Below are 54,341 nucleotides of genomic sequence, written 5' to 3' on the forward strand. Positions count from 1 at the left end.
CAAACCTAGCGTCATGAGTCCCCATCCGGCACATCGCCGGGAGCGGCATTCAATATGCGACGAACATGTTCCGGCGCGTGACCAGCACGGATCATCGCACCGAACGCGCGCCGACGTGCCCGTTCGTCGGCCTGTTCTCGCGCATAGGGACCGAACCGGCGACGCTCGGCGAAACGCAGCGCCGTCGCCCACGCATCCTCCCCGGCCTGCCGCCGTGCATCCTCCCCGTCCGCCTCGGAGATGCCGAGCGCGCCGAGCGCCTGCGCGAGGCGTCGCGCGCCATATCCCCGCGCCGCGAGCGAACGGCCGCGCGCGTCCGCCATGGCGCGATCGTCGACATAGCCAAGCTCCGAAAAACGCACGACGATCGCATCGATCGGCGAAGCGCCCTCCCCGTCCCATCCGCGCTCGGCGACCTTGCGCCTCAGATAGTCGCGCAACCGCTCCCGGCTGGTCGCGTAGCGGCCGACATACGCCAGCGCGAGCCGTTCCAGCGCGGCGGCATCGAGGGGCGGGCGGGCGTCGTTTCGGCGGCGGAAGGTCACGCGCCATGTTTGTGCCACAGTCGGGCCGGATTTAGAACGCCGATGACCATCAGATGACAAAGGATGGATTCATTGCGCCGGTGCCGCTATCAGGCGCGGTTTGTAGTTAGGGAGATGCCGTCGGTGCATCAGGTTGAGAGCACTGCCAGCACTGCGTACGACAAGGCGAGCAAGGGTCAGTCTTTGGTCCCCACACCGACCGACGACGCATTGCCGCGCCGCATGGCCGACTTCGCCACCATGGGCGAGGCGCTGGACTATGTCGCGCAGAGCGCACGAGGCTTCAATTTCCACGACGCGCGCGGGACGCTGGTCCGCCCCTATCCCTATGCGGAGCTGCGCGAGGACGCGCTCGCCAACGCGCATCGGCTGATCGCCGCCGGCGTCCGCCCCGGCGATCGCATCGCGCTGGTCGCCGAAACCGGGCCGGACTTCGCCGCGATGTTCTTCGGCGCAGTCTATGCCGGCGCGTGGCCCGTGCCACTGCCGCTGCCGACCAGCTTCGGTGGACGCGAATCCTATATCGATCAGCTGGCGGTGCAGCTCGCCAGCTCGGACCCGAAGATGCTCTTCTACCCGGCCGAACTCGCTTCGATGGCCGCCGCCGCCGCCGAGGCCGGCAAGGTCGAAGGTCTGGTCTACGAGGAATTCGTGACCCGCGACGCGCCCGCCGGCCCGTTGCCGCAGGCGAACAGCGACGACATCGCCTATCTGCAATATTCGAGCGGATCGACCCGCTTCCCGCACGGCGTCGTCATCACCCATCGCCAGCTGCTCGAGAATCTCGCGGCGCACGGCCACGGGATGCACATCGCCGATGGTGACCGCTGCGTATCCTGGCTGCCCTGGTATCACGACATGGGCCTGGTCGGCTGCATGCTCTCGCCGATCGCCAACCAGGTTTCGACCGATTATCTGAAGACCGAGGATTTCGCGCGCCGCCCGCTCGCCTGGCTGGACCTCATCACGCGCAACCCCGGCAAGACGCTCAGCTACTCGCCCACCTTCGGCTACGACATCTGCGCGCGCCGCATCGGGTCGCAGTCCGATGTCGCGGGGCGTTTCGATCTTTCCCGCTGGCGGCTGGCCGGCAACGGCGCCGACATGATCCGCCCGGACGTGATGCAGGCCTTCGTCGATGCCTTCGCGCCCGCCGGCTTCGACGCGCACGCTTTCACGCCGAGCTACGGCCTGGCCGAAGCGACGCTCGCCGTTTCGCTCATGCCACCCGGTGAAGGGATCGTCGTCGAACTCGTTGAAGAGACGCAGCTTTCGGGCGGCGACGTTCACGCTCACCGGCCGCAGCGTTATCGCGCGATCGTCAATTGCGGCAAGCCGGTGCGCGGCATGAAGATCGAGATTCGTGAGGAAGACGGTACGCCGCTCCCCGAAAAGGCGATCGGCAAGGTCTGGTGCGCGGGCGGCTCCGTCATGGTCGGCTATTTCCGCGACGACGAGGCCACCGAGGCCTGCATGAAGGACGGTTGGCTGGACACCGGCGACATGGGCTACATGTCGGACGGCTACATCTACATCGTCGGCCGCGCCAAGGACATGATCATCGTCAACGGCCGCAACCACTGGCCGCAGGACATCGAATGGGCGGTCGAGCAGCTGCCCGGCTTCAAGGCCGGCGACATCGCCGCCTTCGCGATCACCACACCCGGCGGCGAGGAGACCCCAGCCGTGCTCGTCCAGTGCCGCACGTCGGATCAGGCCGAGCGCGCCCGTCTGCGCGACCTGATCCGTGAGAAGGTGCGTTCGATCACCGGCATGAACTGCGTGGTCGAGCTGGTGCCGCCGCGCACCCTGCCGCGCACCTCGTCCGGCAAGCTGAGCCGCGCCAAGGCGCGCACGCTGTACCTTTCGGGCGAAATCCAGCCCTACGATATCGCGGCCTGACGCGATCCTCCCCGCGCGCGGCGCGGGGAGGATCAAATCGCTCCAGTCCGGACTTACCCACAGCCATTGCGAGGCGGCGCTTACCCCCCGGTAAGGTATCGGCATTAAGCCGTTCGGCGTGTCGAGCCTGTCCCCTTCCTCCACAGACCGGGTGACCCCGTCCTGGTCCTACACGCTCGGCCTCGCACGAGGCCGGGGCGATGCCTATCCCGCGATTGCCGAAATGCGCGCCGAGGCGATGAAAGGTCGCCGGCTGCTGTGGTTGGGCGCCAATCTCGCGATGATGCTCGCCGTCGTCGCGCTCCGCTACCGGATGCTCGCCTGGGACGCGCTCATGCCATGGGGCGCGGCGATCGTCGGAGTGGAGGCGCTCATCCTGCTCGGCGTATGGCGCGCGCCGCCGCCGCAGTCGCCGTGGCGCGATCCGGACGTGCTGGGAGGCCTGTTTCTCGGTTTCTGCTGGGCCGTCGCCATGGCGTTGTTCACCGGCCCGGCGGGCACCCCCTATTCGCTTTCGCTGCTGTCGATCGGCGGCGCTCTGGCCGCGGTCGCGACCGTGTTGATGACCCCGGCTCCGATCGGCGGCCTGTTCTTCATCGTCATCATCGGCACCGCCGCCGCGGCCGATGTCGCGATGGACGGCCGGGTCATGCTCGCCGGAATGACCGGCCTGTTCACCACCGCCGTCGCCGCGACCTTCGTCGCCAATGCGCGTCAGCTCATCCACCGCATCACCGCCGAACAGGCGCTGGCCGGCAAGGAAGAGGTCGTCTCGCTGCTGCTGCGCGAGTTCGAGGACACCAGCGCCGACTGGCTGTGGCGCACCGACGCCGCCAAGTGCCTGGTCGACGTCTCCCCGCGTCTCGCCCGCCTGTTCAACGTCAAGGCCCGGCAGCTGGAAGGCAAGCCGCTGCTCGCCGTTCTCGCCGGCGAGGGCTGGGATCATGGCGACGTCGCGCCGGGCATCCGTATGCTCGCCGACAAGCTGCGCCTGCGCGAGAGCTTCCGCGATCTGGTCGTGCCGGTGATGATCGGCGGCGAACGCCGCTGGTGGTCGCTCTCCGCCGCCCCCCGCCGCGACGAGCGGGGCACGTTGGTCGGCTTCTGGGGCGTCGGCACCGACGCCACCGAGCGTCACCGATCGGCCGAGAAGATCGATCGTATGGCGCGATTCGACGCACTCACCGGCCTCGCCAACCGCGCCCACATCATCGACCGGCTGGGCGAGGCGCTGCGCGAGGGCCATCATGTCGGCCACCGTTCGACGCTGATGCTCATCGACCTCGATCGCTTCAAGCAGGTCAACGACACGCTCGGTCACCCGATCGGCGACAAGCTGCTGATCGAGGTCGCCAACCGCATTTCCGCCCTGCTCGCCCCCGGCGACGTCTGCGGTCGGCTCGGCGGCGACGAGTTCGCCGTGGTCGTGCCCGACGTGACCGACCGCGACCGCGTCGATGTGCTCGCGGAACGCATCGTCCACGTCCTCTCCGCCCCGTTCGAGATCGAGGGCAACGAACTGCACATCGGTGGCTCGGTTGGCTCGGCCACCGCTCCGCTCGATGGTCGCATCGTCGAGACGCTGCTGCGCAACGCCGACCTTGCCCTCTATCGCGCCAAGGATGACGGGCGGGGCGTCCATCGCCGCTACGAGCCATCGCTCCACGCCCAGGCCGAAAACAAGCGCAAGATCGAGATCGCGCTGCGCGATGCGTTGGAGCGCCGCGAACTCAGCCTCGTCTACCAGCCAATCGTCGATGCGGTGAAGGGCCGGCTGACCGGATTCGAGGCGTTCCTGCGCTGGACGCACCCCGAGCTTGGCAACGTATCGCCGGACATCTTCATTCCCGTCGCGGAGGAAGCGCGCCTGATCGGCCGGATCGGCGACTGGGTGATGCATTCCGCCTGTCGCGACGCGGCGACCTGGCCGGATCATGTGCGCGTCTCGATCAACATGGCGGCCGCCCAGCTCAAGGATCCGCAGCTGCCCGCCACGATCATCGCCGCCCTCTCCCATTCGGGCCTCGCCGCCGACCGGCTGGAGCTGGAGGTGGCCGAGGAGGTGTTCGTTCGCGACGGCAGCCTCACCGAGGTGGTCGACAAGATCCTGGCGCTCGGCGTGCGCATCACGCTTGACGATTTCGGCACCGGCAAGTCCAGCCTCGCCTATCTGCGCAAGGCCCGCTTCTCCAGCATCAAGATCGATCGCAGCTTCGTGCGCGGCGCCGCAAGCAACGGAGCGGAGAGCGTCGCGATCGTCAGGGCGATCGTCGCCATGGCGGAATCGCTCGGCATGGCGACGATCGCAGAGGGCGCGGAGACCCGCAACGAGTTCGACAAGATGCGCAGCCTGGGTTGCAAGCAGGTGCAGGGCTGGCTCGTCGGGCAGCCGGTCGGCCCCGCCGAAGCGGCCGAGATCGCGCATCTGCGCGACCGCAGCGAGGATCGCCTCGTCCGCGTCCATTGAGGCGCTTGCGTGCCCTTCCCTCTCCCGCTATGAGCCGCTTCCGCTCCCGACCCGTAGGAGTGTAGCTCAGCTGGTAGAGCGTCGGTCTCCAAAACCGAATGCCGGGGGTTCGAGTCCCTCCACTCCTGCCATCGCCTTGCAGGCGAGCTGGAATTGAAGGGTCGGAAGCGGATTTGAGCGAGGCCAGGGCGCCGCCCCAGCGGAAGGGCGCCTGCGGCCTCTTGTGTTGTTGATGGAAGGTGTCGAGTTGGCGAGGACGGGCGAGACGGGTGGTGGATTCTTCCGCAACATCCCCGAATTCATCCAGCAGGTGCGGACCGAAACCGGCAAGGTTTCGTGGCCGACCCGCCGGGAAACGACCATGACCGCCGTGATGGTGCTCGTCATGACGACGATCCTCGCCCTGTTCTTCCTGGGCGTGGACAACGTCTTCAACTTCCTCGCGCAGGAACTGCTCAAGCTCGTCGGCTAAGGAATTTACATGTCGCGCTGGTACATCATCCACGCCTATTCGGGCTTCGAGAACAAGGTTAAGGATCAGATCCTCGCCGATGCCGCCCGCATGGGCCTCGAGCAGCTCGTCGAATCCGTCGAGGTGCCGACCGAGCAGGTCACCGAGGTCCGTCGCGGCAAGAAGGTCACCAACGATCACAAGCTGATGCCGGGCTATGTCCTGCTGCGCGGCTCGATGAACGACGACCTCTACCATCTCGTGCGCAACACACCGAAGGTCACGGGCTTCCTGGGTGTCGGTGGCCGTCCGCAGCCGATCAGCGACGCCGAGGCGGCGCGTATGCTCTCCAGCAAGGACGAGGCCGTCTCGGCCGCGCCCAAGCAGAAGATCAAGGTGGACTTCGACATCGGCGACAACGTCAAGGTGCTCGAAGGCCCGTTCGCCTCGTTCAACGGCCTGGTCGAAGAACTCGACTACGACCGCAGCCGCGTGAAGGTCGCCGTGTCGATCTTCGGCCGCGCCACCCCGGTGGAGCTGGAATTCGAGCAGGTCGAGCGCGTCAAGTAATTCAAGGTTTCCGGCGCCAAGCCGGGAAAGTCCGCGGGAGGCTCTTCGGGGCCGTCAGCACCGCTAAGCCATAGGAGGTTTCAATGGCGAAGAAGATTACCGGTTACATCAAACTGCAGGTCGCCGCCGGCGCCGCCAACCCGTCGCCGCCGATCGGCCCGGCGCTCGGTCAGCGCGGCGTCAACATCATGGAATTCTGCAAGGCGTTCAACGCCGCGACGGGCGATCTCGAGAAGGGTATGCCCATCCCGACGATCATCACCGTCTATGCGGATCGTTCCTTCTCCTTCATCACGAAGACGCCGCCGGCGACCTTCCTGATCAAGAAGGCGATCAACCTGAAGTCCGGCTCGAAGACGCCGGGCAAGGCGTCGGCCGGCAAGATCAAGCGCTCGCAGCTTGAGGAAATCGCCCAGGTCAAGATGAAGGACCTGAACGCCGCCTCGATCGAGGCCGCGACGAAGACGATCGAAGGCTCCGCCCGCGCGATGGGCCTCGAAGTGGTGGAGGGCTGATCCCATGGCCAAGCTGACCAAGAAGGCGAAGACCCTCGCCACCGCCATCGACCGTGACAAGCTGTACGGCGTCACCGAAGCCATCGCGCTCGCCAAGGCGAACGCCACCTCCAAGTTCGACGAGACCATCGAGGTCGCGGTGAACCTGGGCGTCGATCCGCGCCACGCCGACCAGATGGTCCGCGGCGTCGTGACCCTGCCGAAGGGCACCGGCAAGACCGTGCGCGTCGGCGTGTTCGCCCGTGGCGCCAAGGCCGAGGAAGCCAAGGCCGCCGGCGCCGACGTCGTCGGTGCGGAGGACCTGCTGGAGATCGTCCAGGGCGGCACCATCGAGTTCGAGCGCTGCATCGCGACCCCGGACATGATGGGCCTCGTCGGCCGTCTCGGTAAGGTGCTGGGCCCCAAGGGCCTGATGCCGAACCCGAAGCTCGGCACCGTGACGATGGACGTCGCCAAGGCCGTGGAAGCGGCCAAGGGCGGCCAGATCGAATATCGCGTCGAGAAGGCGGGCATCATCCACGCCGGTCTCGGCAAGGCGAGCTTCTCCGAAGCCGACCTGCGCGAGAATTTCGACGCGCTGCTGGACGCGCTGGTCAAGGCCAAGCCGTCGGGCGCCAAGGGCAAGTATGTGAAGAAGATCGCCGTCTCGTCCACCATGGGCGCCGGCATCAAGGTCGACACCGCCGAGGTCGCGGCCTGATCTTTCCGATCAGCTGAAACAGGAAGGGCCGGGAGCGATCCCGGCCCTTTTTGTTTGCGCCCAATCTCAGATCCGGAAAAATCCGTTCGTGCCGAGCGAAGTCGAGGTACGGGCTTCAAGCGCCGTGCCTGCGTCACGCCCCTCGACTTCGCTCGGGACGAGCGGCGTGGGAACAGCGGAACATTAATTTCCGGACAGGCACCCTGCCCCTGCATTGACCTTTTTCCTGAAACACAGTCGGATCGGTCCACCGCGACTTTTCGTGGGGGAGACACATGATGATCCGCACTCTCGCTGCCCTGTCCGTCACCGCCCTGATGGCGACCAGCCTCGTCGCCGCGCCCTGCAAGGACGCCAAGGGCAAGTTCACCAAATGCCCCCCGGCCGCCGCCGCGCCCGCCTTCAACAAGGACGCCAAGGGTCGCTGCCACGTCGCTTCCGGCCCCAAGAAGGGCCAGCTGATGAAGTGCCCGAAGTAAGCGCCCGACATTGATCGATTGACTTTCGGGGCGCGCCCGCTAAGAGCGCGCCCTTCGGGATGTCGCGAGACCTCCCGATGCCGTCCGAGACTGCAGCTGGGGTTTGCCCTTAATCGTGCTGCATAGGCGGGGAAGAGTTTTACCGGACAAGCCGTGTGATGGCGGGTTTCCGGGTCTGCCGCGCGAAGGGTCTTCGAACCCGCACCAGCGCGACCAGTCGACGATTTCCCACGGACGTTTGCCATGAGGCCGCAAGGCTTCGTGGTCGAACCCCGGTTGCCCGCGTTGGGCCGCCGGATACGTACGAAGTGGAGATTGGCATGGATCGCGATCAGAAGTCCGCGGCTGTTGCCGAGCTGAACCGCACTTTCACCGAGAGCGGCGTGGTGGTTGTCACCCGCAACCTCGGCCTCTCGGTCACGCAGGCGACTGCGCTCCGGGTGAAGATGCGTGATGCTGGCGCCAGCTACAAGGTTGCCAAGAACCGCCTCGCCCGCATCGCCGCCGAAGGCACGTCCTACACCTCGCTCAGCGATCTGCTGAAGGGGCCGACCGCGCTTTCGTCGTCCAAGGATCCGGTGGCGGCCGCCAAGGCCGTCGTCGAATTCGCGAAGACCACCGACAAGATCGAAATTGTCGGCGGCGCGATGGGGAACACCGTCCTCGACGTGAACGGCGTGAAGGCTCTGGCCGAACTGCCGTCGCTCGACGAGCTGCGTGCCAAGCTCGTGGGCCTTATCCAGGCTCCCGCGCAGAAGCTCGCCTCGGTCACGCAGGCCCCCGCCGCGCAGCTCGCGCGCGTGTTCGGCGCCTATGCGGCGAAGGACGCGGCCTGATCCTTCAGGCCCGAGACGTTCTGAACCTTATTTCGAAGACACATTGGGGCCGAAGCGCCCCGCACATGGAGACCTACAATGGCTGACCTGCAGAAGCTCGTTGACGACCTGTCCGCCCTGACCGTTCTCGAGGCCGCCGAGCTCTCGAAGCTGCTCGAAGAGAAGTGGGGCGTTTCGGCCGCCGCTGCGGTGGCGGTTGCCGCCCCGGCCGGCGGTGGCGCCGGTGCCCCGGCCGCCGAAGAGAAGACCGAGTTCGACGTCGTTCTCACCGGCGACGGTGGCAAGAAGATCAACGTCATCAAGGAAGTCCGCGCGATCACCGGCCTGGGCCTGACCGAGGCGAAGGCCCTGGTCGAGGGCGCGCCGAAGGCCGTCAAGGAAGGCGTGAACAAGGACGAGGCCGAGAAGATCAAGAAGCAGCTCGAGGAAGCCGGCGCGACCGTCGAGCTGAAGTAATCCGGCGCGTCCTCACGGACGCACCGGCCTTCAGAGCCAAACAGGAGGGGCGGCCCGGCAACGGGTCGCCCCTTTTGCATGATATGTTGCTGGTCGGCAGCAATGCTGCACGGCCGACGCAATTGCCGATGCCACCGGCAATGCGCGGGAGAAACCCGAGACATGGCAGGGGGCCATGGTCCACCCATGGGTCCGAATCAATCGTCGAGGCTGGAAAGCCTCGCCTGCCTCGCCGCGCGTGTGCGCCTGCTCAGCGATGTCCACGAGCGGGGCTGCGACATGGGCATCCCCCTTCCCCTTGGGGCCAAACGCCTTCGCCGGATCGAGCGGATCGAGCAGGCCGGGCTGGTTTTCGTCCATATCCCCAAGGCGGCCGGCATGTCGGTGAGCGAGGCGCTGTACGGCCTGTGGGTGAAGCACGCCTCGATCCGCTGGCTCCACCGGGTGCAAGGCGGACGGCTGGCCGGGTTGCCGAGTTTCGCGATCCTGCGCCATCCGGCGGATCGTTTCCTGTCCGCCTATCGCTTCGCCCGCGCCGGGGGGAGCGCCCGCGCGGGCAACCATGTGTCGGAACCTTTCAACACGCTCTACCGCGCCTTCCGGTCGATCGACGATGCGCTGGATCACGTCGCGGGTGCCCGCAGCCCCTATGCGGTCGACCACATCTTCCGCCCCCAGCGCTGGTATGTGTCCGATCGCGCCGGGCGCATTGCGGTCGATCGCCTCGTGCGGATCAACGATATCGCGCGATTGACGATGATGGTGCCGGGATTTCCCGATCGCGCCATTCCCGTCATCAACCGGAGCGAGGGCGAGCCGATCGCGCTGACCGGCGCGCAGATGCGGCGGCTGCAGACGCTCTATGCCGGCGACTTCGCGCTTTGGGAGCAGCTTTGCGCCGGCGTCACCCCGGAAGCCGCCGGGCACCCGCCGGGCGTCCTGTCACCGCCATCGCTGGCGGCTGCCTGACCATCGGGGCAGAGAAACCCCTTTTCTTCTGCGCCCCGCGCATTATATAGCGCTTCCATCCGACATCACTGGCCGTTCGCTCGCTTGTACCATGCGCGTGTTCGGCCGTCCGCCAGAGCCTTCGGGACACGGCCCGCCTTGCGCAACGGGCCGCGACGAATGGAAGACTAAGGCGGGATCAAGAGTGCAGCAGTGCGGCCCCGACAGCCCGGGACCGCACTTTTTTGCGTGGCTCTCCCCGAGTCGCGCACCGGCTGCAGGGGGTGCTGCGAGGCGCCCCCGCGACGAGATTAATAGCGAGGACGAGACCAGGCATGGCCACCCAGCCCATCCCCCCGGCGATGATCGGCACCGCGAAGAAGCGGATCCGCAAGGTGTTCGGCGACATCCACGAAGTCATCCAGATGCCGAACCTGATCGAGGTTCAGCGCGAGAGCTACGAGCAGTTCCTGCGCTCCGATCCCTCGATCGGCTACGTCTCGGGCCTGGAGAAGACGCTGCGCAGCGTGTTCCCGATCCGCGATTTCGCCGGCACCGCCGAGCTGGATTTCGTCAACTACGAGCTCGAAGAGCCGAAGTATGACGTGGAAGAGTGCCGCCAGCGCGGCATCACCTACGCCGCGCCGATGCGCGTCACGCTGCGCCTGATCGTGTTCGAGGTGGATCCGGACACGGAGACCCGCTCGGTCCTCGATATCAAGGAGCAGGACGTCTACATGGGCGACATGCCGCTCATGACGTGGAACGGCACCTTCTTCATCAACGGCACCGAGCGCGTCATCGTCTCGCAGATGCACCGTTCGCCGGGCGTGCTGTTCGATCACGATCGCGGCAAGACCCATGCGTCGGGCAAGTATCTCTTCGCCGCCCGCGTGATTCCGTATCGTGGCTCGTGGCTCGATTTCGAGTTCGACGCCAAGGACATCGTCAACGTCCGTATCGACCGCAAGCGCAAGCTGCCGGTGACGACGCTGCTCTATGCGTTGGGCCTGAACGGCGAGGAAATCCTCAACACCTTCTACAAGACCGCGACCTATGTGCGCGGCGAAGGCGGCTGGAAGGTGCCCTTCCTGCCGGAGAACTGGCGCGGCCAGAAGCCGACGTACGACGTGATCGACGCCAAGACCGGCGAGGTCGTGTTCCCGGCCGGCACCAAGATCAGCCCCCGCGCCGCCAACAAGGCCGGCAAGGACGGCCTCGAGACGCTGCTCATCCCGACCGACGAGATCTTCGGCCGCTATTCGGCCTATGACCTCATCAACGAGGCGACCGGCGAGATCTACATCGAGGCCGGCGACGAGGTTACGGAAGAGAATCTGGCGAAGCTCGACGCCACCGGCCTCGAAGAGCTGGTGCTGCTCGACATCGACCATGTCTCGACCGGCGCCTGGATCCGCAACACGCTGAAGGCCGACAAGGTCGAGGAGCGCGATCATGCGCTCAGCGAGATCTATCGCGTCATGCGCCCCGGCGAGCCGCCGACGAAGGAGACCGCCGAGGCGCTGTTCGCCGGCCTGTTCTTCGATCCCGAGCGCTACGATCTCTCGGCCGTGGGCCGCGTGAAGCTCAACATGCGCCTCGACCTCGATGTCGAGGACACCGTGACGACGCTCCGCACCGAGGACATTCTCGAGGTCGTCAAGACGCTCGTGAACCTCAAGGACGGCAAGGGCGAGATCGACGACATCGACAATCTCGGCAATCGTCGTGTCCGCTCGGTCGGCGAGCTGCTGGAGAACCAGTATCGCGTCGGCCTGCTCCGCATGGAGCGCGCCGTGAAGGAGCGCATGTCGTCGGTCGACGTATCGACGGTCATGCCGAACGATCTGATCAACGCCAAGCCGGCGGTCGCCGCCGTGCGCGAATTCTTCGGCTCGTCGCAGCTGTCGCAGTTCATGGACCAGACCAACCCGCTCTCCGAAGTGACGCACAAGCGTCGCGTTTCGGCGCTCGGGCCGGGCGGCCTCACCCGCGAGCGCGCGGGCTTCGAGGTTCGCGACGTCCACCCGACGCATTATGGCCGCATCTGCCCGATCGAGACGCCGGAAGGCCCGAACATCGGCCTGATCAACTCGCTGGCGAGCTTCTCGCGCGTCAACAAGTACGGCTTCATCGAGACGCCGTACCGCAAGGTGATCGACAACAAGGTCACCAACGAGGTCGTGTACCTCTCCGCCATGGAGGAGGCCAAGCACACGATCGCGCAGGCGAACGCGGAAGTGAATGGCGACGGCACCTTCGTCGAGGATCTCATCTCGGCCCGCGAGGCCGGCGAGTTCCTGATGGCGCCGCGCGACCAGATCACGCTGATGGACGTCAGCCCGAAGCAGCTCGTCTCGGTCGCCGCATCGCTCATTCCGTTCCTGGAAAACGACGACGCCAACCGCGCGCTGATGGGCTCGAACATGCAGCGCCAGGCGGTGCCGCTCGTCCGTGCCGAGGCGCCGTTCGTCGGCACCGGCATGGAAGAGACCGTCGCCCGTGACTCGGGCGCCGCGATCGGCGCAAAGCGCACCGGCATCGTCGACCAGGTCGACGCCGGCCGCATCGTGATCCGCGCCACCGACGAGGTGGAGCCGGGCAAGTCGGGCGTCGACATCTACACGCTGATGAAGTTCCAGCGCTCCAACCAGTCGACCTGCATCAACCAGCGCCCGCTGGTGAAGGTGGGCGATCAGGTGCGCAAGGGCGACATCATCGCCGACGGCCCCTCCACCGAGTTCGGCGAGCTCGCGCTCGGCCGCAACGTCCTCGTCGCGTTCATGCCGTGGAACGGCTACAACTATGAGGACTCGATCCTCATCTCCGAGCGGATCGTGAAGGACGACGTCTTCACCTCGATCCACATCGAGGAGTTCGAGGTCATGGCCCGCGACACCAAGCTCGGGCCGGAAGACATCACCCGCGACATCCCGAACGTCGGCGAGGAGGCGCTTCGCAACCTCGACGAGGCGGGCATCGTCTATATCGGTGCCGAGATCGAGCCGGGCGACATCCTCGCCGGCAAGATCACGCCCAAGGGTGAATCGCCGATGACGCCGGAGGAAAAGCTCCTCCGCGCGATCTTCGGCGAGAAGGCCAGCGACGTGCGCGACACCTCGCTCCGCCTGCCGCCGGGCGTCTCGGGCACCGTCGTCGACGTGCGCGTGTTCAACCGCCACGGCGTCGACAAGGACGAGCGCGCGCTGGCGATCGAACGCGAGGAGATCGACCGTCTCGCCAAGGATCGCGAGGACGAGCGCGCCATTCTGAACCGCGCCACGTTCAGCCGCCTCCAGCCGATGCTCACCGGCCAGACCATCGTGTCGGCGCCGAAGGGCATCAAGAAGGGCGGCGAGATCACGACCGAGACGCTGCACGAGGTCGAGAAGCGCGAATGGTGGAAGTTCGCCGTCGCCGACGACAAGGTGCAGGCCGATCTCGAGGCCGTGAAGGCGCAGTATGACGATGCCGTCGGCGTGCTCCAGAAGCGCTACGAGGATCGCGTCGAGAAGCTGCAGCGCGGCGACGAGCTGCCGCCGGGCGTGCTCAAGATGGTCAAGGTCTTCGTCGCGGTGAAGCGCAAGCTGCAGCCGGGCGACAAGATGGCCGGCCGTCACGGCAACAAGGGCGTCATCTCGCGCATCCTGCCGAACGAGGACATGCCGTTCCTGGAGGACGGCACCCACGTCGACATCGTGCTGAACCCGCTGGGCGTGCCGTCGCGCATGAACGTCGGGCAGATCTTCGAGACGCACCTGGGCTGGGCTTCGCGCGGCCTGGGCAAGCAGATCACCGAGGCTCTGGAAGCATGGCGCGAGGCGAACCCCGATGCGCAGGCGGCGACCCCGCCGTCGGCCGTCGTCGATCGCCTGAAGGACGTCTATGGCGAGCAGTATCACGCCGATATCGAGAGCCGTTCGGCCGACGAGATCGTCGAGATGGCGGGCCTGCTGAAGAACGGCGTGCCGATGGCGACGCCGGTGTTCGACGGCGCCCGCGAGGCGGACGTGTCGGCGATGCTCACCAAGGCGGGCTACGACACCTCCGGCCAGTCGACGCTGTATGATGGCCGCACCGGCGACGCCTTCGATCGCAAGGTGACGGTGGGCTACATCTATATGCTGAAGCTGCACCACCTGGTCGACGACAAGATCCACGCGCGCTCGATCGGGCCTTACTCGCTCGTCACCCAGCAGCCGCTGGGCGGCAAGGCGCAGTTCGGCGGCCAGCGCTTCGGCGAGATGGAGGTGTGGGCGCTCCAGGCCTATGGCGCCGCCTACACGCTGCAGGAGATGCTGACGGTGAAGTCCGACGACGTGGTCGGCCGCACCAAGGTCTACGAGGCGATCGTCAAGGGCGACGACACGTTCGAGGCCGGCATCCCCGAGAGCTTCAACGTGCTCGTCAAGGAAATGCGCTCGCTGGGCCTCAACGTCGAACTCCTCAACGACGAGGACAAGGACGACGATCTGGCCGAGGCGGCGGAGTAACGGGACCTGCGAGCAGCGGTTTAGGAAACCGTTGCTCGCCTTCCCTCCCCGCCCTGAGTTTGACCCCTAGAGGGACTGAATTATGAACGAGATGACCAATTTCGCCAATCCGCTCGCGAAGCCGGAGACGTTCGATCAGATCAAGATCGGCATCGCCTCGCCCGAGCGCATCCGCTCCTGGTCGTTCGGCGAGATCAAGAAGCCGGAGACGATCAACTACCGCACGTTCAAGCCCGAGCGTGACGGCCTGTTTTGCGCGCGCATCTTCGGTCCGATCAAGGATTACGAGTGCCTGTGCGGCAAGTACAAGCGGATGAAGTACAAGGGCATCGTCTGCGAGAAGTGCGGCGTCGAGGTCACCGTCTCGAAGGTCCGCCGCGAGCGGATGGGCCATATCGAGCTGGCCGCCCCGGTCGCGCACATCTGGTTCCTGAAGAGCCTGCCCTCGCGCATTGGCCTGCTGCTCGACATGCAGCTCAAGCAGCTGGAGCGTATCCTCTATTTCGAGGCCTATGTGGTGATCGAGCCGGGCCTGACCCCGCTCGAAAAGTATCAGCTCCTCACCGAGGATGAGCTGCTGACCGCGCAGGACGAATATGGCGAGGACGCCTTCTCGGCCGGCATCGGCGCCGAGGCCGTGAAGCAGATGCTGATCGACCTCGACCTCGAGGGCGAGAAGACCGCGCTGATCGAAGAGCTGGCGGTCACCAAGTCCGAGCTGAAGCCCAAGAAGATCATCAAGCGCCTGAAGGTCGTCGAGAGCTTCCTGGAATCCGGCAACCGTCCGGAGTGGATGATCCTCGACGTCGTGCCGGTCATCCCGCCGGAACTGCGCCCGCTCGTGCCGCTCGACGGCGGCCGCTTCGCGACGTCGGATCTCAACGATCTGTATCGCCGCGTGATCAACCGCAACAACCGCCTCAAGCGCCTGATGGAGCTGCGCGCGCCGGACATCATCGTCCGCAACGAAAAGCGCATGCTGCAGGAGGCGGTTGACGCGCTGTTCGACAACGGCCGTCGCGGTCGCACCATCACCGGCGCCAACAAGCGTCCGCTGAAGTCGCTGTCCGACATGCTCAAGGGCAAGCAGGGCCGCTTCCGTCAGAACCTGCTCGGCAAGCGCGTCGATTATTCGGGCCGCTCGGTGATCGTGACCGGTCCGGAGCTGAAGCTGCACCAGTGCGGCCTGCCGAAGAAGATGGCGCTCGAGCTGTTCAAGCCGTTCATCTACGCCCGCCTCGACGCCAAGGGCCTGAGCATGACGCTCAAGCAGGCCAAGAAGTGGGTCGAGAAGGAGCGCAAGGAAGTCTGGGACATCCTGGACGAGGTGATCCGCGAGCATCCGGTGCTGCTGAACCGCGCGCCGACACTCCACCGCCTTGGCATCCAGGCGTTCGAGCCGGTGCTGATCGAGGGCAAGGCGATCCAGCTGCACCCGCTGGTCTGCTCGGCCTTCAACGCCGACTTCGACGGCGACCAGATGGCCGTGCACGTTCCGCTGTCACTGGAAGCGCAGCTGGAAGCGCGCGTGCTGATGATGTCGACCAACAACATCCTGTCGCCCGCGAACGGCAAGCCGATCATCGTGCCGTCTCAGGACATGGTGCTGGGCCTCTATTACCTCTCGCTCCAGAAGGAGAACGAGCCGGGTGAAGGCACGGTGCTGGCCGACATGACCGAGGTCCACCAGGCGCTGTTCAACAAGGCGGTGACGCTGCACACCAAGATCGTCTCGCGCATCCCGCAGACGGACGAGGACGGCAACCAGTACCTCAAGCGCTACGAGACGACGCCGGGCCGCATGCTGATCGGCGAGTGCCTGCCGAAGAGCCACAAGGTGCCCTTCGAGACGGTCAACCGCGTGCTGACCAAGAAGGACATCGGCGACGTCATCGACGAGGTCTATCGCCACACCGGCCAGAAGGACACGGTGCTGTTCGCCGACGCCATCATGGCGCTGGGCTTCCGCCACGCGTTCCAGGCCGGCATCTCCTTCGGCAAGGACGACATGGTCATCCCCGCCGCCAAGGATCCGCTGGTCGACGAGACCAAGCTGCTGGTGAAGGATTACGAGCAGCAGTATCAGGACGGCCTGATCACCCAGCAGGAAAAGTACAACAAGGTGATCGACGCCTGGTCGCGCTGCGGTGATCGCGTGGCGGCCGAGATGATGAAGGAGATCCAGGCGGTCAAGAAGACCGACGAGGGTCGCGAGAAGCCGATGAACGCCATCTACATGATGGCCCACTCCGGTGCCCGTGGTTCGGCGGCGCAGATCAAGCAGCTCGCCGGTATGCGCGGCCTCATGGCCAAGCCGTCGGGCGAGATCATCGAGACGCCGATCATCTCGAACTTCAAGGAAGGCCTGACCGTCCTTGAGTACTTCAACTCGACCCACGGCGCCCGCAAGGGTCTAGCCGACACCGCGCTCAAGACGGCGAACTCGGGCTACCTGACCCGCCGCCTCGTCGACGTGTCGCAGGATTGCGTGATCGTCGAGATCGATTGCGGCACCGAGCGGTCGCTGGAGATGAAGGCGATCGTCCAGGGCGGCGCCACCATCGCCTCGCTCGGCGAGCGTATCCTGGGTCGCACCACGGCCGAGGACATCGTCGATCCGAAGACCAACGAGATCGTCATCCCGGAGGGCACGCTGCTCGACGAGCCGATGATCGCGAAGATCGAGGCGGTCGCTCCGCAGGCCGTGCAGATCCGCTCGCCGCTGGTCTGCGAATCGATCGGCGGCGTCTGCGCCACCTGCTACGGGCGTGATCTCGCCCGCGGTACGCCGGTGAACATCGGCGAGGCGGTGGGCGTCATCGCCGCCCAGTCGATCGGCGAGCCGGGCACCCAGCTGACGATGCGGACCTTCCACATCGGTGGTGCTGCGCAGCTCAACGAAACCTCGAACCTCGAAGCGCCGACCGACGGCAAGATCGAGTATCGCGACATGCCCGTGATCGTCGACCCGCGTGGCCGCCGCATCGCGATGTCGCGCTCGGCCGAGCTGGCGATCGTCGACATGGACGGCCGCGAGCTTTCGACGCACCGCATCCCGTACGGCGCGCACCTGCTCTATGACGGTGGCCACATCGTCTCGAAGGGCGATCGCCTGGCGGAGTGGGATCCGTTCATGATGCCGGTGATCACCGAAAAGGGCGGCACGGTGAAGTATCAGGATCTCGTCGAGAACCAGACGCTCACCGAGCAGACCGACGAAGCGACCGGTATCGCGCAGAAGGTGGTGATCGAATATCGCGCCACCTCGCGGAAGGAGGATCTCCGTCCGCGTCTGACCCTGCTCGACGACAATTCGGGCGAGGCCGCGCGCTACATGCTGGCGCCGGGTGCGATGCTCTCGGTCGAGGACGGCCAGCAGGTGCAGGCGGGTGAGGTTCTCGCCCGTGTGTCGCGCGAAGCCGCCAAGACCCGCGACATCACCGGCGGTCTGCCGCGCGTCGCCGAGCTGTTCGAGGCGCGCAAGCCGAAGGAGAACGCGATCATCGCGAAGATCTCCGGTCGCGTCGAATTCGGCAAGGACTACAAGGCCAAGCGCAAGATCATCATCCGCCCGGATGATGGTTCGGAGCCGGTCGAGTATCTCGTGCCGAAGTCGAAGGTCATCGACGTGCAGGAGGGCGATCACGTTCGTCGTGGTGATAACCTGATCGGCGGCTCGCCCGATCCGCACGACATCCTCGAAGTGCTCGGCATCGAGCCGCTCGCGGCCTATCTCGTGTCGGAAATCCAGGAAGTGTATCGACTGCAGGGCGTGAAGATCAACGACAAGCATATCGAGACGATCGTTCGTCAGATGCTGCTCAAGGTCGAGATCACCAATGCGGGCGACACCACCTTCCTGGCCGGCGAGCAGGTCGAGAAGGAGGACATGGAAGCGGTCAACAAGAAGATGATCGAGGAAGGTCGCCAGCCCGCCGAGGGCAAGCCGATCCTGCTCGGCATCACCAAGGCGTCGCTGCAGACCCGCAGCTTCATCTCGGCCGCTTCGTTTCAGGAGACGACCCGCGTGCTCACCGAGGCTTCGGTGCAGGGCAAGATCGACAACCTGAACGGCCTCAAGGAAAACGTCATCGTCGGCCGCCTCATCCCGGCGGGCACCGGCGCGGGCATGAACCGCATGCGCGTGGCGGCCTCCTCGCGCGACGCGGCGCTGCGTGCCCAGCAGAAGGCGTTCGAGGTGGCGATCGCCGCCCCGTCGTCGGCCGCCGAGGAGCATGATGCGGAGCTGAAGCGCTCGGCGCGCGAAAGCGCCGGCACCGGCGACGATCCGCTGGGTGAAGTGGCCATGTCCGGCCACGGCACCGATGAGGATGCGGGCGATTACCTGAACAGCTGATCGCTCGGCCGTTCGGCGCCCCGCTGAACCGACAAAGCCCCTTCCGAGAGCGATCTCGGGAGGGGTTTTGTTTTGGCGCCCATATCGTCGCAGACGCCGATATCCATTCCAGATGCGCTTCGGCGAGGTCCGGTGGCTATCGCCGAATGGCCGTTCGTCGACCTCGTCTACCCCCGAATATCACGCGCCTTGCCTTAAGCATGATTATGCGACGCCGCGAGCAGCGCTAATCCAGGTTAGAAACGAGCGAGCGGGGGCGCTTGGCATGGATGAGGTGCACGCGCGTCAGCATCATCTAACGCTGGACGCCATGCGCGGCGTCGCCGCGCTGGGGGTGGTGTGGTTCCATCTTCACTTCGTCGTCGGATATGATTCTGCGGGTCCGCTCGCCGTGGATTTTTTCTTCCTGTTGAGCGGTTTCGTCGTCGCCGGCGCCTACGATGATCGGCTCGACAAGAATCTGGACATGATCAGTTTCAGCCGGAAGCGCCTCTTGCGCATGTATCCTCTTTTCCTGGCGGGGCTTTGTCTCTCGCTTGCGGTCCAGGAGGTGCTGATCGCGACGGGCTTCAGCAGGTTGGACCAGAAGGATACCCTGCTGTCCTTCCTGGTCGAGATGGTCTGGCTTCCGTCACCTTTCAATCGCGATGCCTTCACCTTTCCGCTCGATGGCCCGGCATGGTCGCTATCCTTCGAAATCCTGATCAACCTGCTGTTCGCATTGCTCCACCGCCACCTGACGAACCGCCGTCTGGCCCTGCTCAGCGTATCGGCCGGCTGCATGGTGGTAACGGCCGTCATGGTGCTCGGGACCGTGAATTTCGGCTGGTCATGGGCGACACTGCCCCTGGGATTGGCCCGCGTACTATTCTCGTTCCCGGCCGGTGTGCTGATGTGGCGGTACAGGAAGCGAATTCCGATCATCCTCGGTCGGATCCCGCCCTGGATGCTGCTTGCCGCGCTCGGCGCCGTACTCGTACTTCCGGAGACACGGGCCTCGGATATCCTGTTCCTGCTTTTCGGATCGCCGCTGCTCGTCGCGAGCGGTTTCAGAGGGAGCGATTTCCGGACCGGCGGTCTCTTCCGGTTCCTGGGCGATGCCTCCTATCCGCTCTACGCCCTGCACGGCCCCACGATCCTGCTGATCCAGGGGGTCGCCAAGCGCCTGCACCTCGGCGTCTTCGCCGTGCCGGTCGCGCTGGGATATGTCGTGGCGATGCTGTTCCTATCGAGAATTGTCGCATCGTCGGATCTGGCCGTGCGTCAGGCGCTGGGTCGTATGATGGATCGCGACGGACGGCCAGCAGGAAGATCGAGCGCGCTGATCTAGCATCCATCAGGCGATGCCCGCCCGATGGTCCGATCGTGTTTACCGGCTCCCCTTCGCTCCTCGTCTCTATTGCACGACCGTACAACCCCCGCCATCATCCCCCCTCGGGAGTTATCAAGACGGAGTCGGGGCACCATGCGCAACGCCATCATCGCCAGCCTGTTCGCAACCCTTCTGGCGAGCGCGGCCCCCGCCCTCCCCGCCCATCCGCAGGCGGAAAGCCAGGCGCTCGAACTCGCCAAGCAGGCGATCGCGCTGCGGTCCGTGCGCGGGCCGGGCAACAAGACGCCGGAGGTCGCAGCACTCTACAAGGCGGCGCTGGTCGCCGGCGGCTTCAAGGACAGCGACGTCACCATCACCCCGGTGGACGACACCGCCTATCTGATCGCCACCTGGCCGGGCAGCGATCCGTCGCTGAAACCGCTGGTCATCTCCGGCCACATGGATGTGGTGGAGGCCGATCCGAAGGACTGGACGCGCGATCCCTTCACGCCGATCGTCGAGAATGGCTATCTGTTCGGGCGCGGCGCCACCGACATGAAGCTCGACGGCACGCTTGCCATCGCCTCGCTGATCGAACTGAAGCGGGAGGGCTACAAGCCGAAGCGCACCATCGTCATCGAATTTTCCGGCGACGAGGAGACGGTGATGAAGACCAGCGCGATCATCGCGCAGAAGCTCTCCAACGCCGAACTGGTGCTCAACATCGACGGCGGCGGCGGCGCCTATGACGAGACGAGTGGCAAGCCCGAATATTTCACCTGGTCCGGCGCCGAGAAGGCCTATGCCGATTTCCAGCTGACCGTCACCAATCCGGGCGGCCACTCGTCCGAACCGCGGCCCGAAAACGCCATCGACCAGCTCGCCGCCGGCCTCGTCCGCATCGGCCAATATCATTTCAAGCCCGAGCTGAACGACCTGACCCGCCTATCGCTGATGCAGGAATCCAAATATGAGGATGCGCAGACGGGTGCTGCGATGCGTGCCTTTGTCGCCAATCCGGAGGACAAGGCCGCGATCGCGACGCTCACCGCCAATCCGGCGACGGTCGGCCGCATCGGCACCACCTGCGTCGCGACGATGATCGACGGCGGCCACGCGCAGAACGCCCTGCCCCAGCGCGCCACCGCCAACATCAACTGCCGCATCTTCCCCGGCCACCCCTTCCCCGAGATCATGGCCGAGTTGCAGCGCGTCGCCGCCGAGCCGGCGATCCAGTTCAAGGACGTGACCGAGGGTTCGGTCGCCACCCCGCCCTCGCCGCTGCGGCCGGATTTCGTGAAAGCGGTCGAGACCTCGATCCACAAGGTCTATCCGGGCGTGCCCGTGTTCCCCAGCCAGTCCTCGGGCGCCAGCGACAGCATGTGGTTCCGTCATGTCGGCGTGCCGAGCTACGGCGCCAGCCCGGTGTTCATCAAGGAATCGGAGGATTTCAGCCACGGCCTGAACGAGCGCACGCCGATCGCCAACATCCCGCCGGCGATCACCTACTATCTCTCGCTGATCCCGGCCCTGTCGAGCTGACGGCGCACGCAGTGAGGTTTGCCTTGACATATTGAACCATTTAGGTTATAAGTCGCCGCGTTCTTCAAACCCGAAGCGCACGGGAGCGAAGGACGGAACCGAGCCGCGACGCGTCAGCGCCGAGGCCCGGACGGCCGGCGCGGAGTCATCCGGTTAAAAGCCGAAGCTTCGCTGAAAAAACTGTAACCCCGGGACTGTCGTGACACCCTGCCAGGCCAACCGTGGGCAGGGGCTTCTGGTCCCGAACTCAAAGTCTGGACGCGGCTCCGGTTACGATCCGCACTTGCTTACCCCAAGCCGTCCAGCAACCGGGTGCCATTGGCAAAGGACGCGCCGGCCGTGACCTTCCCCCTGTCCTGATTCTACGGGGGACGTGTGCCTTCTCCAGATCCTCCCACTTGCGGGGAGGATTGAGGATGGCGGCTAACGCCCCACTTGCGGACATCCGTGGCAGGTGCCAACCTTCGACCCATGACTGGTGATTGGCTTTCTCGTCTTGAGGGGCACCTCGTTGGACGTCAGTGCGAGATCGGTCGCCGAGAGACTGGCTGGGTGGTCAACTTGGTCGGCGGTGGGGGCATTGCCCTTCCGATCCCATGGCGGATCGTTGCGGACGGCCGGATTGCATTCGCAAACGAGGATGACGGCCACAAGTTTGGCCTTCCAGCGCCCGTAGATGGCGAGGCCAAGGCGAACGACCTCATCGGATCACGCTTTATCACCGGCGCATCTGTAGATAGCCAGACGGCGGACCTAACGGTCCACTTTGGCAACGATTTACGACTCGATGCCTTCAACAACTCTTGCGGATATGAAGGATGGCACATCAGCCTACCGCCGGAGCGCGGAGGCATGTCTGTCGTCGCGATGGGTGGAGGGGACGTCGCGATCTTTTAATGACCGCTATCCACCAGCCCGTGCCGATCGCGCCCATCGTGGGCACCTCGAACTGCCACATAGCCGCCCGGCCGGTCTCGGACGGCAAATCCGCCGGGCCGTTGCCGCCCCAGTTGCGGTTGTCCCGAACGCCTGACATCAGTAGATGATGAGGCGCCAAACAAAGCTGATCTTGGTTTCTGTGATTGCCCTTCTGTGTCCCCTAGCGACGCTCCCGTTCTGGGGGATGGGTCCAGCGGTTTTTCTCGATTCGGAACGAATGGTAATATCGAGAACGCCGTCGCCCGACGGGAAGAAAGTCGCACAAGTTGAGCGGATAGTCGTGGGTAGCGTGCCTTCGATTGTCGTGATGGTTAGACCTCGGTGGATGCCGAACTGGTATCTCGCCGGCTGTGCAGCAGCGTCACATTATCGGGATGCCATGGCCCTCGTTGCTTGGACCGCCAACGATTCGATTGTAGTAACGCACTCGGACGATCAGCTTTTTTGGAACACTGGCTCTGCGCCCTTTCACAACGCTCCCTGCAATGGTTTGACTGTGACCTTCAAGAAGAAGGCATCGTTAGCTGCTCTTCCGCTAACCACCATTTCCCGTCATTGCGAGCGGAGCGAAGCAATCTACCCGTCGCAGTGGATCGCCACAGCGCTCCGCACCGCGCGATGGCGGACCGTCCCCCTTACGCCTCCTCCAGCGCCCCGCCGGTGCGCAGCCTTGCCACGTCGCGCATCGGCGGCAGGCCGAACAACCGGGCATATTCGCGGCTGAACTGGGACGCGCTCTCATAGCCCACCGCATAGGCGACGCGCGCGGCGTCGGCGGGCGTGGTGATCAGCCGGTGGCGGGCTTCCTGCAGGCGGATCTGCTTGTGATAGGCAAGCGGGCTCATCGCCGTCACCGCCTTGAAATGGCGGTGGAAGGACGAGACGCTCATTCGCGACAGCTCCGCGAGGTGATCGACGCGCAGCGGCGCCGTGTAATTCTGACGGATCCAGTCGATTGCGCGCCGCACGCGCGACAGGCGGCTGTCCGATCGCGCGATCTGGCGCAGGATCGGCCCCTGCGGCCCGCACAGCACGCGATAGAGGATCTCGCGCTCCAGCATCGGCGCCATCACCGGGATGTCGGCAGGCGTGTCGAGCAGGCGGGTCAGCCGCAGCAGCGGATCGATCAGCTCGGGCGTCATCGTGCTGAGGCTCACGCCCGCCTCGGTCGCCCCCTCGGTGCCGTGCGGCAGGTCGATCAGCAGACCCGCGATCGCCGCCGGATCGAGCGCCATCGCGATGACGCGATAGGGCTGTTCGGGGCAGGCCTGCATCACCTGCCCGATCACCGGCAGATCGACCGACGCGACGAGGAATTCGCCGGCATGATATTGGATCACGCGCTCGCCGATGATCACCCGCTTGGAACCCTGCAGGACGAAGCAGAGCATCGGCTGATACAGCCCGTGCGTGGGCGGCGTCGGCGCGGTGGACTGATGGACCACCAGCGGCAGACGCGCGGGCGTCGCGCGATCCGCATGGCGCGCGACGAGGCCGCGCATCTCCTCGATCATCGTCTCCATTGTGGGAAGATCGGCGCACGGCCCGTCGATGGCAAGGCCCCCGCCGTCGCGTTTGGCAGGATCGGGCAAGGATCGGGCAGCATCGGACGCTTCACCCCGTCGCCTCGCCCCTACCTTCGCGGCAGGCAAAAGGAGGCCTGTTCATGACCGATACCCTCGCTCCTGTTCGCTTCGGCGCGACGTCGACCACCGACGAGGTGCTCGACAGCATCGATCTCACCGGCAAGCGCGTACTCGTCACCGGCGTTTCGGCCGGTCTCGGTGTCGAGACGGCGCGCGTGCTGGTCGCGCACGGCGCGCATGTCGTCGGCGCCGCGCGCGATCTCGACAAGGCGCGCCGCGCCACCGCCGCGATCGACGGCCCCGGCAAGCTCGACTTCGTGGAATGTGACCTCGGCTCGCTCGCCAGCGTGCGCGCCTGCGCCGACGCACTCAACGCCAAGGGCGAGCAGTTCGATGTGATCATCGCAAACGCCGGCGTGATGGCGGTGCCCGAGAAGCGCGAGACCGCCGACGGTTTCGAGATGCAGTTCGGCACCAACCATCTCGGCCATTTCGTGCTGATCAACCGCATCGCTAAGCTGATCAAGGATGGCGGCCGGCTGGTGAACCTGTCGTCGGCGGGCCATCGCTATTCGGACGTCAATCTCGACGACCCGAATTTCGAGACGACCGAATATACGCCGTTCGGCGCTTATGGCCGCTCCAAGACGGCCAACATCCTGTTCGCCGTCGAGTTCGACCGGCGGCACCGGACACGCGGCGTGCGCGCCACCGCGCTCCACCCTGGCGGCATCCAGACTGAACTGGGCCGCCACATGAGCGAGGCCGAATTGCAGGCGCTGATCGACCAGATCAACGAATCGGGCCAGAGCTTCTCGTGGAAGACCATTCCGCAGGGTGCGGCGACCTCGGTCTGGGCCGGCTTCGTCGCCGACAAGGATGAGGTGGGCGGCCGCTATTGCGAGGATTGCCACGTCGCCGAGCTGAGCGAGGGCGAAGGCATCCGCGAGGGCGTGCAAGCCTATGCGGTCGATCCGGACAACGCCAAGGCGCTCTGGGCGAAGAGCGAGGAACTGGTCGGCGAGCGCTTCTGAGCGATCGCCGGATTACGCCGCCTTGGATGAGGCGGAGATAGCGAGGGCGGAAGGCGCGGCGAGACGATCGCAACGCCTTCCGCCCTTTCTGCGTTCATGGTGCATCGCCAACGCCGATGTGGCCTCTTGCATCTTTTCGTATCTAAGATATATCTAAGAACGACTCAGATAGGAGATAGTCACATCATGCGTTTTGGTTTTCACCATCGCGGTGGCCGCCACGGTCACCATCACAGCCATGAGGAATGGCACGCCATGCGCGGCGGCTTCGGCCGTGGGCGCGGTTTCGAGCATTTCATGGCGCACTTCGCGGAAGGCCGCGAAGGCCGTGGCGGCGGGCGTCGCCGGCTGTTCGATGGGGGCGAGTTGCGACTCGTTCTGCTCCGCCTGATCGGCGACATGCCGCGCCACGGCTACGACCTGATCCGCGCGATCGAGGAGCGAACCGGCGGCGTCTATGCCCCCAGCCCCGGCGTGGTCTATCCCTCGCTCACCATGCTGGGCGACATGGGCCAGATCGAGGAGCAGGCATCGGACGGCAACCGCAAGGTGTTCGCCGCCACCGCCGAGGGCCACCGGATCCTCACCGAGAAGGCCGAGGAGATCGCCGAGCTGATGGCCCGGCTCGACGGCATGGGCGAAGCGCGCGAGCGCACCGACAGCGCCTCCGTCCGCCGCGCAATGCACAATCTCAAGGCGGTCATCCTTCACAAGCTGGCCGATGCCGACGTCGAGACCATTCAGGAGGCCGTCGCCCTGATCGACGAGGCCGCCGGCAAGATCGAGCGGCTCTGATGATGACGCGGCTGGAGCTGCTGCGCCGCCGCCTCGGTCTGGACGGAACCACCCCGTCCGGGCCGGCCAGATCCGAACCCCGCCCGACGCCCGAACGGCGCGAGGGCGGCATGCCCCTTAGCGGACGAGGAATCTGCATCCATGAATGACACGACCATGCTCAGCACCACCGCCATCACCCCCACCGCCCATGCCAGCCGCTATTTGCAGCAGCTCGCCAAGCACTGGTCGCACAAGCTGGAGGTAGAGTTCACGCCGCTCCACGCCACCATCCGCTTCCCGAGCGGTGTCGTTGCGACGCTCGATGCCGGCGAGGAAGCCCTGACCTCCACGATCGAGGCGGCCGACGCCGAGACGCTGGAGCGGATGAAGCAGGTGGTGGCCGATCATCTCGATCGCTTCGCCTTCCGAGAGGCGCCGCTGCCCTTCCCCTGGTCCTGAGCCGGATTGCGACAAACCGACGACGAACGCCATTGCGCCCCCCGCCTGGTCACCGCACTATCGCGCGGTGTCCAGGAAACGGGGAGATAATGACGGCATGAGCGCGCGAAGTGAGGGCAAATTGCCCGATGGCGTCGATCGGCTGCATGGGGAAAAGCGCTCGACCGTGGTTTCGGACGAGCTCAACAAGCTGCTGACATTGCTGCGGGATTCGCTTCCCAAAGAGGCGACGATCAGCTTCCTGTTCGACGGCCGGCTGTCGGTGCGGATCGACGTGCGCCAGCTGGAGCAGGTGCTGGCGATCGAGATGGTGCTGCCCCAGCTGGGCGGCGGCATCTTCCACGACGTCCAGCGCGGGCAGGCGCCCAATCACAGCTTCATGCACCGCGTGACGGCGCGGGTCGATCGCTGACACGTTCACCCTCTCCCGCCAGGGGGAGGATCACAAGCTATTGCGGCCGCCGGCTGCCCGGCCACGGCACGCGCTGGAGGCCGGGCGTGCCGAAGCTGCCCCGTTCGCGCTGGCGCCCAATGCGTAGATACTGGTCGACCAGCGCCTGGTTGACCTTGTCCCACTCATAGGCACGGCTGGCGACGCGGCCGGCCTGGCCCGCCGCTTCGCGCTTGGCGGTGTCCTGCACGTAACTTCCAAGCGCGTCCGCGAAGAAATGGATCGCGCCTGGCCGCACCAGTTCGCCGGTCAACCCCGGTTCGACGAGGCTCTGGCTGCCGGTCGCGTCCGCCGCGATGACGGGCACGCCGGCTGCCATCGCTTCCAGCGTGACGTTGCCGAAGGTCTCCGTGACCGAGGGATTGAACAGCAGGTCCATCGAGGCGGCGGCACGCCCCAGATCGCGACCGCCCTGGAAACCCGCGAACACCGCGTTTTCCGGCAGACGCTTCTCGAACCAGTCGCGCGCCGGGCCATCGCCGACGATCAGCAGGCGGTGCTTTACGCCGCGGCGGACGAGCTGGTCCACCGTGTCGGCGAACACGTCCAGCCCCTTCTCCATCACGAGGCGGCCGATATAGCCGACCGCCACCTCGTCATCGGCGATGCCGAGCGAGCGGCGCCATTCCATGTCGCGCCGCTCGGGCGAGAAGATGTCGCGCTCGACGCCCCGCGACCAGATGCCGACATCGAAATTCATGCGCTGCTCGCGCAGCAGCTGCGCCATCGATTCGGACGGCGCGAAGATCGCGTCGCAGCGGCGGTAGAAGCGGCGCAGGCCCGCCTCGACCAGCCCCTCCATGAAGGCGAAGCCGTAATAGCGCGGGTAGGTCTCGAACCGGGTGTGGACCGACGCGACGACCGGCAGCTTGTTCTTGTGCGCGTGCCGGACGGCGGCATGACCCAGCACCTCCGGCGAGGCGACGTGCATCATGTTGGGGCCGAAGCGGTGCAGATCCTTCTTCACGCCGGGGGTGAGCAGGATCGGCGCGCGATATTCGGCGCGGCCAGGCAGCGGCACCGCCGGCACGCCGACCAGATCGCCGACATGATCGAAGGCCGGTCGCTTCACCTTGGGCGAATAGATCCGCACGGCAGCGCCCTGCCGCAGCAGGTATTCGACCAGCCGGTTGAGCGCCTGGTTGGCGCCGTCGCGCACATAATTGTAGTTGCCGGAGAACAGGGCAACGCGAAGGTCTTTCACGTCCATCGGCGGCTCATAGGCCGCGCGGGGCTTCAGGTGAAGAGGCTGACGATCAGCCAGAGGTTCGCGGCTGAAATGATCGCGAACAGTGCCCATGCCCCGGCGACCGCCGGAGCGCCCGCCGCCAGCTCGCCCATGATCCCCCTGTCCGACGCGGATCGGATCAACGGCCAGATGGCGAAGGGCAGTTGCAGCGAGAGCAGGATCTGGCTCAGCACCAGCATCGGGCCGACACCGCCGTCGCCGAACCACAGCACGCCGGCCAGCGCGGGGATGATGGCGATGGTGCGCGTGATCACGCGGCGCTGCCAGCAGGGGATCTTGAGCTTCAGGAAGCCTTCCAGCACCACCTGCCCCGCGATCGTGCCGGTGAAGGTGCTGCTCTGGCCCGATGCGAACAGCGCGATGCCGAAGAACAGGGCGGCCGCCTTGGCGCCGGTGATCGGCGAGAGCAGGCGATAGGCCTCGTCGATCCCGGTCACGCCGTGGTGCCCGTTGGCATGGAAGGCGCCGGCCGCAAGCGTGAGGATCGCCGCGTTCACCAGCATGGCGAGCAGCAACGAAACGGCAGAATCGAGATTGGCGATGCGGATCGCCTTGCGCAGCCCATCGCGCCCGCCATCGACCCGACGTGTCTGCACGATGCTCGAATGGAGATAGAGATTGTGCGGCATCACCGTCGCGCCGACGATACCGATCGCCACCGCCAGCGCACCGGGCTGGGAAAGGCGGCCGAGATCGGGAACGAGACCGGCGGCGAGCGCGTGGCCGTCCGGCGGCACGATGATCAGCTCGATCAGGAAGCAGAGCGCGATGGTGGCGACCAGCGCGCCGACGATCGCCTCGACCTGCCGGAAGCCGCGTCCTTTCAGCCCCACGACCAGCAGCATGTCGAAGGCGGTGAGCAGGATGCCTGCCCACAAAGGCAGGCCGAGCAGCAGCTTGATCGCCAGCGCCCCACCCAGCACCTCAGCGACGTCGGTGGCGAGGATCGCGATCTCCGCCATCATCCAGAGCGCGAGATTGGGAAGCCGGCCGTAGCGGCGGCGACAGGCCTGCGCCAGATCGAGGCCGGACGCCATGCCGAGCCTGAGCGCCAGCGATTGCAGCAGGATCGCGGCGAGGCTCGCTGCCACGACAACGAACAGCAGATCGAAGCCATAGCCCGACCCGGCGGCGATGTCGGTTGCCCAATTGCCCGGATCCATATAGCCGACCGCGACCAGCAGCCCCGGCCCCACGAACCGCGCGAGGCGTGTGCCGAGCGGCGCGCCCCGCGGCACCGCGATGCTCCCCTCCACCTCGGATGGGCAGAAGGGTGCAGTCGCGGTTTCAGGAAGTTTCAGCCCCAGCACGCTTGCCATCCAGCCGATCTAGCGGCGCGACGGTGGCGATCAAAGGGGCTGGCTTCGATCACGATGATCGGGGGTCTACGGCTATTCTGTCGAAGGCCCCTCCCCCGCCAGGGGAAGGTGGCGCCCGCAGGGCGTCGGAGGGGGAGGACGGCGATGTCGCCCGCCGTTGGAACTCCGCAGCCTGCCCCCTCCGTCACGCTTCGCGTGCCACCTCCCCCTGGCGGGGGAGGATGACCTACGCGCGCGCGCCGCCGACGACGCCCACCGAATTGTGACGCAGCGCCTTTAGCACCGTGTCGACGATGCCGTCCGCATCGAGGCCCGCCTCGGCGTACTGTTTCTCGGGCTTGTCCTGCGCCTGGAAGACATCCGGCAGGCGCAGCGTGCGGATCTTGAGGCCGGCATCGGTCAGCCCCTCGTCCGAGGCCAGCGTCAGCACGTGCGCGCCGAGGCCGCCGACGGCGCCCTCCTCGATCGTCACCACCACCTCGTGCGTGGCGCACAGCTTGCGGATCAGTGCCTGATCGAGCGGCTTGGCGAAGCGCAGATCGGCGACGGTCGCCGACAGCCCCTGCGCATCGAGCCGGTCCGCGGCCTTGAGCGCCTCCTCCAGCCGGGTGCCGAGCGACAGGATCGCGACCTTCTTGCCCTCGCGCACGATGCGGCCCTTGCCGATCTCCAGCTTCTGCGGGGTCTCGGGCAGCGCCACGCCGGTGCCATTGCCGCGCGGGTAGCGCAGCGCGATCGGGCCGTCGTCGTACGTCGCGGCGGTGTGGACCATGTGGACCAGTTCGGCCTCGTCGGCCGCCGCCATCACCACCATGTTCGGCAATGTCGCCAGATAGGTCACATCGAACGAACCCGCATGGGTCGAGCCATCGGCACCCACGAGACCAGCACGATCAATCGCGAAGCGGACCGGCAGGTTCTGGATCGCGACGTCATGCACCACCTGATCGTAGGCGCGCTGCAGGAAGGTGGAATAGATCGCGCAGAACGGCCGCATCCCCTGCGCAGCGAGACCCGCCGCGAAGGTGACGGCATGCTGCTCGGCAATGCCGACGTCGAAGGTGCGATGCGGAAACTTCTGCTGGAACTTGTCGAGCCCGGTGCCGCCCGGCATCGCCGCGGTGATCGCCACGATCGTCGGATCGCGCTCCGCCTCGGCGGTCAGCGCCTTGGCGAACACGCCGGTGTAGCTCGGCGGGCCGGCTGGTGCCTTGGCCTGCTCGCCGGTGACGACGTCGAACTTCTGGACGCCGTGATACTTGTCCGCCGCCTGCTCGGCCGGCGCATAGCCGTGGCCTTTCTTGGTGACGACGTGGATCAGTACCGGGCCGTCCTTCGCGTCGCGGACGTTCTCCAGCACCGGGATCAGGTGATCGAGATTGTGACCGTCGATCGGGCCGACATAATAGAAGCCGAGTTCCTCGAAGAGCGTGCCGCCCATCGTCATGCCACGGGCGAACTCGTCGGTCTTGCGCGCGGCCTCGGCGAGCGGACGCGGCAGCTTGTTGGCGAACTTCTTGGCAAGGTCGCGCAGATTGAGGAACGGCGCCGACGACACGATCCGCGCCAGATAGGCCGAAAGCCCGCCCACCGGCGGCGCGATCGACATGTCGTTGTCGTTGAGGATGACGACCAGACGGTTACCCGCCTGCTCGGCGTTGTTCATTGCCTCATAGGCCATACCGGCGGACATCGAACCGTCGCCGATCACGGCGATGGCCTTGCCCGGCTTGTTCGCGAGCTTGTTCGCCACGGCGAAGCCCAGCGCCGCCGAGATCGAGGTCGACGAGTGCGCCGCGCCGAACGGATCATATTCGCTCTCGGCGCGCTGGGTGAAACCCGAGAGGCCGCCGCCCTGGCGCAGCGTGCGGATGCGATCACGCCGGCCGGTGATGATCTTGTGCGGATAGCATTGGTGCCCCACGTCCCAGATCAGCTTGTCGTCGGGCGTATTGAACACATAATGGATCGCGGTGGTCAGCTCGACCACGCCGAGGCCGGAGCCGAGATGGCCGCCGGTCACGCCGACCGCCGAGATCATCTCCGCGCGCAATTCGTCGGCAAGCTGGCGGAGCTGTTCCGGCTTCAGCTTGCGCAGATCGGCGGGGATGCTGACGGTATCCAGAAGGGGGGTAACGGGGCGTTCGGACACTGAAATCTCCTTGGACCGCGCTGCTTACGCCAAGCCATTCGCCCTGTCGAACGGTGAACAAGTCTTAATGTTCTGGCAGACTGTATTGCGCGGGTTTCCGGCAAAAATCGGGCAGGTTTGTCAGGAAAGCGTGGCTTTTGCAGCACAATCGGTGCAGCGCCCGTGCACTTCGATCACCGGCCGTTCGGGCACGAAGCCCGCCTTCTCCGCCGCCTCGCGCACCTTGGCCGCCACCGCGTCGTCGTCGACATGGGTCGCCTGCCCGCAATTGTCGCACACGAGGAAGATGCAATCGTGCCGGCAACCCGGATGCGGATTGGCGATATAGGCGTTGGCGCTCTCGATCCGCTGGGCGAGGTTCGACGTCACGAACAGGTCGAGGATGCGATAGACGCTGTTCGCTGCAATTCGCCGCCCCTGCGCCGCCGAAAGCTGTTCGGTGATGTCGTAGGCGGAGGCCGGCTTCTCGAAACGACTCAGGATGTCGAAGACGGCGGAGCGGAGCTGCGTCCACTGCTCGCCGCGCGACTCCAGCTCGGCCTGCGCGGCTTCGGCGAGCGCGGCGCCGTGATGATGCGCGTGTGCGTGTCTGGTGGCGGTGGCCATGCCGCCAAATTAGGCGTGGTGGTGGCTTCCGGCAAGGTGGCGGCGCGCGTTCAGCCGGTGCGCGACGGCGAGCAGCGCGACGCCTGCCATGGTCGAGAGGATTTCAGGCAGCCCCTCCGCGCGGATCAACCCGATCGCCATCAGCGCCAGCCCGGCGATCCCGATCAGCAGCGGCCGCCCGTCGCGGTGCGCGGCGTACCCCCGGCCCAGCGCGATGGCGCCGATCGCGATGGCGAGCGCGAAACCGATCTCGTGCCAGGCAGGATTGGCGAGCGCCGCCCCCGCAGAGGCCAGGGTCGCCGCGAGCAGCACCGTTGCCACGCAATGAATCAGGCACAGGCTCGAAAGCCCGATCGCAATCCGGTCAAGCCGGTCGTTGGTCCGCTCGCGCGGAGACTCGGGGGGAAGGGTCGCCATCGCCGGCGCATATGGCACCGCATCATCGATGATACAATATCACATTTGCAGGAAATCCGGTCGCACCGAGCCTGCCGGAGTGCCGCCCTTTCCTCTCGGTGCGATGGCGAAGAAGGGCAGAGCTTCGACAGGCTCGGCCCGAACGGTGTTTTGGTGGTTGGCGCCGCGCCTTGCCCCACGCTACATCGCCTCGCAATGTCCGAAACCCTCGCCTCTCCGCCGACACTCCGCCTGCCGGGCCGCCCCGCGGCCCCGCGCCCTGCCCCCCGCGCATTCGGCGCCTGGCTGCTCGTCGTGGCCGCGATGGTGTTGGCGATCGTGATCGTCGGCGGCATCACCCGGCTCACCGAAAGCGGCCTGTCGATCGTGGAGTGGGATCCCATAGTCGGCGCAATCCCGCCCCTGACCCACGCTCAGTGGCAGGCAGCGTTCGACGGCTACAAGGCAATCCCCCAATATAAGGCATTCAACCAGGGCATGACGCTGGAGGGGTTCCAGCACATCTTCTTCTGGGAATATCTCCATCGCCTGATCGCGCGCGGCATCGGCACCGTGCTGCTGATCGTGCTGGCGGTGTTCTGGTGGCGCCGCGCGATCCCGAAAGGCTATGGCTGGCGCGCGGTGGCAATCTTCGCGCTGGGCGGACTGCAGGGCGTGGTCGGCTGGTGGATGGTCTATTCCGGCCTCCAGTTCCGCACCGAGGTGAGCCACATCCGCCTCGCCGTCCACCTGCTGACCGCTTTGCTCATCTATTCCTACCTGATCTGGACGGCGCTCGATCTGTTCGCACTCGCCCGAGGCCCCGCGTCGAAGCCCGCCCGGTTGGTACCGCTGGCGGCGGCGGCGATCCTGATCCTCGCGCTGCAGATCATGCTCGGCGCCTTCACCGCCGGCCTGCGCGCCGGCTACGCCTTCGCCGAGTGGCCGAAGATGATGGGCGACGAGTGGTTCCCGGCGGGCGGCTGGAACACCGGCTGGTCGACCTTCCGCAACCTCGTCGATAATCCGGTCGCTGTGCAATTCGCCCATCGCTGGTGGGCCTGGGTCGCGCTCGTCGCGGTGGTGACCGTCGCACGGTTTGCGAAACAGGTGGGCAATAGCCGCGCGGCGATCGCCATCGTCGTCGTCGTCGTCGCGCAAATCCTGCTCGGCATCGCGACGCTGCTGAGCGGCGTCCGCATCGAGGTGGCGGTGGCGCATCAGGCGGTGGCGACCATCCTGCTCGGCACGCTGATCTGGGGCTGCCACGCGATCGGCGAGGCCGAAACCACCGCTCGCTAAGCCATTTCGGCGATAGGGTATTTAGATACCTTTCAAGAAACGCCCGCCATTCCTTGACTTTCGAGGGGCGAATCGTCATTGGGGCCGCCGTGGCGCGATCCGGCGACGGGTCGCGCGCTTTGTTTATATCAACCGGAGATTGGGGCCATGAAGGCGCTCATGAAAACCACGAAGGTGGCGACGCCCGCCACCATCGAGAAGAAGTGGCTTCTCATCGATGCCGAGGGCCTGGTCGTCGGCCGCCTCGCCTCGATCGTCGCCAACATCCTGCGCGGGAAGCACAAGCCGAGCTTCACCCCGTTCATGGATTGCGGTGACAACGTCATCATCATCAACGCCGGCAAGGTCCGTTTCACGGGCAAGAAGCTGGCCGACAAGATCTACTACAAGCACACCGGCTATGCCGGCGGCCTGAAGGAGATCACCGCGGGCAAGGTGCTCGAGGGCCGCTTCCCCGAGCGCGTGCTCGAAAAGGCCGTGGAGCGCATGATCCCGCGCGGTCCGCTGGGCCGCCAGCAGATGCGCAACCTGCGCATCTTCGCCGGTGCCGAGCATGACCACACCGCGCAGAACCCCGAAGTCCTCGACGTCGCGTCGATGAACCGCAAGAACAAGGTGGGCGCCTGATGTCCGACAATCGCCAGTCCCTTTCCGATCTCGCCGGCCTGACCGGCGGTGAGGCCCCGGCCGCCGTGTCCGGCGCCGCTTCGGCGCCGCTCGGCGAGACCGTCTCGGCCGCCCCGCTGCGCGAGAAGCAGGTCGACGCGCAGGGCCGCTCCTACGCCACCGGCCGCCGCAAGGACGCGGTCGCCCGCGTGTGGCTGAAGCCCGGCACCGGCAAGATCACGGTCAATGGCCGCGATCAGGAGATCTACTTCGCGCGCCCCACGCTGCGCCTCGTGATCAACCAGCCGTTCGGCGTCGCCGGCCGCGAGGGCCAGTATGACGTGATCGCCACCGTGAAGGGCGGCGGTCTCTCGGGCCAGGCCGGTGCGGTGAAGCACGGTATCGCCCAGGCGCTGACCCGCTTCGAGCCGATCCTGCGCACCCCGGTGAAGCAGGCCGGCTTCCTCACGCGCGACAGCCGCGCGGTGGAGCGCAAGAAGTACGGCAAGGCGAAGGCCCGCCGCAGCTTCCAGTTCTCGAAGCGCTAAGCGTTTCGCCAGAACGGCCTTACGAAAGGGCGGTCCCGGTATGCCGGGGCCGCCCTTTTGCTATGGGGTGCGGACTGTCTTTACCAAGGCACCGTTACGCCAAAGCGATCGAGATATTGCAGGCCGGGCATGCGGCGCTTGGCGATCATCAGGTCGGCAAGCAAAGGCACCGTCTCCTCCATCGTGAACGGTGCGTCCGGCCCGCCGAGATCGGTACGGATCCAGCCGGGTGCGAGCAGCAGCATCGCGCGTGGCGCATCCGCCTCGCGCGCCGCGAAGCTGCGCATGAACATGTTGAGCGCCGCCTTGCTGCCGCGATAGACCTCGCGCAGCCCCCGCTCGTTGTTAGCGATGCTTCCCTGTCCCGACGACATCGCGCCGATCAGGCCGTCCGCCGGCACGAGATCCTGCAGAGCCTCGATCACCCGCATCGGGCTGAGCGCGTTGGTGATCATCACGCGCACGAACTCGTCGGTCGAGACGGTGCCGATATGGACATGCTCGTCATGCGTCGTTGTACCGGCGTTGACGAACAGCATGTCGAGCGCCTCGCCCGCCAGCCGGCTACGCAGCGCCGCAATCTGGCCCGGCTCGTTGATGTCGAGGGTTTCAAGCCGCACTCGCCCGTCCTGGGTGTCGGCAAGATCATGGAGCGGCGTACGGCGATCGTCGCGCACGGTGCCGATGACGCGCCAGCCACGGTTGACGAATTCGGCAGCCAGGGCATGACCGAGGCCACGCGAGGCGCCCGCGATCAGGATGGTGCCGGCGGCGGATAGGGAGGCGTTTTCAGGCATCGCCCCCAAACACTTGATCCCGTCGACCGTTCCGGACCGCTAACCGCTTTTCAACTCCTCTGCGTTATCGCCAGGATCGAAGGGCCTGCATCGGCCGGTTTCGGAGCCCATCATGCTCAAACTCTGCGCCAGCATCTGCTGCCTGATGGGCGCCACGGTGATCCTGTATATCGTCGGATCGGGCGGCGCCGGACAGACCGGCGGCTCCGCGCCCGAATGGGTCTATGCGCATTATTAAGCCGACGCGCGCTCCCGCGTCGCGCTGAAGCGCACCTTGGGCGCGCGCTCCGCCACATAATTCACCTCCCACGCATCGCGCGCCAGGAAAACCGGCGCACCGTCGCGGTCCTCGGCCATGGCACCGCCACGGCCTTCCATGAACGCCTTGAGATCGGCGGGATCGTCGGCGGAAAGCCAGCGCGCGGTCTCGAACGGCGCCGGCTCGAACTCGGCGGCGACGTTATATTCGGCCTGCAGGCGCGAAATCAGCACCTCGAGTTGGAGCTGGCCGACCACGCCCACGATCCACTGCGATCCGACCAGCGGCTTGAACAGCTGGGTCACCCCCTCCTCGGCCATGTCGGTGAGCGCGGTACGCAGCTGCTTGGTCTTGGTGGGATCGAGAAGGCGAATACGGCGCAGGATTTCGGGGGCGAAGTTCGGAATCCCCGTGAAGGTGATCGCCTCGCCCTCGGTCAGCGTGTCGCCGACACGCAGCACGCCGTGGTTGGGGATGCCGATGATGTCGCCGGGCAGCGCCGTCTCGGCCAGTTCGCGATCCTGCGCGAAGAAGAAGATCGGCGAGTTGATCGCGATCGTCTTGCCGGTCTGCACCTGCTTCAACTTCATCCCGCGCTTGAACTTGCCTGAGCAAACCCTGAGAAACGCGATACGATCGCGATGCTGCGGGTTCATGTTCGCCTGCACCTTGAAGATGAAACCCGAGACGTTGCCCTCGTCCGGTGTGATCGGGCGGGGCAAGGCGGGCTGCTGGCGCGGCGGCGGGGCGTAATCGCCGATCGCGGTGATCAGTGCATCCACGCCATATTCGCGCAGCGCGGAGCCGAAGAAGACCGGCGTCTGGTCGCCGTGGCGATAGGCGGCAAGATCGAACTCACCATATCCGCCCAACGCCAGTTCCGCCTCCTCGCGCAGCCGCGCGGCGCCTTCGGGCGACACCAGCGTCTCAAGGCGCGGATCGTCGAGGCCAGTCAGCTGCTCGTCGGCTTTATCCGGCCGCGACAGCGTGTTGCGCTGGAAATCGTAGAGGCCTTCGTAGATGCCGCCCATGCCGATCGGCCAGTTCATCGGCGTCACGTCCAGCGCCAGCTTGTCGGCCACCTCGTCAAGCAGCACGAAGGGATCGAGGCCCTCGCGATCCACCTTGTTGATGAAGGTCGCGATCGGCACCGAACGCAGGCGGCACACCTCGAACAGCTTGCGGGTCTGCGCCTCGATGCCCTTGGCGGCGTCGATCACCATCACCGCCGAGTCCACCGCGGTCAGCGTGCGGTAAGTGTCCTCCGAGAAATCCTCGTGGCCCGGCGTGTCGAGCAGGTTGAAGGTGAGCAGGTCGCCCGAGGAACTCGGCCGCTCGAAGGTCATCACGCTCGACGTGACGGAGATGCCGCGCTGCTGCTCGATCTTCATCCAGTCCGATCGGGCACGGCGGTTGTTGCCGCGCGCGCGGACCTCGCCGGCCTGGTGGATCGCGCCGCCCGCAAGCAACAGCTTCTCGGTCAGCGTGGTCTTGCCCGCGTCCGGGTGGGAAATGATCGCGAAGGTGCGGCGGCTCAGGTGAGGATTCATGCGCGCGCATGTAGCGTATCGGCCCGCAAAAGCGAGGGGCGCTATTGCGGATCGGGCTTCCGGCGGTTGGGCAGGTCGTTCGGATGTGCCTTCGCCCAGTCCTTCGCGAGATCGTTGAGCGATCGCGGCTTGTAGACCTGTATTCCCGAATTGGCGGGCTGGCCGAGCGTTCCGAACTGCGAGGTCGGCGCCTTGGCCGGTGCAGAACCCAGTCGGGTACCGACCCTTTGCGCCCCGTTGCTACCGTTGTTGCTGTGATCCGCGAACAGGTTGTTGTGCGCGTCTTCCACCGGCTGCGCCAGCAAGGGGGCGGGCAACGCGGCACCCAGCGCCATGGCGGTCAGCATCCCTCGCATCGGCACCTCCGATCTTCGATCCGGATCCTTCTAGCCCAGTTATTCACTGCACGGCGAGCCTGTTGTTGGAACGATCGCGGTCGGGCAGCTTGTGATCGGGATCGAGCGTTGCCGCGACGACCCGCTTGCCCGGCGCGATCGTGATGTCGCTCGCCGTCTGCCGTATCCATGTCTCGGCCGGCAGACGGATGTCCTCGTGACTGCCGTCGGCATAATCGACCCGCAACGTCACCGGCATCACCATCGGATCGCGATTTTCCACCGTCACGAGCGTGCCGCCATTCGCGGCCGGCGCGATCTTCGTCACCGCCACGTCGTAAGTCGAGTTGGTGAGGTACCAGCCGCGCCACCACCAGCTCAGATCCTCGCCCGTCTCGCTCTCCATGAAGCGGAAGAAGTCGGAGGGCTTGGGATGCTTGAACGCCCAGAGCGCGATGAAGCGGCGGAATGCGGGATCGAAGCGATCCGGCCCGAGGATCTGCTCGCGCAGCAGCACGAGGCCGAGCGCCGATTTGAAATAGGTCACCGGGTGGCGATACTTCTCGATCACCGTGTCGGCGCGGCTGAGGATCGGCGGCGCGTTGGGGTCGGCGAGGATGGGCAGGATCTCGTCCACCGGATTGCCGCCGCCGGGCGCGAACTCGCTGTCGCGCTTGGGCGCGAACTCGCCGCGGTTGAAATCCTCGCTCTCGAAGATGTCGATGAAGGTGTTGAAGCCTTCGTCCATCCAGGCGTCGCGCCGCTCGTCGAAGCCGACGATCATCGGGAACCAGCTGTGCCCGATCTCGTGCGCGGTGATCCAGAAGAGCGGCTTGTCCTTGTCGGTGATGCCGTCGAACACGATGCCCGGATATTCCATGCCCGATGCCGGCCCGGCGATGTTGATCGCCGCCGGCCACGGATAGGAATACCAGCGCCTCGACATGTTCTCGACCGTATCCTTCACATACTGGGTCGAGCGATCCCACGCCTGGGTTCCGGCGCTCTCGGCCGGATAATAGGACATGGCGAGCGAGGTCTTGCCGTTGGGCAGGTTGATCCGCGCGGCATCCCAGGCGAAGGCGTCGGACGCGGAGAAGGCGACGTCGCGCGTGTTCTCCATACGGTAATGCCAGGTCTTCGTGCCGATAGCGGCGCGCTCGCGCCCGATTTCCGTCGGCGCGACGATCTTCACGGTCTTGTCCGAAGCGGCCGCCTGCGCCAGCCTGCTCCGTTCGCGGGCGGTCAGCACCTCGTCCGGATTCTGCAACGCGCCCGATCCGGCGACGATCATGGTCGACGGCACCGTCACCCAATAATCGAAGTCGCCATATTCCAGGTAGAATTCCTGCGCGAGATACGGGAGCGTGTCCCACCCCCGCACGTCGTCATAGACGGCCATGCGCGGATACCACTGGGCGAGATCGTAAATCTCTCCGCCCTTCACCGGCCCCCACGCCATGCGCCCGCCGAACGCGGTGGGAATAGTGAAGCGATAGCGGACATGCACGGTCACCTGCCCGCCCTTCGCTGCCAGCGGCGCGGGCAGACGGATCTGCAGGCGGGTGTCGCTCTCGACGGTCTGCACGGCGACGCGCTTGCCGCCCTGCTCGATCTCGACCGCCTCGATCGTGTAGCCGTCGGTCGATCCCGATCCCTTGCGCGGCGCGGCGCCATCGGCGGCATGGCTGCGCGAATAGGGGCGGTACATGTTCTGATCGAGCTGGAGCCAGAGCACGTCGAGCATATCGGGCGAGTTGTTGGTGTAGTGGATCGCCTCGTCGCCCGAGAGCGCGTGCGCCTTCGTGTCAAGCGTGGCGTGGATCTGATAGTCGGCGCGGTTCTGCCACCATTGCGGCCCCGGCTGACCGCTGCCCGAACGGACCGGGTTGATCGGCCCCGGCAGGTTCAGCGGCGCGAACGTGGTGCGCGGATCGTAGCCCGCCGCCTGAGCCGCACCCGACGCCAGCAACGCCACCCCGATCCACAATCCAGCCCGCATCTACGCCTCCGCCACATAACGGTACGTTCGTGCAACAAGTTGGCACGGGATGCGAGCGGGAATGTCAGCCGAGGCAGTAGATGATCGCCTCGATCGCGCGGCGCGTTTCGTCGATCGAGCCGACCGCGATCGTATCGACGCCGGCCTTGTCGGGCACGGAATAATCGTTGCCGCCGGGATAAACGGCATCGCCCATGAAGATCATCTCGGCCTTGGCGATGCCGGATTCCTTCGCCAGCCGCTCGATACCGTAAGCCTTGTCGACGCCCTTGCGGGTGACATCGATCGAGGTTGATCCGCCGATATTGACCGAGAGATCGGGCAGTTCCTTCTGCGCGGCCTTTTGCATCGCCTCGCGCTTCTTCCGGTCCGGATCCCAGGCCTTCTTGGCATCGAGCGGCGCCTGCTGCCCGCAGCCGGAAAAGGTGATCTGGCTGCCGCGATCCTCGATCTGCGGCCCCCACGTCTTCTCGCCCCGGAAACCTGCGGCATCCACCGCCTTGTCGAGCGCATCGAGGATGTGGCGCTTCTCCTCGGCCGAAAAGTCCTCGCGATACACCGCCTTCCAGTGACCATCCGTGCAGCGATAGAGCTTGGTGCCCGTGGTCGGCATGATCCAGAGCTTCTCGCGTAGCGCCTTGCGGGGCAGGCGCCCGACCACCTGCTTTTCGAACTGCGGCCAGTCGCCGCCCGAAATCACGCAGACGTGCGCGACTTCGGTCAACCGCGCGAGTAGACCTGCCATGTCGTCATCCAGCGGCGCCTTGCTCTCTGCCAGCGTTCCGTCGAGATCGAATGCCACGAGCTTCTTCATGCCCTGCACGACTCCCGAAACGCCGGATCGATCCGGCTTGACCTGTGGCTCGTGCATCCCAGATAGAAGCGCCGCGTTTCCACACTGAAACAAGCCCCTTGCGCACGCCACCGAAATGCTGTTCGGCGCGCGGCACGGCCATTGTCATAAACTCGTAACGGAGAGTCCCGATCCGCCAGGTTGCCGCCCTTCCCTATCGCGTCGAAAGCGACGGCTCGATCCGCGTGATGTTGATCACCAGCCGCGAGACCCAGCGCTGGGTGGTCCCGAAGGGCAATCCGATCAAGGGCCTGCGCGCGCACGAAGCGGCGGCGCAGGAAGCGTTCGAGGAAGCGGGGATCGAAGGCATCCCATGCCCCGCGCTGATCGGCCAGTATCGCTACACCAAAAGGCGCAAGAACGGCATCAACCGGGCCGTCGATGTCGACGTCTTCCCGCTGTCGGTGACAGGCCAAGCCGACGAATGGCCCGAGCAGGACGAGCGGATCTGCAACTGGTTCACGCTCGCCAACGCCGCCAATGCGGTGGACGAGCCGGAGCTGAAAGGCATTATCGCCAGCTTCCGGGAGCCGCCGCCGACACCCGGCATCGTCGATCGTATGCCCGTAATCCGCGAAACCGCTGGAAGGAAATTCCCCTTGCTAGGATGGTTCCAAAAACTGCTGCCGTCCGAGGGCCGCTTCTTCGAGTTGTTCGAGGCGCATACCGCAACGCTGGTCGCCGGCGCCGACTCGCTCGCCCGGATGCTGCAGGGCGGGCCGGAACTGGAAACGCACATCCGCGAGATCGTAACGCAGGAGCAGAATGCGGACGATATCGCGCGCGAGGTGCTGCAGGACGTCCGCCGCACCTACGTCACCCCGTTCGATCGTTCGGCGATCACCGGGCTGATCGGCGTGATGGACGACGCGATCGACCAGATGAACCAGACCGCCAAGGCGGTGCAGCTGTTCGAGGTGCATGAATTCGCGCCGCAGATGCGTGACATGGCCGGTATCATCGTCGAGGCGGCGCGGGTGACCGAGGAGGCGATCCCGCTGCTCCGCTCACTCGCCAACAACGCCGGACGGCTGCACACGCTGACCGGCCGCTTGATCGAGCTGGAGGGTCACGCCGACGAGATCCACGACCAAGGCCTCAAGGCGCTATTCAAGGCCAGCAAGGACCGGCCGATGGACTTCGTGGTCGGTCAGGAAATCTATGCCCATCTCGAAAAGATCACCGATCGCTTCGAGGATGTGGCGAACGAGATCCAGGGTCTCGTGATCGATCACGCCTGATCCGATGGGCCACATCGCCTTTCCCCTGCTGGTCGGCCTGATCGGCATCGCGCTGCTGTTCGACTGGCTGAACGGCCTGCACGACGCCGCCAACTCGATAGCGACCGTGGTTTCCACGCGGGTTCTCAAACCGCATTATGCCGTCGCTTGGGCAGCCTTCTTCAACTTCATCGCCTTCCTGTTCTTCGGCACGCACGTCGCCTCGACGGTCGGCAAGGGAATCGTGGACGCCCACATCATCGATGCCGGCGTGATCTTCGGCGCGCTGATGGGCGCCATCGTATGGAATGTGCTGACCTGGGTGCTGGGCATTCCATCGTCTTCCAGCCACGCGCTGGTCGGCGGACTGATCGGTGCGGGCACCGCCAAGGCGGGCCTCTCCGCGATCGTATGGGACGGGGTGATCAAGACCGCGCTCGCCATCGTGCTGTCGCCCGCGCTGGGCCTGATCCTCGCGCTCGTGCTGGTACTGGCACTGGCATGGACCTCGATCCGTTCGACGCCGCTCCAGGTCGATCGCCGCTTTCGCAAGCTCCAGCTCGTCTCGGCCTCGCTCTATTCGCTGGGCCACGGCGGCAACGACGCGCAGAAGACGATGGGGATCATCGCGGTGCTGCTCTATTCGCAGGGAATGCTGGGCGGCGCGTTCCACGTCCCGCTCTGGGTGGTACTTTCCTGTCAGGCAGCGATGGGGCTGGGCACGCTGATGGGCGGATGGAAGATCGTCCACACGATGGGCTCCAAGATTACGCGCCTCACCCCGCCGCAGGGCTTCTGCGCGGAAACGGGCGGCGCGCTCACCCTGTTCGGCTTCACCTGGCTGGGCATCCCGATCTCGACCACGCACACGATCACCGGCGCGATCGTTGGCGTCGGCGCCTCCCGCCGGATGTCGGCGGTGCGCTGGAACGTCGCATCCAGCATCGTGGTGGCGTGGGTGGTGACGATCCCGGCCGCCGCGATCGTTGGCGCGCTCTTCTACGAGCTGACGCGGCTGTTCTGATCACCGCGAAAGCGCCTATATCGGGCGCATGGCCGATCTCTTTGCCGATACCGTTCCCGAAGCCGCCGTGCCGGCCGAGGCTGCCCCGCTGGCCGACCGGCTGCGCCCGCGCACGCTCTCCGAGGTAGTCGGCCAGGAGCATCTGACCGGCCCCGAAGGCGCGATCGGGCGGATGGTGGCGGCCGGCCGCCTCTCCTCGATGATCCTGTGGGGGCCGCCCGGCACCGGCAAGACCACCACCGCGCGGCTGCTGGCGGACGCAGTGGAGCTGCGCTTCGTGGCGATCTCGGCGGTGTTCTCGGGCGTAGCGGAACTGAAGAAGGTGTTCGCCGAGGCCCGCGACCATGCCCGCACCGGCACGCGCACCCTGCTCTTCGTGGACGAGATCCACCGCTTCAACCGCGCGCAGCAGGACGGCTTCCTGCCGTATGTGGAGGACGGCACTGTCATCCTCGTCGGCGCGACGACGGAGAATCCGAGCTTCGAGCTGAACGCCGCGCTTCTCTCCCGCAGCCAGGTGCTGATTCTCAACCGCCTGGGTTCGGGCGCGCTCGGCGAACTGCTCAACCGCGCCGAGCAGATCGAGGACCGCCCGCTCCCCATCACGGCAGAAGCCCGCGACGCGCTGATCGCTTCGGCCGACGGTGACGGCCGTTTCCTGCTCAACCAGGCCGAGACGCTCTTCTCGATCGAGGTGGAAGCACCGCTCGATCCGCAGGCGCTCGCGGCTCTGCTCCACCGCCGCATGGCGGTCTACGACAAGGATCGCGAGGGCCATTACAATTTGATCTCCGCGCTTCACAAGGCGGTGCGCGGCTCCGATCCGCAGGCGGCGCTCTATTATCTCGCGCGGATGCTGGAGGGGGGCGAGCAGCCTTTGTTTCTCGCGCGGCGACTGGTGCGGATGGCGATCGAGGACATCGGGCTGGCCGATCCGCAGGCGCTGGTCCAGTGCATCGCCGCCAAGGATTGCTACGACTTCCTCGGCTCGCCCGAAGGCGAACTGGCGCTGGCGCAGGCGTGCCTCTACGTCGCCACCGCGCCCAAATCGAATGCCGGCTACAAGGCTTACGGCGCGGCGCGGCGGGCTGCGAAGGAGACCGGCTCGCTGATGCCGCCCAAGAATATCCTCAACGCACCAACCAAGCTGATGAAGCAGGTCGGCTACGGCACCGGCTATCAGTACGACCACGATGCCGAGGATGCCTTCTCCGGCGACAATTACTGGCCCGAGGAGATGGCGCCGCAGACCTTCTACTCCCCCGCCCCGCGCGGCTTCGAGGCCAAGATTCAGGAGCGGCTGGCCTATTGGGACAGACTGCGCAAGGAACGGCAGGGATGACGTGGGAGGAGGTCGTCGCGCACGCGCTGGCACTGCCCGGCGCCGAGCTGACGACCTATTATGGCGGCCCGGCGGTGAAGGCGAACGGCCATCCGCTCGTCACGCCGGGGCGCGAGGATGGCAGCTTCTGCCTCCACATCGATCAGGACACCAAGGCGATCCTTATCGAGACCGATCCCGACACCTTCTGGCAGACGGCGCATTACGAAGGCTGGCCCTCGGTGCTCGTCCGTTACGACAGCCCCGATCCGGAACGCGTGCTGGCGATGATCGAGGCCTCGCGCGACTGGGCGATGCGCCGCAAGCCAGCCCGCCCGCGCAAGGCATGAGGCATTTCGGGCGCTTCGCTTGCATCGACTGGTCCGGCGCTGCGGGAGCCTTCCAGCCGGGCATCGCGATTGCCATGTGCGAACGCGAGGGGTCTCCGGCGCTCGTCCATCCGAGAGGCCGCCACTGGTCGCGCGAGGAGGTACTGGGCTGGCTGACAGAGCAAGGCGACTCCCTGATCGGCTTCGATTTCTCGGCCTCGCTGCCCTTCGCCGATGCCGGCGCCTATTTCCCCGGCTGGAGCGAAAGCCCGCCGGATGCCCGCGCGCTCTGGGCGCTGGTCGATCGCATCGCGGGCGACGAACCCCATCTCGGCGCCAACCGCTTCGTCGATCATCCGGAGGCGTCGCGCCACTTCCGCCGCCATGGCGGGCGAACCGGGGATCGCTTCGGCTCGGGCACCGGCCGGATGCGCATGATCGAGGCGGCGGCGAAGGCGTTCGGCGTGGCACCGGCCTCCAGCTTCAACCTCGTCGGCGCGTCCCAAGTTGGCAAGGCAAGCCTGACCGCGATGCGGATGCTGCATCGGCTCTCACGCCGCATACCGGTCTGGCCGTTCGACCCGGTACCGGAAAACGGCCCCGTGATCGTCGAGATCTACACCAGCCTCGCCGCGCGCGCCGCCGGCGTGCCGAAGGGCCGTTCCAAGTTGCGGAGCGCCGATGCGCTCGATGTGGCGCTGGCCGCGCTCGGCAGTCCGCCGCACGCGCCGCTGCCCCGCTACGACGACCATATCACCGACGCGCTGATCGGCGCCGCCTGGCTCCGCCGCGCGGCCGATAACCCGGCGCTGTGGCGCCCCGCCGCGCTCACCCAGACACTGGCGCAAACCGAAGGCTGGACGTTCGGCCTTTCCTGACGCAAAGAGCGCCAGCATTCGATCTTGGGCCGGCTTAGCACAGCGGTAGTGCAGCGGTTTTGTAAACCCCGGAACATATCTCGCTCCATCTTCGATTTGTGGCAGAAATCCGCCATTTTCTCAAGCGTCATCGGACGCAAACCGCTGCTCACGTGCCGGCTTTTGTGCCACCGACGATTTTGCCGCCTTCGCCTGCTCAGGTGTGAGGAAGGCGAGGTATCGCTCCGTCGTCGAAATGCTGCCGTGGCCCATCTCGCCCTGCAGATCGTAGATGCTTCCGCGCCGATCCCGCAGGTATTCGACCGCGAACAGGTGCCGCATCCCATGGTGGCTGAACGGCTCGAATTCCATGTTCCGCTGTGCCGCCCAACGTGCCGCCGTCACCATGTAGCGAGTAGTGCGCGTGGACACGTCCTTGATCGGCTCGCCCTCGCCCCGCCAGAACACCAGCGGCTTGCCGATATAGCGCGGCTGGCGGTCGATGATCGTCACGGCCTTGGCGGTGAGCGGCAGGGTCCGAACCTTGCTGCCCTTGCCCTTGATCGTGATCGTCCGGCCCGCGCGATCGATAGAGGTATGGCGAAGCGTCGTCGTCTCCTCCAGCCGCAAGCCGGTCTCGCGCGTGAATTCGAACATGTCCCACATGCGCGAAGTGATCCTCCGGCTCATGATGGCTATGGAGGCCTCGGTCGGCAGGACGATCGGCACGAACTTCTCGGCCGCAACCCGGCGAAGGTTGATACTCTCGATCGGGTTCTCTCCGATCCAGCCTTCATCGGCGCAGTGGTTCAGCACCGACGACAGGGCGGTCATATCGCGGCGGATCGTGGCGTTCTTCACGCCGCCCCTGCGCCGGGCCTTGATGATGTCGCGGACCATCTCAGGCGTGATTTCGTGGACGTTCTTGTCGTCGAGCCATGCGCGGAGCTGGATCAGGCTGGAGACGTAGCGGTTGAAGGTGCGTTCGCTGCCAAAGCTGACATTCTCGTTCCAGCTTACCACTGCCGATTGCCAGGACGTTGGTCCCGCAATCTTGAAGAGGGCCTTGTCCTCCACCTCTTCGCGCCGGATCTTCAACCGACGCTCCGCGACCTTCTCAGAACGAGTTCGTAGGCTTTCGCGGTACTCGACACCGCCGACCTTGAAACGCGCCCAGAAGATGCCGTTGCGGAGATAGAGGTTTTTCGACATGCCATATTCCTGTTGATCCGCGTCGCCCATGCGCGAAGATCGGCCACCACGAACAGCCAGCGGCCGGCCGGCTTGGATGCGCCGGGGATCGACGGCGCAAGGTCCTGCAGCGTGCGCTTCGTGATGCCTGTGATCAAGGCCGCCTGTGCGATGCCGCAGCGCTCTGGTTCAGCCACCATCCCCTATCCCTCTTCCGAGATGGTGGCGGGGGCGTTCGCGAGTTCGAGCAGCACGTCGGCGTGGCAGGGTTCGGATGGATGGCACCAGCAAGCAAGGTTCTTGCCGCGCAGGCGGGGCAATTCTGCCAACAGCCGCTCCCGACGCTTTTTGCCACCGACGAGCATTTCCGTGATGCCATCGCGCTTGAGCAGCCAATCGCGAAACAGCGACTTGCACCACGCGGCCAGTACGGTATCGCACTTGCTGTAGCCAGCGGCTCTGGCATCAGCGACAGTCCACGGATTACCGAAGATGCCCGGCCGCGCAACGCTCACCGTGTTCTCGGGCATCCTCCAGCCCTTGCGGCGGGATAGCTGGATGCGAACGGGGGCGGTCATGCGTAATCCTCCGCCCGCTCCAGCCGCTTCCGGCATGGTGCGATCCAGCGAAGCTGCGTCGGATTGGCATCGTGAAGCCAGATGATCCACGCGTAAGCTGTTGCAGTCGATCCATCGGGCGCCAGCCTTCCCTTGTGCATGACCACGCGCTCGGTGAACTGCAGAACGTACGCTGGCGGCGTCTTGGAGAACAGGCGCTCAAACCGCCCCTGCCCTTCCAAGAAGGCAGCGCGCACGATGACGGCGCATCCGACATAGCTGGTGGCGATAGCGCGCTCGATGAACTGCTCAGCGAGGCGGAAGGGAGGGTTCGTTATCGTCCATCCCACCGGGAAGGCATCGGAACCGGGGAAGAGATAGTCCTCGACCCGAAAACCCGCGCCATAGTCATGGACATCGGCGGCCTCGACCGCGCCGAAATATTCGCGCAGCGGCTTGACCATGTGCCCACGGTTGGCGGCCGGCTCTCGGCACGATTCCTCAGCCAGATCGAAGCCCTCGCTGAGCAGGAACTCACACAGCGCCCGCGTTGCCCAAGGAGGCGTAGGGAAATCGTCGAGCGAATCGTGCGGCTCGACACGCTGTTGCATCACGGCGGATGACCGGTTCTGCATCACCAAACCCCCATCGCCGAAAGCACCGCCGCCCCGATCATCACGAGGGCGATGGCGAGGGCTGGCACCCAGCCCCAGACCACGAGAGGATGCGAGCCGCCCCACTTGCCGTAGCGGAGAGGTGCGTCCATCGGTTCGATCACCTGTTTCGGCACAGGGCGGTGGAGTTCCGCGTAGGCGAGGTCGTCGGGAGTGCGTATCACAGCGGCTCCTTCTGCTCGGCGGCTCTGGCGCGCAGGGCGTGAATGGCTTTCAGCGACGCAGCACAGAGGGCGAGCGCAGCTGATGCGCAGTCCCACGCTTCGTTGTAGTCCGATCCGACGATCACATTCGGCTTCGTCGTCGGGCTAGTCACATGGGCGTGCCAGACAGGGCCATCGACGCTCGCTATCCAATAGCGATCGACCTGAACACCTTGCCCCTCCGGCACCAGCGACATGGCCGCATCGAGCGAGGCAGTGTAGCGAGGCATCAACTGCGCTGCGCCGATATCATCGTAGCACATGCGGCCGATGGGGTGTCCCTCATCGACCACCCGCAGACCTTGAAGCGGAGCGATCAGCGCATCCACATTACGGTTCGGCCCCGCCAGCCCCTCCACGCGCTCGGCGAGTTGCAGCAGCGTCTCCATCACCGCGACTCCTGCTTCTGGAGCGAGCAGACGGATTCGTATAACGCCCAAGCCACCTTCTTGACCGGTTCCAGCGACATCGCGCGTTCGGCCATGGTCCCGTTCGGACAGCGGTAATCCGAGATTGCCGTGTTGATGTCGGCGAAATCGCTCATGTCGCCGCGCGCGGTGCGGTTCGCCATTGCGACCATGTAGAGCGCGCCGAGACTGCGAACCGTTGCCTTGCCCGACGCAATCTCTGCGCGGATCATCAGCGCGGGGAAGTCCACAAGCGCCTGATCGATTTCAGACATTGGGGTTCTCCTGACGGGAGAGGGATGCGCGGGCCGGACGAGGGATGCTCCAGCTTTCGCCATTGCCACGCGCGGTGTTGCAGGCGTGGCAGCACGCGACGAGGTTTTCAGCCGTGAACGGGCCACCCTTGCTTTTGGGGATCGGGTAGTGATCGACGGTCGCCGTATTGGAGGCACGTGGAGCACCCCACACACATGGCGTCAGGGCAATGCCGCAATGCCGACAGATGTGGCAGTCGCGCTCCAGCACGGCGTTGCGAATGCGCTTGCGCTCCCGACGCTCGCGGTAAGTGAATATCTGCTTCGACATCACTTCCTCTCCACGGTTGCGAGGGAGAGGGCTTTGGCGATGGCGGCGTCAGCTGTTGCGAGGGCGTCTTCAACCTCGCGCGTGTCGTGATTGCTGCCGGGCCTCCAAAACTCACGGAGCCAGTTAAGCGCCTCCAGAAGATCTGGCGCAGCGGCGATCAGCTGGGCGTCTGCATCATTCTCGATTGCGAGATGACAGCCGGAACCGCCATCCCACGCGGCATAGGCGACAGTGCGACCAGACTTCGGGGCGACAAGTGCCTCCTCGTAAGTGCTGGTCTGGCCGATTTCCCAAGGCCCCGGCGTATGCTGCCCGCCCATCACGCCCTCCGCCCCATCGCCCAGAACCTCGCGCGGGCCTGCTCGTAAGCATCCGTCTCGAAATCCAAGGCGGCTTCGGCCATCTGATCCCACGCATGGGACCGGCGGGACAGCGCCACCTCATCCGCCATCAGGGCATCGTAATCGATGTCCATTGCGCGACAGGGGGTGGATTCCACGAAGCTGTGGTCGGTGAGGCGCATTAGTAATCCTCCGGAAAATCAATTTCTGGCGGGTTTTCGAGGATGTGCAGTTCGATGCGTTCGATTTCTGCTGCAGTCAGATTGACCTCGCAGCGAATGCCCGCGTCATCCACGAACCAAGGGGTTCCGATTTCGACTTCGGCGGGATCACCGGGGTTCCAGCAGCCGCCCGCGAAATAGTCGTTGCAGCCGCCAGAGAAGCTGTACGGGACGACGATATCGATGCTGCTCGGCGCTTCATCCGGCCCGCTTTCCAGCGTCCAGTCCAGATCATGCGACCAGTGATGGAAATCGGTCTGCAAGGTTCGCAGGAAAGCGATGAGCCGCCCCTCGGTCTTGCGATGGTCGAAATCTTCCATCGTCGGCGCTGGCTGCGGCAGACTTGCGCGCGGCGCATAGACGTAGGGGCCGACATGGCGACATACGCCGCCCGGCATGGTCGGCACTTCCCACCAGTGATCATGATCGCAGGGGTCAGACAGAGCGATCGCACCCATCACAGCGGCTCCATCTCGCCAGCCGGCATCGGCTTGATCGCCGCATAGGCCTCGTCGTAGTAAGCGGGAGGGGCATCGCCACCGGCGTCCTCCGGCTGCTCGGGCTCTTTCGGCTTGCGCGGCACGTAATGCTCGAAACGCAAGTTCTCCGATGCGAGTGAGACGATAAGCTCTACAACTTTCGCCGTGGCATCTTCGCCAAGCACAATCCAGTGATCGGAATATGTCTCGGGCAAGCGGATCGCGAGCCTCGTCTCATAGGCAGGCTCATAATACTTGCCGTCGCGATAGGTCTTGCTGACCTTGATATCGGTGATGCTGATCATCTGCGTCACTCCGCTGCGATATGGTTGAAGACACCCGCCTGACGAGAAGCCCGCTCGATCAGGGACTCCTCCTCACAGCGGCGCTGGAAATCGATGTTCTGCTGGGTGCGGCGCTGGGTGTGGGCCTCGCGCTCAATCCCCCTTCCCGCGAGTTCCGCCTGCTCAGGCGTCAGGCACTCCGCGAACGGGACGATGCCCTTGCGGCCCCGGCGAACCGGCGTGCTGTTCCACGTCATGCGGGTCTGCTGAGCCTCCGCCCATGCGATGTGATCCGCGTGCGCCAGTTCGATGGCCAGCGAGCGGATGCCGCCAGCCTGATCGAGATAGCGCGCGATGCGGGCATCGCTCGGGGTCTTGGCGCGGATCGCTGCGATGCGGGTGGCGGAGAGGATCACTTGGCGTCGCCGTGCAGGTGCATGACGCTGACGCCATCGCGCGGGTCGAAGTTGACCAGATCGTAGTCGTTCGGCTCACCGATGACGGAGCAGTTGCCCGCCGGATCGTAGTGATACCACGTGATCGTCTTGGTCGGCTCATAGGCCGACAGCGGCGGCAGGCCGACGCGCATCTTGCCGCTGATCGGGCAAATACCCTGAACGCGGCCGACCATCGGCAAATCGTGCTTGGTTCGGACTGGCTGTGTGAAATCCAGAGCCATGCTTCAAACTCCCCAGCGCCGGAAGGGCGCGTTGTGTGTTAGGGGTGTTACGCCCGGTGTAAGAACATGTCCAGCACTTTCTTACGCCCGGTGAAATTAATTTGCACGGGGTGACGAATCACAGGCACACAAAACCCCGCCTCCGGTGGGAGACGGGGGTGGGCGCTAACGAGCAAGCATTGAACATCGGGATGCTTGCACATTTCAAGCAAGCATGTCATCTACTCCAACAGCAAGCATGGAGCGAAAAATGGCGACACATCAAAGCAAGGGCGGACGCGCGCGGGCAGAGAAACTGACCGAAGAGCAGCGGCGTGAAATAGCCAGCTCGGCAGCCAAGGCGCGTTGGGCAGAAACTGCATCACTTCCTAAGGCGACTCACACCGGAACGCTCAAGATCGGTGATACCGAGATACCATGCGCGGTTCTGTCAGACGGAACCAGACTGCTTACTCAGGCCGGGTTCCTTCAGGCACTCGGACGCTCGTCGAAGCCGAAAGGCCGCTCTCAGCAGGTAACCGACGGTTTGCCGCCTTTCCTGGCGACAAAGAGCCTCAAAACACTGTTAACAGACGATATTATCGAGACGACGGTCCCCATCGCCTTTGTTACCCCGACGGGCGGCAAGGCCTTGGGTCATAAGGCCGAGTTGCTCCCCAAGGTGTGCGACCTTTTTCTTGAGGCGCGAACCGAAGGCCTTCTGACGGCGCAGCAACAGCCCCTCGCCGTCCAAAGCGAGATACTGGTCCGATCCCTCGCTAAAGTCGGCATCGTCGCGTTGGTCGATGAAGCCACGGGCTTTCAGTCTGAACGCGATCGTGACGAGCTGCACCGCTTGCTGTCTGCGTATCTGACGGAGGAACGGCTTGCCTGGGCAAAGCGGTTTCCCGACGAATTCTACCGCCAGATATACCGCTTGAAGGGTTGGAAATGGCCGGTGGGGCGGAATAAGACTCCTTATCTCGGCCACATAACGAACGACATTGTTTATGAGCGCTTGCCCGAGGGGGTTCTACCCAAGCTGCAGAAGCTGAACCCGACCGACGAAAGCAAGCGGCGCAAATATAAGCATCACCAGTTCCTATCCGCTGATGTAGGGCAGCCGGATCTGCGGGATCATATCCTCCAGATCCTACCGCTTATGAAAATCTCGAAAACATGGGAATCGTTCAAGCGGCATCTGGACGAGGCGTTCCCAAAATCGGGAACGCAAGGCAATCTTGCCATCGATTGAAACACAAGGGGCGAGTGCGACGCCCCTACTCCCCGTCCTTCGTCCAGCGCTTCACGGGCAGGCCCGCTCGGTGTCCCTGATGATATCCGGCTTGTTATAGAAGTGCGCCAGCCGCTTCGCCCCGTCGCAATCGCCTCGTGCGATCAGATCTCCGACTTGGTTGTAAGCAGCAGCGCGGCGGTTCGCGGCTCCGCCGTCATCGTGGCTTGAGGCCGGCTGATTTCGCAGGCCCAGCATGCCGGCATAGTCGGGTACGGGCGCTGAGGCGGCCGGCTGCTGGTATTGGGTTGAGCAGGTTGTGATTCCGGGCTGCGGGATGCAGGTTGTTGTGCTGGTGGCGAGCTGGGCGAGCAGGATGGCCGTTATCATTGATCCTTCTCCACGATTGGGCTGGCGCCGCTCGTTCGCATGGCCTGAATGACAGCTAGAGCAGCTTCCTGCTGCGTATCGTTCAACGCCTCCAGAGCGGATAAGACGCTGATCGTTCCCTTGAACGGATTGACCGTGAGCAGATCGCGCGGGTCTTCAACCTCGAACACCTCAGCAAGAGCGCTCAATAGGGCCATGTTGAAATTTTGGCCGCCAGCTTCGATCCGGCTCAGGCTGGCCTCAGTCGTCGGAAACTTCTCCCGCGAACCAGATGCGGCTTTAATCTCGGACAGCCGGTCGACGACCTGCCAAAGCTTCATGCCCTTGTATGTGCGCCAGTGGCGGATGAACGAACGATGCTTACCCATGGCGTAAGTTATCGCCGGTAAGCATGCCTCTTCGAATGCCGCCGGGTGTAACTTTTCACTTGTGGATTTCTTACACCCGGCGTAAGTGTCTCGTTCATGACGCTGGACGCATTCCTCCGCGCCGAAGGCGCGCCATCCGCCGCTGACTTCGCAGCCTCTGTAGGCATCAGCGAAGCATCGTTGTCCCGCATCCGAAAGGGTCAGCAAAACGTGTCTCGCGACACAATGCGCGACATCATCGCGCGGTCTGGCGGCAAGGTCACGGCCGACAGCTTGGTCATGGCAGCATGACCGCCCTCATCATCCTCGGAATCTACGCGTTCCTCACCTTCGTCGGTCTCCGCTGGCACCAGACGCGCCAGAACCCGCCAGCACAGCCAGCCGATCGGCAGGGCGTCGTGGTCCCGTTCCGCAGGGTTCGTGGAGGAAAGATCATTCATTTCGGAGGTAAGCTCTAATGGCCCGTCCGATCCCTGTCCGCCCGCCCGTGCATCGTCTCACGGACGCCGACGCCCGCCACTATCTCGCCGCCGGCCTTCTCAAGGTCTGCCATGAGCATGGGCCTAGCCGCGTCGGGCTTGAAATCGGCTGCGACGAAAAGACCGTCCGCCGGGCTCGTGATGAAGACAGCACGCTTGGTCTGGCTTGCGCTTTCAACCTGCTCGACGTGGACGGCCGAGCACTGGATGCGATTGCGGCGGCCAAGGGCTTCCGCTTCGTTCCGATCGAGGTAGCCGAGACGGTGGATGCCATCGTGGCGCAGTCGGCCACGATCCACAAGCTCGCTGCCGCGCGTGATCCGAACGGACCCGGCGGTGTCGTCGAAACAGATGACGAGCTGATCGGCATGGAGGCCGAAGTCATCGAGTCCATCCGTTCGCTGCAGAGCATCCGCAATCGGATCGTGGCGGCGAAGGCTCGGAGGGCTGCGGCATGACCAAATGCCCTCATTGCCGCCGCGAGTTCGCGCAGCATCGCGGATGGACGGACGCAGAGGACGCCGTGATCCGCGAGTTCTCAGGCCGAGGTGCGCCGTGGATCAGCACCTATCGACTGCCGAAGCGCACCGCGCACTCGATCACCGCCCGTCGTCTCGTTCTGGAGCGGCAATCCGGCGAGCGCCTGCCCCGCGCCTATCAGTATACCGATCGATGAGCGCCACCCTCAACAAGCTGGTGAACGGCCAGTGGGTGAAGATCCCGCTG

General features: G+C 65.3%; 60 protein-coding genes and 1 tRNA gene (1 of these 61 only partly in view). 33 read left to right on the forward strand and 28 right to left on the reverse strand.

Going from position 1 to position 54,341, the window contains the following annotated elements:
* Window positions 1–11: 11 nt before the first annotated feature.
* Entirely contained in the window at window positions 12–545 is a 534-nt protein-coding gene (locus tag QGN17_RS09060) for a regulatory protein RecX (RefSeq protein WP_281044151.1), read from the reverse strand.
* Between the two features lie 222 nt (window positions 546–767).
* Here QGN17_RS09060 and QGN17_RS09065 point away from each other — a divergent pair, with 222 nt between their 5' ends.
* The 16 genes from QGN17_RS09065 (at window position 768) to QGN17_RS09140 (ending at window position 22,470) form a co-directional block, all read left to right on the forward strand.
* Window positions 768–2,447: a fatty acyl-AMP ligase gene (locus tag QGN17_RS09065; RefSeq protein WP_390902650.1), complete on the forward strand. Its 1,680-nt coding sequence runs from the start codon at window positions 768–770 to the stop codon at window positions 2,445–2,447.
* 118 nt (window positions 2,448–2,565) lie between these two features.
* Window positions 2,566–4,914 (forward strand): putative bifunctional diguanylate cyclase/phosphodiesterase, encoded by a 2,349-nt coding sequence (locus QGN17_RS09070; RefSeq protein WP_281044153.1) that lies wholly within the window; start codon window positions 2,566–2,568, stop codon window positions 4,912–4,914.
* A gap of 55 nt (window positions 4,915–4,969) precedes the next feature.
* Window positions 4,970–5,045, forward strand: a tRNA-Trp gene (locus tag QGN17_RS09075).
* 116 nt (window positions 5,046–5,161) lie between these two features.
* On the forward strand, window positions 5,162–5,386 hold the full coding sequence (gene secE, locus QGN17_RS09080; protein WP_281044154.1) for a preprotein translocase subunit SecE: 225 nt from the start codon (window positions 5,162–5,164) through the stop codon (window positions 5,384–5,386).
* Between the two features lie 9 nt (window positions 5,387–5,395).
* Window positions 5,396–5,935 carry a transcription termination/antitermination protein NusG gene (gene nusG / locus QGN17_RS09085; protein ID WP_281044155.1) on the forward strand — a complete coding sequence of 180 codons (540 nt, stop codon included), beginning with the start codon at window positions 5,396–5,398 and terminating at the stop codon, window positions 5,933–5,935.
* Window positions 5,936–6,018: 83 nt separating this feature from the next.
* Window positions 6,019–6,450, forward strand: coding sequence for a 50S ribosomal protein L11 (rplK, locus tag QGN17_RS09090; protein ID WP_281044156.1), 432 nt, complete (start codon window positions 6,019–6,021; stop codon window positions 6,448–6,450).
* A gap of 4 nt (window positions 6,451–6,454) precedes the next feature.
* Window positions 6,455–7,150 (forward strand): 50S ribosomal protein L1, encoded by a 696-nt coding sequence (rplA, locus tag QGN17_RS09095; protein ID WP_281044157.1) that lies wholly within the window; start codon window positions 6,455–6,457, stop codon window positions 7,148–7,150.
* A 278-nt stretch (window positions 7,151–7,428) separates the two neighbouring features.
* Entirely contained in the window at window positions 7,429–7,629 is a 201-nt protein-coding gene (locus QGN17_RS09100) for a hypothetical protein (protein ID WP_281044158.1), read from the forward strand.
* 320 nt (window positions 7,630–7,949) lie between these two features.
* Window positions 7,950–8,465 carry a 50S ribosomal protein L10 gene (gene rplJ, locus QGN17_RS09105; protein ID WP_281044159.1) on the forward strand — a complete coding sequence of 172 codons (516 nt, stop codon included), beginning with the start codon at window positions 7,950–7,952 and terminating at the stop codon, window positions 8,463–8,465.
* Window positions 8,466–8,543: 78 nt separating this feature from the next.
* The gene (gene rplL, locus QGN17_RS09110) at window positions 8,544–8,921 is read left to right on the forward strand and encodes a 50S ribosomal protein L7/L12 (protein ID WP_281044160.1); all 378 of its coding nucleotides are present in this window, start codon (window positions 8,544–8,546) and stop codon (window positions 8,919–8,921) included.
* Between the two features lie 186 nt (window positions 8,922–9,107).
* On the forward strand, window positions 9,108–9,890 hold the full coding sequence (locus QGN17_RS09115; protein ID WP_281044161.1) for a sulfotransferase family 2 domain-containing protein: 783 nt from the start codon (window positions 9,108–9,110) through the stop codon (window positions 9,888–9,890).
* Between the two features lie 314 nt (window positions 9,891–10,204).
* Window positions 10,205–14,362, forward strand: a complete 4,158-nt coding sequence (gene rpoB, locus QGN17_RS09120; RefSeq protein WP_281044162.1) for a DNA-directed RNA polymerase subunit beta — start codon at window positions 10,205–10,207, stop codon at window positions 14,360–14,362.
* A gap of 82 nt (window positions 14,363–14,444) precedes the next feature.
* Window positions 14,445–18,719, forward strand: coding sequence for a DNA-directed RNA polymerase subunit beta' (rpoC, locus tag QGN17_RS09125; protein ID WP_281044163.1), 4,275 nt, complete (start codon window positions 14,445–14,447; stop codon window positions 18,717–18,719).
* Between the two features lie 265 nt (window positions 18,720–18,984).
* Window positions 18,985–20,049: an acyltransferase family protein gene (locus tag QGN17_RS09130; RefSeq protein WP_281044164.1), complete on the forward strand. Its 1,065-nt coding sequence runs from the start codon at window positions 18,985–18,987 to the stop codon at window positions 20,047–20,049.
* A gap of 135 nt (window positions 20,050–20,184) precedes the next feature.
* Window positions 20,185–21,573, forward strand: coding sequence for a M20/M25/M40 family metallo-hydrolase (locus tag QGN17_RS09135; RefSeq protein WP_281044165.1), 1,389 nt, complete (start codon window positions 20,185–20,187; stop codon window positions 21,571–21,573).
* 471 nt (window positions 21,574–22,044) lie between these two features.
* Window positions 22,045–22,470: a hypothetical protein gene (locus tag QGN17_RS09140; RefSeq protein ID WP_281044166.1), complete on the forward strand. Its 426-nt coding sequence runs from the start codon at window positions 22,045–22,047 to the stop codon at window positions 22,468–22,470.
* 677 nt (window positions 22,471–23,147) lie between these two features.
* On the opposite strand, the gene QGN17_RS09145 is transcribed toward QGN17_RS09140, so the two are convergent.
* Window positions 23,148–24,035, reverse strand: a complete 888-nt coding sequence (locus QGN17_RS09145) for an AraC family transcriptional regulator (RefSeq protein ID WP_281044167.1) — start codon at window positions 24,033–24,035, stop codon at window positions 23,148–23,150.
* Between the two features lie 143 nt (window positions 24,036–24,178).
* Here QGN17_RS09145 and QGN17_RS09150 point away from each other — a divergent pair, with 143 nt between their 5' ends.
* The 4 genes from QGN17_RS09150 (at window position 24,179) to QGN17_RS09165 (ending at window position 26,780) form a co-directional block, all read left to right on the forward strand.
* Window positions 24,179–25,132, forward strand: coding sequence for an SDR family NAD(P)-dependent oxidoreductase (locus QGN17_RS09150; RefSeq protein WP_281044168.1), 954 nt, complete (start codon window positions 24,179–24,181; stop codon window positions 25,130–25,132).
* Window positions 25,133–25,318: 186 nt separating this feature from the next.
* Window positions 25,319–25,927 carry a PadR family transcriptional regulator gene (locus QGN17_RS09155; protein ID WP_281044169.1) on the forward strand — a complete coding sequence of 203 codons (609 nt, stop codon included), beginning with the start codon at window positions 25,319–25,321 and terminating at the stop codon, window positions 25,925–25,927.
* Window positions 25,928–26,068: 141 nt separating this feature from the next.
* Window positions 26,069–26,368: a DUF2218 domain-containing protein gene (locus QGN17_RS09160; RefSeq protein ID WP_281044170.1), complete on the forward strand. Its 300-nt coding sequence runs from the start codon at window positions 26,069–26,071 to the stop codon at window positions 26,366–26,368.
* A gap of 97 nt (window positions 26,369–26,465) precedes the next feature.
* Window positions 26,466–26,780: a hypothetical protein gene (locus QGN17_RS09165; RefSeq protein ID WP_281044171.1), complete on the forward strand. Its 315-nt coding sequence runs from the start codon at window positions 26,466–26,468 to the stop codon at window positions 26,778–26,780.
* A 37-nt stretch (window positions 26,781–26,817) separates the two neighbouring features.
* Here the strand turns inward: QGN17_RS09165 and QGN17_RS09170 are convergent, their stop codons facing one another.
* The 5 genes from QGN17_RS09170 to QGN17_RS09190 form a co-directional block, all read right to left on the reverse strand.
* Entirely contained in the window at window positions 26,818–28,029 is a 1,212-nt protein-coding gene (locus tag QGN17_RS09170) for a glycosyltransferase family 4 protein (protein WP_281044172.1), read from the reverse strand.
* 26 nt (window positions 28,030–28,055) lie between these two features.
* Window positions 28,056–29,387: an Nramp family divalent metal transporter gene (locus QGN17_RS09175; RefSeq protein ID WP_281044173.1), complete on the reverse strand. Its 1,332-nt coding sequence runs from the start codon at window positions 29,385–29,387 to the stop codon at window positions 28,056–28,058.
* A 226-nt stretch (window positions 29,388–29,613) separates the two neighbouring features.
* Window positions 29,614–31,539: a 1-deoxy-D-xylulose-5-phosphate synthase gene (gene dxs / locus QGN17_RS09180; protein ID WP_281044174.1), complete on the reverse strand. Its 1,926-nt coding sequence runs from the start codon at window positions 31,537–31,539 to the stop codon at window positions 29,614–29,616.
* A gap of 120 nt (window positions 31,540–31,659) precedes the next feature.
* The gene (locus tag QGN17_RS09185; protein ID WP_281044175.1) at window positions 31,660–32,145 is read right to left on the reverse strand and encodes a Fur family transcriptional regulator; all 486 of its coding nucleotides are present in this window, start codon (window positions 32,143–32,145) and stop codon (window positions 31,660–31,662) included.
* Between the two features lie 9 nt (window positions 32,146–32,154).
* Entirely contained in the window at window positions 32,155–32,562 is a 408-nt protein-coding gene (locus QGN17_RS09190; RefSeq protein ID WP_281044176.1) for a MerC domain-containing protein, read from the reverse strand.
* Window positions 32,563–32,757: 195 nt separating this feature from the next.
* On the opposite strand from QGN17_RS09190, the gene QGN17_RS09195 reads away from it, so the two are divergent.
* The 3 genes from QGN17_RS09195 to rpsI all read left to right on the forward strand — a co-directional run bounded on the left by QGN17_RS09195 (window position 32,758) and on the right by rpsI (window position 34,997).
* Window positions 32,758–33,843, forward strand: coding sequence for a COX15/CtaA family protein (locus QGN17_RS09195; RefSeq protein ID WP_281044177.1), 1,086 nt, complete (start codon window positions 32,758–32,760; stop codon window positions 33,841–33,843).
* A gap of 147 nt (window positions 33,844–33,990) precedes the next feature.
* The gene (rplM, locus tag QGN17_RS09200; protein ID WP_022689104.1) at window positions 33,991–34,470 is read left to right on the forward strand and encodes a 50S ribosomal protein L13; all 480 of its coding nucleotides are present in this window, start codon (window positions 33,991–33,993) and stop codon (window positions 34,468–34,470) included.
* Window positions 34,470–34,997, forward strand: coding sequence for a 30S ribosomal protein S9 (gene rpsI / locus QGN17_RS09205; RefSeq protein WP_022689105.1), 528 nt, complete (start codon window positions 34,470–34,472; stop codon window positions 34,995–34,997). The genes rplM and rpsI overlap by 1 nt, the downstream gene beginning before the upstream one ends.
* 80 nt (window positions 34,998–35,077) lie before the next feature.
* Here rpsI and QGN17_RS09210 read toward each other — a convergent pair whose 3' ends face one another.
* Window positions 35,078–35,794 (reverse strand): SDR family oxidoreductase, encoded by a 717-nt coding sequence (locus QGN17_RS09210; protein ID WP_281044178.1) that lies wholly within the window; start codon window positions 35,792–35,794, stop codon window positions 35,078–35,080.
* Window positions 35,795–35,906: 112 nt separating this feature from the next.
* Between QGN17_RS09210 and QGN17_RS09215 the strand changes: the two genes are divergently transcribed.
* On the forward strand, window positions 35,907–36,032 hold the full coding sequence (locus tag QGN17_RS09215) for a hypothetical protein (protein WP_281044179.1): 126 nt from the start codon (window positions 35,907–35,909) through the stop codon (window positions 36,030–36,032).
* Here QGN17_RS09215 and QGN17_RS09220 read toward each other — a convergent pair.
* From QGN17_RS09220 to QGN17_RS09235, 4 genes are all read right to left on the reverse strand, one after another.
* On the reverse strand, window positions 36,029–37,603 hold the full coding sequence (locus QGN17_RS09220) for a peptide chain release factor 3 (protein ID WP_281044181.1): 1,575 nt from the start codon (window positions 37,601–37,603) through the stop codon (window positions 36,029–36,031). The genes QGN17_RS09215 and QGN17_RS09220 overlap by 4 nt on opposite strands.
* Before the next feature lie 41 nt (window positions 37,604–37,644).
* Window positions 37,645–37,959 carry a hypothetical protein gene (locus QGN17_RS09225; RefSeq protein WP_281044182.1) on the reverse strand — a complete coding sequence of 105 codons (315 nt, stop codon included), beginning with the start codon at window positions 37,957–37,959 and terminating at the stop codon, window positions 37,645–37,647.
* 43 nt (window positions 37,960–38,002) lie between these two features.
* Window positions 38,003–39,940: a M1 family metallopeptidase gene (locus QGN17_RS09230; protein ID WP_281044183.1), complete on the reverse strand. Its 1,938-nt coding sequence runs from the start codon at window positions 39,938–39,940 to the stop codon at window positions 38,003–38,005.
* 64 nt (window positions 39,941–40,004) lie between these two features.
* Window positions 40,005–40,754: an HAD-IIB family hydrolase gene (locus QGN17_RS09235; RefSeq protein WP_281044184.1), complete on the reverse strand. Its 750-nt coding sequence runs from the start codon at window positions 40,752–40,754 to the stop codon at window positions 40,005–40,007.
* A 170-nt stretch (window positions 40,755–40,924) separates the two neighbouring features.
* Between QGN17_RS09235 and QGN17_RS09240 the strand changes: the two genes are divergently transcribed.
* Genes QGN17_RS09240 through QGN17_RS09260 form a run of 5 tightly spaced genes read left to right on the forward strand, consistent with a single transcriptional unit; the run spans window position 40,925 to window position 45,565 of the window.
* Entirely contained in the window at window positions 40,925–42,034 is a 1,110-nt protein-coding gene (locus tag QGN17_RS09240; RefSeq protein WP_281045190.1) for a DUF47 family protein, read from the forward strand.
* 4 nt (window positions 42,035–42,038) lie between these two features.
* Window positions 42,039–43,037, forward strand: coding sequence for an inorganic phosphate transporter (locus tag QGN17_RS09245; RefSeq protein ID WP_281044185.1), 999 nt, complete (start codon window positions 42,039–42,041; stop codon window positions 43,035–43,037).
* A gap of 28 nt (window positions 43,038–43,065) precedes the next feature.
* Window positions 43,066–44,379, forward strand: a complete 1,314-nt coding sequence (locus QGN17_RS09250; protein WP_281044186.1) for a replication-associated recombination protein A — start codon at window positions 43,066–43,068, stop codon at window positions 44,377–44,379.
* Entirely contained in the window at window positions 44,376–44,708 is a 333-nt protein-coding gene (locus tag QGN17_RS09255; protein WP_281044187.1) for an MmcQ/YjbR family DNA-binding protein, read from the forward strand. Before QGN17_RS09250 ends, QGN17_RS09255 begins: the two co-directional genes overlap by 4 nt.
* Window positions 44,705–45,565, forward strand: coding sequence for a hypothetical protein (locus tag QGN17_RS09260; protein ID WP_281044188.1), 861 nt, complete (start codon window positions 44,705–44,707; stop codon window positions 45,563–45,565). The genes QGN17_RS09255 and QGN17_RS09260 overlap by 4 nt, the downstream gene beginning before the upstream one ends.
* Before the next feature lie 120 nt (window positions 45,566–45,685).
* Here QGN17_RS09260 and QGN17_RS09265 read toward each other — a convergent pair whose 3' ends face one another.
* The 13 genes from QGN17_RS09265 to QGN17_RS09325 all read right to left on the reverse strand — a co-directional run bounded on the left by QGN17_RS09265 (window position 45,686) and on the right by QGN17_RS09325 (window position 51,165).
* A complete protein-coding gene (locus tag QGN17_RS09265) occupies window positions 45,686–46,786 on the reverse strand; it encodes a site-specific integrase (protein WP_281044189.1) in 1,101 nt (366 codons plus the stop codon).
* 152 nt (window positions 46,787–46,938) lie between these two features.
* Window positions 46,939–47,313, reverse strand: a complete 375-nt coding sequence (locus tag QGN17_RS09270) for a DUF4326 domain-containing protein (protein WP_281044190.1) — start codon at window positions 47,311–47,313, stop codon at window positions 46,939–46,941.
* On the reverse strand, window positions 47,310–47,933 hold the full coding sequence (locus QGN17_RS09275; RefSeq protein ID WP_281044191.1) for a hypothetical protein: 624 nt from the start codon (window positions 47,931–47,933) through the stop codon (window positions 47,310–47,312). Before QGN17_RS09275 ends, QGN17_RS09270 begins: the two co-directional genes overlap by 4 nt.
* Complete coding sequence (locus QGN17_RS09280; RefSeq protein ID WP_281044192.1) at window positions 47,927–48,130, reverse strand: hypothetical protein; 204 nt, start codon at window positions 48,128–48,130, stop codon at window positions 47,927–47,929. Before QGN17_RS09280 ends, QGN17_RS09275 begins: the two co-directional genes overlap by 7 nt.
* Window positions 48,127–48,558, reverse strand: a complete 432-nt coding sequence (locus QGN17_RS09285; RefSeq protein WP_281044193.1) for a hypothetical protein — start codon at window positions 48,556–48,558, stop codon at window positions 48,127–48,129. The genes QGN17_RS09280 and QGN17_RS09285 overlap by 4 nt, the downstream gene beginning before the upstream one ends.
* Entirely contained in the window at window positions 48,558–48,851 is a 294-nt protein-coding gene (locus QGN17_RS09290; protein WP_281044194.1) for a hypothetical protein, read from the reverse strand. Before QGN17_RS09290 ends, QGN17_RS09285 begins: the two co-directional genes overlap by 1 nt.
* A complete protein-coding gene (locus QGN17_RS09295; protein WP_281044195.1) occupies window positions 48,844–49,161 on the reverse strand; it encodes an HNH endonuclease in 318 nt (105 codons plus the stop codon). Before QGN17_RS09295 ends, QGN17_RS09290 begins: the two co-directional genes overlap by 8 nt.
* Window positions 49,161–49,481, reverse strand: coding sequence for a hypothetical protein (locus tag QGN17_RS09300; protein WP_281044196.1), 321 nt, complete (start codon window positions 49,479–49,481; stop codon window positions 49,161–49,163). Before QGN17_RS09300 ends, QGN17_RS09295 begins: the two co-directional genes overlap by 1 nt.
* Window positions 49,481–49,684, reverse strand: coding sequence for a hypothetical protein (locus QGN17_RS09305; RefSeq protein ID WP_281044197.1), 204 nt, complete (start codon window positions 49,682–49,684; stop codon window positions 49,481–49,483). The genes QGN17_RS09300 and QGN17_RS09305 overlap by 1 nt, the downstream gene beginning before the upstream one ends.
* Entirely contained in the window at window positions 49,684–50,181 is a 498-nt protein-coding gene (locus QGN17_RS09310) for a hypothetical protein (protein WP_281044198.1), read from the reverse strand. The genes QGN17_RS09305 and QGN17_RS09310 overlap by 1 nt, the downstream gene beginning before the upstream one ends.
* Window positions 50,181–50,507 (reverse strand): hypothetical protein, encoded by a 327-nt coding sequence (locus QGN17_RS09315; RefSeq protein ID WP_281044199.1) that lies wholly within the window; start codon window positions 50,505–50,507, stop codon window positions 50,181–50,183. Before QGN17_RS09315 ends, QGN17_RS09310 begins: the two co-directional genes overlap by 1 nt.
* A gap of 5 nt (window positions 50,508–50,512) precedes the next feature.
* Complete coding sequence (locus QGN17_RS09320; protein ID WP_281044200.1) at window positions 50,513–50,902, reverse strand: hypothetical protein; 390 nt, start codon at window positions 50,900–50,902, stop codon at window positions 50,513–50,515.
* Complete coding sequence (locus QGN17_RS09325) at window positions 50,899–51,165, reverse strand: hypothetical protein (protein WP_281044201.1); 267 nt, start codon at window positions 51,163–51,165, stop codon at window positions 50,899–50,901. Before QGN17_RS09325 ends, QGN17_RS09320 begins: the two co-directional genes overlap by 4 nt.
* A gap of 214 nt (window positions 51,166–51,379) precedes the next feature.
* On the opposite strand from QGN17_RS09325, the gene QGN17_RS09330 reads away from it, so the two are divergent.
* A complete protein-coding gene (locus QGN17_RS09330) occupies window positions 51,380–52,399 on the forward strand; it encodes a P63C domain-containing protein (RefSeq protein ID WP_281044202.1) in 1,020 nt (339 codons plus the stop codon).
* Window positions 52,400–52,450: 51 nt separating this feature from the next.
* Here QGN17_RS09330 and QGN17_RS09335 read toward each other — a convergent pair whose 3' ends face one another.
* The 3 genes from QGN17_RS09335 to QGN17_RS09345 form a co-directional block, all read right to left on the reverse strand.
* The gene (locus QGN17_RS09335; protein WP_281044203.1) at window positions 52,451–52,768 is read right to left on the reverse strand and encodes a hypothetical protein; all 318 of its coding nucleotides are present in this window, start codon (window positions 52,766–52,768) and stop codon (window positions 52,451–52,453) included.
* Window positions 52,765–53,136, reverse strand: coding sequence for a hypothetical protein (locus QGN17_RS09340; RefSeq protein ID WP_281044204.1), 372 nt, complete (start codon window positions 53,134–53,136; stop codon window positions 52,765–52,767). Before QGN17_RS09340 ends, QGN17_RS09335 begins: the two co-directional genes overlap by 4 nt.
* A gap of 200 nt (window positions 53,137–53,336) precedes the next feature.
* On the reverse strand, window positions 53,337–53,576 hold the full coding sequence (locus tag QGN17_RS09345) for a hypothetical protein (protein ID WP_281044205.1): 240 nt from the start codon (window positions 53,574–53,576) through the stop codon (window positions 53,337–53,339).
* Window positions 53,577–53,593: 17 nt separating this feature from the next.
* Here QGN17_RS09345 and QGN17_RS09350 point away from each other — a divergent pair, with 17 nt between their 5' ends.
* The 3 genes in view from QGN17_RS09350 to QGN17_RS09360 are tightly spaced (each overlapping or abutting the next) and all read left to right on the forward strand, a layout consistent with a single transcriptional unit that may run on beyond the window.
* On the forward strand, window positions 53,594–54,073 hold the full coding sequence (locus QGN17_RS09350; protein WP_281044206.1) for a hypothetical protein: 480 nt from the start codon (window positions 53,594–53,596) through the stop codon (window positions 54,071–54,073).
* On the forward strand, window positions 54,070–54,291 hold the full coding sequence (locus tag QGN17_RS09355) for a hypothetical protein (RefSeq protein ID WP_281044207.1): 222 nt from the start codon (window positions 54,070–54,072) through the stop codon (window positions 54,289–54,291). Before QGN17_RS09350 ends, QGN17_RS09355 begins: the two co-directional genes overlap by 4 nt.
* A protein-coding gene (locus QGN17_RS09360; protein WP_281044208.1) for a hypothetical protein crosses the window boundary here: on the forward strand, window positions 54,288–54,341 show its start. 78 nt of this gene lie beyond the right edge of the window; only the first 54 of its 132 coding nucleotides appear in the window; the start codon lies at window positions 54,288–54,290; its stop codon lies off the right edge, out of view. Before QGN17_RS09355 ends, QGN17_RS09360 begins: the two co-directional genes overlap by 4 nt.

Origin of the sequence: Sphingomonas oryzagri (assembly GCF_029906645.1) — a bacterium.
GTDB lineage: Bacteria > Pseudomonadota > Alphaproteobacteria > Sphingomonadales > Sphingomonadaceae > Solisphingomonas > Solisphingomonas oryzagri.

What these genes read in the sequence shown, in the direction of transcription:
- QGN17_RS09150 (WP_281044168.1), top strand. Translation starts at nt 24,179, where the DNA reads ATGACCGATACCCTCGCTCCTGTTCGCTTCGGCGCGACGTCGACCACC.
- QGN17_RS09065 (WP_390902650.1), top strand. Translation starts at nt 768, where the DNA reads ATGGCCGACTTCGCCACCATGGGCGAGGCGCTGGACTATGTCGCGCAG.
- QGN17_RS09255 (WP_281044187.1), top strand. Translation starts at nt 44,376, where the DNA reads ATGACGTGGGAGGAGGTCGTCGCGCACGCGCTGGCACTGCCCGGCGCC.
- rpoB (WP_281044162.1), top strand. Translation starts at nt 10,205, where the DNA reads ATGGCCACCCAGCCCATCCCCCCGGCGATGATCGGCACCGCGAAGAAG.
- QGN17_RS09115 (WP_281044161.1), top strand. Translation starts at nt 9,108, where the DNA reads ATGGGTCCGAATCAATCGTCGAGGCTGGAAAGCCTCGCCTGCCTCGCC.
- QGN17_RS09325 (WP_281044201.1), bottom strand. Translation starts at nt 51,165, where the DNA reads ATGGCTCTGGATTTCACACAGCCAGTCCGAACCAAGCACGATTTGCCG.
- QGN17_RS09175 (WP_281044173.1), bottom strand. Translation starts at nt 29,387, where the DNA reads ATGGCAAGCGTGCTGGGGCTGAAACTTCCTGAAACCGCGACTGCACCC.
- QGN17_RS09160 (WP_281044170.1), top strand. Translation starts at nt 26,069, where the DNA reads ATGAATGACACGACCATGCTCAGCACCACCGCCATCACCCCCACCGCC.
- rplA (WP_281044157.1), top strand. Translation starts at nt 6,455, where the DNA reads ATGGCCAAGCTGACCAAGAAGGCGAAGACCCTCGCCACCGCCATCGAC.
- QGN17_RS09310 (WP_281044198.1), bottom strand. Translation starts at nt 50,181, where the DNA reads ATGGGTGCGATCGCTCTGTCTGACCCCTGCGATCATGATCACTGGTGG.
- QGN17_RS09140 (WP_281044166.1), top strand. Translation starts at nt 22,045, where the DNA reads ATGACTGGTGATTGGCTTTCTCGTCTTGAGGGGCACCTCGTTGGACGT.
- QGN17_RS09260 (WP_281044188.1), top strand. Translation starts at nt 44,705, where the DNA reads ATGAGGCATTTCGGGCGCTTCGCTTGCATCGACTGGTCCGGCGCTGCG.
- QGN17_RS09265 (WP_281044189.1), bottom strand. Translation starts at nt 46,786, where the DNA reads ATGGGCGACGCGGATCAACAGGAATATGGCATGTCGAAAAACCTCTAT.
- QGN17_RS09215 (WP_281044179.1), top strand. Translation starts at nt 35,907, where the DNA reads ATGCTCAAACTCTGCGCCAGCATCTGCTGCCTGATGGGCGCCACGGTG.
- QGN17_RS09155 (WP_281044169.1), top strand. Translation starts at nt 25,319, where the DNA reads ATGCGTTTTGGTTTTCACCATCGCGGTGGCCGCCACGGTCACCATCAC.
- QGN17_RS09350 (WP_281044206.1), top strand. Translation starts at nt 53,594, where the DNA reads ATGGCCCGTCCGATCCCTGTCCGCCCGCCCGTGCATCGTCTCACGGAC.
- QGN17_RS09295 (WP_281044195.1), bottom strand. Translation starts at nt 49,161, where the DNA reads ATGTCGAAGCAGATATTCACTTACCGCGAGCGTCGGGAGCGCAAGCGC.
- rplK (WP_281044156.1), top strand. Translation starts at nt 6,019, where the DNA reads ATGGCGAAGAAGATTACCGGTTACATCAAACTGCAGGTCGCCGCCGGC.
- nusG (WP_281044155.1), top strand. Translation starts at nt 5,396, where the DNA reads ATGTCGCGCTGGTACATCATCCACGCCTATTCGGGCTTCGAGAACAAG.
- QGN17_RS09165 (WP_281044171.1), top strand. Translation starts at nt 26,466, where the DNA reads ATGAGCGCGCGAAGTGAGGGCAAATTGCCCGATGGCGTCGATCGGCTG.
- QGN17_RS09170 (WP_281044172.1), bottom strand. Translation starts at nt 28,029, where the DNA reads ATGGACGTGAAAGACCTTCGCGTTGCCCTGTTCTCCGGCAACTACAAT.
- QGN17_RS09335 (WP_281044203.1), bottom strand. Translation starts at nt 52,768, where the DNA reads ATGATAACGGCCATCCTGCTCGCCCAGCTCGCCACCAGCACAACAACC.
- QGN17_RS09270 (WP_281044190.1), bottom strand. Translation starts at nt 47,313, where the DNA reads ATGACCGCCCCCGTTCGCATCCAGCTATCCCGCCGCAAGGGCTGGAGG.
- QGN17_RS09355 (WP_281044207.1), top strand. Translation starts at nt 54,070, where the DNA reads ATGACCAAATGCCCTCATTGCCGCCGCGAGTTCGCGCAGCATCGCGGA.
- rpsI (WP_022689105.1), top strand. Translation starts at nt 34,470, where the DNA reads ATGTCCGACAATCGCCAGTCCCTTTCCGATCTCGCCGGCCTGACCGGC.
- QGN17_RS09225 (WP_281044182.1), bottom strand. Translation starts at nt 37,959, where the DNA reads ATGCGAGGGATGCTGACCGCCATGGCGCTGGGTGCCGCGTTGCCCGCC.
- QGN17_RS09340 (WP_281044204.1), bottom strand. Translation starts at nt 53,136, where the DNA reads ATGGGTAAGCATCGTTCGTTCATCCGCCACTGGCGCACATACAAGGGC.
- QGN17_RS09135 (WP_281044165.1), top strand. Translation starts at nt 20,185, where the DNA reads ATGCGCAACGCCATCATCGCCAGCCTGTTCGCAACCCTTCTGGCGAGC.
- QGN17_RS09210 (WP_281044178.1), bottom strand. Translation starts at nt 35,794, where the DNA reads ATGCCTGAAAACGCCTCCCTATCCGCCGCCGGCACCATCCTGATCGCG.
- QGN17_RS09185 (WP_281044175.1), bottom strand. Translation starts at nt 32,145, where the DNA reads ATGGCCACCGCCACCAGACACGCACACGCGCATCATCACGGCGCCGCG.
- rplL (WP_281044160.1), top strand. Translation starts at nt 8,544, where the DNA reads ATGGCTGACCTGCAGAAGCTCGTTGACGACCTGTCCGCCCTGACCGTT.
- QGN17_RS09330 (WP_281044202.1), top strand. Translation starts at nt 51,380, where the DNA reads ATGTCATCTACTCCAACAGCAAGCATGGAGCGAAAAATGGCGACACAT.
- QGN17_RS09315 (WP_281044199.1), bottom strand. Translation starts at nt 50,507, where the DNA reads ATGATCAGCATCACCGATATCAAGGTCAGCAAGACCTATCGCGACGGC.
- QGN17_RS09290 (WP_281044194.1), bottom strand. Translation starts at nt 48,851, where the DNA reads ATGTCTGAAATCGATCAGGCGCTTGTGGACTTCCCCGCGCTGATGATC.
- QGN17_RS09195 (WP_281044177.1), top strand. Translation starts at nt 32,758, where the DNA reads ATGTCCGAAACCCTCGCCTCTCCGCCGACACTCCGCCTGCCGGGCCGC.
- rplJ (WP_281044159.1), top strand. Translation starts at nt 7,950, where the DNA reads ATGGATCGCGATCAGAAGTCCGCGGCTGTTGCCGAGCTGAACCGCACT.
- QGN17_RS09305 (WP_281044197.1), bottom strand. Translation starts at nt 49,684, where the DNA reads ATGCGCCTCACCGACCACAGCTTCGTGGAATCCACCCCCTGTCGCGCA.
- QGN17_RS09250 (WP_281044186.1), top strand. Translation starts at nt 43,066, where the DNA reads ATGGCCGATCTCTTTGCCGATACCGTTCCCGAAGCCGCCGTGCCGGCC.
- rplM (WP_022689104.1), top strand. Translation starts at nt 33,991, where the DNA reads ATGAAGGCGCTCATGAAAACCACGAAGGTGGCGACGCCCGCCACCATC.
- QGN17_RS09345 (WP_281044205.1), bottom strand. Translation starts at nt 53,576, where the DNA reads ATGAATGATCTTTCCTCCACGAACCCTGCGGAACGGGACCACGACGCC.
- rpoC (WP_281044163.1), top strand. Translation starts at nt 14,445, where the DNA reads ATGAACGAGATGACCAATTTCGCCAATCCGCTCGCGAAGCCGGAGACG.
- QGN17_RS09100 (WP_281044158.1), top strand. Translation starts at nt 7,429, where the DNA reads ATGATCCGCACTCTCGCTGCCCTGTCCGTCACCGCCCTGATGGCGACC.
- QGN17_RS09190 (WP_281044176.1), bottom strand. Translation starts at nt 32,562, where the DNA reads ATGGCGACCCTTCCCCCCGAGTCTCCGCGCGAGCGGACCAACGACCGG.
- QGN17_RS09145 (WP_281044167.1), bottom strand. Translation starts at nt 24,035, where the DNA reads ATGGAGACGATGATCGAGGAGATGCGCGGCCTCGTCGCGCGCCATGCG.
- QGN17_RS09130 (WP_281044164.1), top strand. Translation starts at nt 18,985, where the DNA reads ATGGATGAGGTGCACGCGCGTCAGCATCATCTAACGCTGGACGCCATG.
- QGN17_RS09285 (WP_281044193.1), bottom strand. Translation starts at nt 48,558, where the DNA reads ATGGAGACGCTGCTGCAACTCGCCGAGCGCGTGGAGGGGCTGGCGGGG.
- QGN17_RS09220 (WP_281044181.1), bottom strand. Translation starts at nt 37,603, where the DNA reads ATGAATCCTCACCTGAGCCGCCGCACCTTCGCGATCATTTCCCACCCG.
- QGN17_RS09230 (WP_281044183.1), bottom strand. Translation starts at nt 39,940, where the DNA reads ATGCGGGCTGGATTGTGGATCGGGGTGGCGTTGCTGGCGTCGGGTGCG.
- QGN17_RS09300 (WP_281044196.1), bottom strand. Translation starts at nt 49,481, where the DNA reads ATGGGCGGGCAGCATACGCCGGGGCCTTGGGAAATCGGCCAGACCAGC.
- QGN17_RS09235 (WP_281044184.1), bottom strand. Translation starts at nt 40,754, where the DNA reads ATGAAGAAGCTCGTGGCATTCGATCTCGACGGAACGCTGGCAGAGAGC.
- QGN17_RS09245 (WP_281044185.1), top strand. Translation starts at nt 42,039, where the DNA reads ATGGGCCACATCGCCTTTCCCCTGCTGGTCGGCCTGATCGGCATCGCG.